The sequence below is a fragment of the Candidatus Pelagibacter ubique HTCC8051 genome (genome assembly GCF_000472605.1).
Lineage (GTDB): Bacteria > Pseudomonadota > Alphaproteobacteria > Pelagibacterales > Pelagibacteraceae > Pelagibacter > Pelagibacter communis_B.
Genome location: NZ_KI421440.1, coordinates 403,700 through 460,632, shown reverse-complemented (window position 1 = coordinate 460,632; position 56,933 = coordinate 403,700). Strand labels below are relative to the sequence as shown.

Below are 56,933 nucleotides of genomic sequence, written 5' to 3'. Positions count from 1 at the left end.
TTCAGGAGATACAAATGACGTATTTAAAGTTGGAGAAGATGTATTTTTAAATATTGATGAAAAAGATATTAAAATTTTAAATTAGTAAACTGACCACCTCTTTCATCGTAAGGGTCGTATTTCAAGCCTCTTAAGAATTTTTTAATATCATTCACAAGTAAATCTGGCTTTTCCAATGCAGCAAAGTGGCCTCCTGCTGGCATTTCAGTCCATTGTTTAATGTTAAAAATTTTCTCAACGTATGATCTAGGTGGCCACTCAGACATTTCAGCAGGAAATATTGCTGCTGCAGTAGGAATCTTTATTTTTTTGAAATTACTTGGAAATAATCTTCCCCCTTCTTCTCTTCTTCCATAATAAATCCAAGTAGCTGTATTGAAAGTTTTAGTTAAAACATAAACCGTAATATTTGCTAGCAATTTATCTTTTGAATAAACACTCTCTATATTTTTATCTTTTAAATCAGACCAACCATGCATTTTTTCTAATATCCAAGCAGCAATACCAACAGGACTATCCATCATTCCATAACTTAATGTCTGAGGCTTAGTTGCTTGCTGCGTTCTATATCCATCTTGCATAATTTGATCTTTATCAAATCTTTCTTGCCATTTTTTTTCTTCATCAGATTGAGGTCCATCTGGATGGCGCATTGTAAGACAATTTATATGGATTGCTTTACAAAATTTGGAATGATCATAACCAAGCCAATTTGCAATTGTTGCTCCCCAATCTCCACCTTGGGTAATATAATTTTTATATTCAAGATTTTCTGTCATGAGTTTGTTAAAAATTTCAGCCATCTTTCTTGGACCAATAGGTTTTAATGGCTTACTAGAAAAGCCAAAACCAGGTAGTGAAGGAACTATTACATCAATAGAGTCCTTTTTATCCCCTCCAAATTTTTCAGGATGTGCAAGTTTTTCTATAATTTCTAAAAATTCAACAACAGATCCTGGCCATCCATGCAGAAGTAACAATGGAACAGAATTTGGATTACTTCCTTTTTCTTTAATAAAATGAATTTCATGCCCATCTACATTAGTAGTAAAGTTTGAAAATTTATTAAGTTCTAACTGATGTTTGTTCCAATCAAAATCTTTAATCCAATAATCACACAATTCTTTTAAATAATTTTTATTAGTTCCATGATCCCAATTTTCTAAATCAACCATAGAGTCCCAAGGATAATCTTTTACTTTTTGATAAACCAAAGATATTTCTTTTTCAGTAAAATTAACGTTGAATTCTTTAATCATTTAATAAAATCTAGTATCTAAAAAAATAAAAACTACTATATACATTTTTAAATTTAATTATAATCATTGTTTATGCTTTCAAATAAAGAAATTATCTGTCCTAATAATCTGCTTGATGAAGCTCATAAGAAAAAAGGTGTAAAAGTTGCAGTTGTAAATGCTGGTAAACCATTGCCCATGCTTTCAGTTCAAGATGCGGTAAATGAAAATTTAATAGAACCTATTTTTATTGGAGATAAAAAAGAAATTCTAAAATGTGCTGAAGATTTGAAATGGGATATTTCTCAGTATGAAATTATTGATGAACCAGTAGAAAATAATACTGCAAAAATTGCTGCAAAACTTGCTAGCAAAGATAAAGTAAAGATAATTGTTAAAGGTCATATTCATACCGATGTACTAATGAAAGAAGTTTTAAAGCGTGAGTATAATTTATTAGGCAAAACTCGATTAAGCCATATTTGGCATATGACAGTAGAAAAGGATGATAAGCCATTAATCATTACTGACGGAGCTTTAAATGTTTTACCTAATGTAAAAACAAAAATGCATATTCTTAAAAATGTAATTAATTTTTCTAATAGAATAGGAATAACTAGACCAAAAATTGCTGTTTTATCAGCTACAGAGGAAGTTTTAGATAGTGTTCCTAGTTCTTTAGATGCAGCAGAAATAACAAAAATAGCAAAAGAAGAAAACTTAGAAGCTGATGTATTTGGCCCACTTGCTTTTGATAATAGTATTTCAAAAAAATCAGCAGCAATAAAAGGAATTAAAAATATAGTGGCTGGTGAAGCTGATGTATTATTGGTTCCAAGTGTTGAGACTGGAAATGGTCTAGTTAAAATGATGATTTATTTTATGGGAGCATGTGCGGCAGGAGTTGTGGTTGGTGGAAAAGTTCCAGTTGTAATCACAAGTAGATCCGATGAAGCTCAGGCAAGACTAGCATCTATTGCTGCTGCTGTAGTTGCCCTAGATTAATTCAAGGTATTAAAATGAGACCATTTGATTATATAAGTCTATATTTCCTAGTTATTATCTTGTGTGTTGTTAGTGTTAATATTGGTTATAGATTTTATTTTTAAATCATTGAATTAAAACATTTTATACTTTATTAAGAACCTCTTAAAATAAAGGAATTAAACAATGGCTATACAATATTTAAAAAAATCACCAAAAACTTCTTCAACAGATGATACAAAAACAAGAGAAATAGTTGAAAATATTTTAAAAGATATTGAGCAATCTAAAGAAGAAGGTTGTAAAGAATATTCTAAAAAATTAGATAAGTATGAAGGTGATGTAGTCGTTTCAAAAGAAAAAATTGAAGAAATTAAAAAGAGTTTAGATCAAAAAACAAAAGATGATATTCAATTTTCTCATGAAAGAGTTAGAAAATTTGCTGAAGCACAATTAAAGAATTATGGTCAGGATTTTGAAGTTGAATTATCTGATGGGTTGTTTGCAGGACAAAAACTAATTCCTGTTAATACAGCAGGTTGTTATGTGCCAGCTGGTAGATATGCTCATATAGCTTCAGCTGTAATGAGTGTAACAACTGCAAAAGTTGCAGGTGTAAAAAATATTATTGTAGCAAGTTCACCAAAACCAGGTGTAGGTGTTCATCCATCAATTGTTTATACAGCGGACCTTTGTGGTGCAGATTCAATTTTAAACTTAGGTGGTGTTCAAGGTATAGCTGCAATGACTAATGGCTTATTTGGTAATGCTCCAGCTGATATATTGGTTGGTCCAGGTAACCAGTTTGTTGCAGAAGCAAAAAGAATGTTATTTGGAAAAGTTGGTATTGATTTATTTGCAGGTCCAACTGAAATAGCTGTAATTGCTGATGACAAAGCTGATGAAGAATTGGTAGCAGTTGACTTGGTTGGTCAAGCTGAACATGGGTATAACTCTCCTGCTTGGTTATACACAACAAGTAAAAGAATTGCTGATTATGTAATAAAAAGAGTTCCAGAATTAATTGCTGAACTTCCAGACTTACCAAGGGAAAATGCAGGAGCTGCATGGAGAGATTATGGAGAGGTAATTCTTTGCGATACAGATGAAGAAATGGCAACAATTAGCGATGAATATGCTCCCGAACACTTAGAACTACAAACACAAAATTTAGAGTGGTTTCATAAAAGATTAAAAAATTATGGATCACTATTCATTGGAGAAGAAACAACTGTTGCCTATGGCGATAAATGTTCTGGTACAAATCATATTTTACCTACAAAAGGTGCTGGAAGATATACCGGTGGTTTGTTTGTTGGAAAATTTATCAAAACTTTAAGTTTTCAAAGAATGTCTAAAGAGGCAACTAAAACTGTTGGAGCTGCTTGTGCAAGAATTTCAAGATACGAAGGAATGGAAGCTCACGCAAGGACTGGTGATGTAAGATTAAGAAAATATGGTTTTTCTAACTAAGATTTAACTCTATTTCCATTTTCATCAAATACAAAAATATCTTTTGAATTAAAGCCAATACTATTTTCAATAGTGTGATGGCTTGGAATTTTTGCACTGATTTCGTATTGATCCATTTTGATATAGGCTATTTTTTCATTACCTAAATTTTCAATTAAATCTACTTTTGGATTAAACTTGTATTCACTATTTTCTGAAACACTCAAATGTTCAGGTCTTAAACCTAAATAATAGTCTTTTTTAGAAAAATTTATTCCGTCAATTTTAATTGAATTTCCTAAAAATTTAATTTCGTTATTTGAAATAATATTATCACTTGTAATTTTTAAAATATTCATTTTTGGAGTTCCAATAAATTGGGCAACAAAAATATTTGAAGGATTGCTATATATTTCATCTGGTGTTCCAACTTGTTCAATATTTCCATGATTTAAAATAACTATCCGGTCAGCTAAAGTCATAGCTTCAACTTGATCGTGTGTTACATAAATCATATTTGTTTTTATTTGATTGTGAAGTTTTGAAATCTCAACCCTCATTTCAGCTCTTAACGCAGCATCAAGATTTGATAATGGTTCGTCAAATAAGAAAATTTTTGGATTTCTTGTAATAGCTCTTCCAATAGCAACTCTTTGTCTTTGACCTCCAGAAAGCTGTTTAGGTTTTCTTTCTAATAATTCTTCAATTTTTAAAATTTTTGCAGCCTGCATAACTTTTTGTTCAATTTCTTCTTTAGATCTTTTTTCAATTTTTAGACCAAATGACATGTTTTCATAAACATTCATATGTGGGTACAATGCATAAGATTGAAAAACCATTGCAGTTTCTCTTTTTGACGGATGTAGCTCATTAACTAATTGATCATTAATAAATATTTCACCCTCATCAATTTGTTCCAATCCTGCAATCATTCTTAATAAAGTAGATTTTCCACAACCTGAAGGTCCAACTAAAACTAAAAATTCATCTTCTTTACCCTTAAGATTAAAATTATTTATAATCTTATTATTTCCAAATGATTTATGAATGTTAGTAAATTTTATATTAGACATTATGATTTTTTAATTAGTTGAAAAATATCAACACCAATTTGGTTTAAAATATGGGCTATGTCAATTGGAACCCAGTTCTCTCTAATTTTTCCTTCATCATGATGATAAAAATCCATTACTCTCATTGTAACATTTTTATTGTTTGGAGGATATCCTAACCAATCATTTGAACCATAAGTTGCTTGAATACTGTGCCATCCTGCAGTTAGAGAAAATTTTCCATCTCCCAATTCAGAATAATGACCCAGTTTCCAGTAATTTCTTTCTTTAAAAGTTTTTCTAAAAGGAAGTTGATGATTATCCACAAAACCCTCTAAAGATCTTGCGGTCCCTATTCCACTTGGTCCATACCAAATCATTTTATCATGCCAAAACTCAGCTTGTGGATGATCAATAAGTTTTAATTTTAAATCTTCATCTGAATTTGTATCTAGTTCAGGTTTAATATTTAGGCTTCTTTGCATGATCAAAGCTTGTTCTAAATTTAATTTTGAAATGTTGATATCTTTTTCAAAGAAATTTACACCATCAGTATTAATTGGGTTTAGCCAATTACCTTCAGCACCTCTTGATTTATGAATAGGAAAAACTCCTGTTTGAAATATTAAATCGATAACATCTATTAAGATATGGCTTTCAACTATTTTGTCATTTTTGAGCTCATGTATTTCACAACATCTTAAATTAACCATTTTGTTATTAGGTCTAATACCAAGCCAATCTTTTTTAAAAACTCCAGAAAGTGTAGAGATTGAAGCAACTTGTATTTTATCTCTAAAAGTTCCACCAATTATTAGTTGTGTTCTTCTTTCTAAATCAGGGAAAGACTCAAATAATGGTAACCAGTAATCATCTTTAAATTTATCAAGACCACTAAACTCATTAACAGGGTGAAAACAATTAACCTTAATATCTTTAGCAAAATATTTGTTTAAATTATCATCTAGCTTAGATTTTCCAGAATGAACTATATCTGTTAAATAATTTTTTACTTTTTGCTTGTTTTCATAATTTTCTTTAGGGGTAATAATAATATTTTCGACGTCTTCTTGCCCTTTAAGTCCTGTGTCAAAATTTTCAATTTTCATATATAAAACAATTATATTTAATAAAAACACAATAAATATTATGACTGAAAGAATTGCAAGATTTAATGAACTGACACCTAGTACCTTGCCTTTTGTAGAGGGAAGAATTGAAGGTCACAAAGAAAGAAAAAATTATTCAATCGTAGGGCCAGGTGTCGCAGAAGATAGTCAACAATCAGTTAAGATTTCTGAACCTCATGGTTATAACCTTGGTGCTGTTAGTGCCAATCCAAAAAATGGTTCTGGATTACACAGTCATACAACTGCTGAAGTTTTTTTAATTTATTCTGGTAAATGGAGATTTTATTGGGGTGCAGATGGTAGAAATGAAATAATTTTAAGTAAAGGTGATATTATTTCTATGCCAACAAATATGTTTAGAGGTTTCGAAAATGCTGGTGATGAAGAAGGTTTAATTTTTGTTGTGTTGGGTAATGATGATCCAGGAATAATAACATGGGTTCCAAATGTTTTGATTAAAGCAAAAGAAACTGGTCTAGCTTTATTGGATGATAATTCATTAATTGATCTAAAAGAAAGTAAAATACCTTCTAATAGTAAACTATTAGAGCCTATCACAAATGAAATGCTGCAAAAGTTTGATAATTACCCAATAAATGAAATTGAAAAGTTTATTTGTAGATTTAAAAATCAAACTAATCACGAGATTGATTTACATAATGGAATTAAATTAATTCAGGTTATTGGAAGTGATTTTTCCACCAATAAATATGATCATTTAATTAATCATAATACTGGTTTTAATTTAAGTATTTTAAAAGCTAAAAAAGGTCTAATTGAAGATTTAATCTTTGATAAACCAACCATTTTATTTTCACAAAAAGGAACTTGGAAAGTTAAAATTGAAAAAGATGAATTTAATATTAATTCAAAAGATACATTTTCCCTTCCGTTAAATACTAAGGTTAGTATTTCTATTGATAATAATGAAGAATGTTTTTTAAATTGTGTTAGTAAAGCTTAATGAAGGGCTTTGATAAAAAATACAGAGATTTTCCAGACTATATTTTAAAAATTACTAAACAGATATGGGAAGGAAAAGATGTAGATTCAATTGCTGATTTTTATACTGATGACATTCCAGTTAGGTCTCCTTTTGGAATTACCTATGGCAACAAACCAGTTATAGAGGCAACTTATAATACATTAAAAGAGTTTCCAAATAGACAATTGTTAGGAGAAGATGTTATTTGGAACGGTAATGATGATAAAGGCTATCATTCTTCACATAGAATTTTAAGCAAAGGAACACATTTAGGAGATGGATTTTATGGCAAACCCACTGGTAAAGATATTTATTATAGAGTAATAGCAGATTGTGCTTGTAAAGATAATCAAGTCTATGACGAATGGATTGTAAGAGATCAAGGAGCAATGGTAAGACAAATTGGTTATACTCCAAAAGAATTTGCTCAAATAATGATTGATAAAGAAGGCGGATTAGAAAAAGCTAAAAAATTATTTGATAAAGATGATATAAAAACATCAGATTACCAACCTGAGAAAATAAAAAAAAACTCTGTGGGTGAAAAGTATTCAATAATATTAAGTAAAGTTTTTGAAAAAGGATATGATTTTAAAGATTATAATAGAGCTTCCAGTATTTACTGGCCAGGAAATAAATTAGGTCATGGGAGAGAGGATATTTCTAAATTTTGGAACTCTTTAAAAAATATTTTTACTGATGTTAAATTCACCATTGAACATGTTGGATATTTAGATGAACCTAACAAAAACCCTAGAGCATCTATTAGATGGTTTCTAGATGGTATTCATTCCAAAGATAGTGAAGACTATGGTAAAAAAACAAACACTAAATTATTTATTATGGGAATAAATCATGTGGAGTTAAATCAAGATGGAGTAATAAGAGAATGGGTTTTGTTTGATGAAGTTGCGATCTGGAAACAAATTCTAATGAATAATAATTAAATGACTAGAATTAAAACAACACATGTTGGAAGCTTACCAAGATCAGACGAACTTTCTGATCTTCTTTTTAAAAAAGATAAAAAAGAGAAAATAGATTTAGATAATTTTGATGCAGTAGTTAAAAAAGATGTAAAAAAAATTGTAAAAAAACAAATTGATTTAGGTGTTGATTTTATAAGTGATGGAGAAATGTCTAAGATTAGTTATGCAACTTATGTTAAAGATAGAATAGATGGCTTTTCAGGTGAAAGTGAAAGAAAAGCTCCAAGAGATCTTGATGATTTTCCAACATTTAAAGAACGAATTGCAAGAACAGGTGGAACACCAACTTATACAAGACCTTGCTGTACTCATGAGCTAAAAATTAAAGACACTTTATCTTTAACTAAAGATATCAATAATTTTAAAGATGCTCTCAAAGAGAATAATCACAATCAAGCATTTATGAATGCAGCTTCTCCTGGGGTAATTTCTGCTTTCTTACCAAATAAATTTTATAAAAATGATGATGAATATTTAGATTCTTTATCAAAGCTTATGAAACAGGAGTATGAGGAAATTGTTTCTAATGAGATACATTTACAGCTAGATTGTCCTGATCTTGCTTTAGCTAGACACATGACATTTAAAGATTTATCAGAAGATGAATTTTTAAAAAGAGCAGAAAAGCAAATTGAATTTCTTAATCTGTCTTTAGAAAATATTCCACAATCTAAGATTAGAATGCATATTTGTTGGGGTAATTATGAAGGACCTCATTCACATGATATTTCTTTAGATAAAATTTTACCTTTAATTTTAAAAGCAAATGTTGGGACGTATCTACTTGAGTCATCAAACCCAAGACATTCTCATGAATGGCAAGCATTTGAGGGCATTAAATTACCTCAAGATAAGATTATAGCTCCGGGTGTGATCGACTCTACTACTAATTTTATAGAACACCCAGAGGTTGTAAAAAATAGACTTATTCAGTTCTCAAAAGTAATTAACAAAGATCAATTAATGGCTGGAACAGATTGTGGATTTAGTACTTTCGCTGGATTTGGAAATGTTGACGAAAACATAGTTTATAAAAAATTAGAGTCCCTTGTAATTGGTACAGAGTTAGCATCAAAAACTATTTAATTTTTTTCTTTAAAATTATTTAAAAAAACGACAAAATGTCCTTATAAATACTTTTAAGTATTTGATAGAGTTTAGTCTCTTAATTTAAAGAAAGGTAATAACTATGAAAAAAATATTAATCGCATTATCATTTTTAGTATTTGGTACTTATGCTAATGCAGACTGTAATATTAAATCTGGATCAATCAATATTTTAGCTAATGATTTTCCAGCACTAAGAACTCTTGTTGATACTGCTAAAGAATGTAAAGGAAGTGCAGACTTTAAAGTAACACATTCAGCAGAGCATAATAAAATTGCTGTGCCGGCATTAACTGCTAACCCTTCAGAATTTTCTGTTAGAGTAGCAGCAAACAGTTCAATTGTTCCATTAATGAATAGTGATTTGATTAGACCTATGAATGATCTAGTTAAAAAATATGGAAAAGGCATTCAAGACTCTCAGTTAATTACTATTGATGGAAAAGTTATGGCTGTAGCATTTATGGCTAATACTCAACATTTATATGTAAGAACAGATGTTTTAAAAGCTAATGGTATTGCAATACCTAAAACTTATGAAGAAGTTGTTGCAGCATCTGAAAAAATAAGAGCAGCAGGAAAAATGAAATATCCTTACGCTGCAGCTTATAAAGCTGGCTGGAACTTAGCTGAAGAGTTTGTAAACATGTACATTGGTCATGGTGGTGAATTTTTTGAAGCTGGGTCAGCAAAACCAAGTATTAATAATGCTAAAGGTGTAGCAACTCTTAATATGTTAAAAAAATTAGCTGATTTAAGTAATCCTGATTATTTAACACATGATAGTGAAGCAATTAAAGTGGAATGGGAAGCTGGAAATGTTGCCATTATGACTTTATGGGCTTCAAGATCTGGAACTCTTTTAGATGATGAAGGTGATGCTAAAATTACTGCAGCTACTAAACTAGTTGCACCAGCAACTGTTGGTGGTGGAAACATTCCTGCTGCAACACTTTGGTGGGATGGATTTACACTTGCTAAAAATAGACCAGATGCAGATGCAGAAGCTTCTTTTAGAGCAATGGCTCATGCCGCTTCTTCAAAAGAAATGGTAGCAAAAGCTTCAGACCAAGCGGTTTGGTTAGTTGAAGGATTTGTTCCAGGACCAAAATCTGTTGGTGTAATTGAAGCAGTTAAAATGGGTGCAAAACCTTATCCAATGTTACCTCAAATGGGACTAATGCACGGTGCCTTGGGTAATGAAATTGTTGAATTTTTGCAAGGAAATGAGACAGCTGAACAAGCATTAAAAGATGTTGAGGCTGCTTATAATACTAAAGCAAAAGAACAAGGTTTCCTATAATATCTAAGAATCTTTAAGTGGGGATTTATTCCCCACTTAACTAAAATTCATGCCTAATAAAAGTTTTTTTTGGTTTTTTTTACCAACTGGTTTAGCAATGATTTTATTCATTGGCTTACCTATTATATCAACAGGTGTTCAGTCTTTTTATGCTCAACACGATCAGATTTTAAAAGAAGTTAAAAAATGTGATCCATTTGGCTGCAAGGTTTCAGTACAAATTGATCAAGAAGCATCTTCAAAAATTAGGGAAGAAAAGCCACTCGGAAAATTTAATGGTTTTGGAACTTATGTAGACAGAAATCATTTAGCAACTGACCAATTATCTAATTTTTGGAATGAGAGCAATTCAACTGGAGAGTTTTTAACTAAAGTAGGCAATCTACCTTTTTATAAAGCATTAATTTTTACTTTTACTTATTGTATTATAGTTACACCATGTGTTTTATTATTAGGGTTTGTTATAGCCCTTAGTCTAAATTCAATTTCTAGAAAAATAAGAGGTGCATTAATCTTTGGTACAATTTTACCAATGATCGTAACTCCATTAGTGGGTTCTTTAGTTTTATTTTGGATGGTAGATGCAGAAGGAATTATTGGAGCGAATTTACAAATATTGATGAATGATCCTTATCTATCAGTTAAATCTTCTAAAACACTGACTTGGATCACAATTATTATTTATGGTATTTGGCATCACTCCCCTTTTGCTTTTGTGGTATTCTATGCAGCTTTACAAACAGTTCCTCAGGAACCGTTAGAAGCTTCTATTATTGATGGTGCTTCAAGATTTCAGAGAGTTAAGCATATTGTTTTACCTCATATTTATCCTGTCGTAACATTTGTAGCTTTAATTTCTTTAATGGATAACTTTAGAGTATTTGAACCTATTATTGGTTTTAGCGCACAGGGTAGTGCTCAATCATTATCTTGGTTGATATATGATAATTTAGTTAATGAAGAGGTTATTTTATTTGGCTCAGCAGCTGCAACTTCAATAATGACAATAATTGGAATAGCAATAATACTAACGCCAGTTTTAATAAGAACTTGGAGAGAATTTAGAACAAATAGATAATAATGGATTACGGATTAGATAAAAAATCAAATAGTTTAAAAACCTTCAATACTATGTTTATAGTTATTTGGTTATTGCTAGCATGTTTTCCATTTATTTGGACTTTCTGGGGTTCTTTTAAAGTAAGAGCAGACTTTTTTTCAAGAGCTGATTGGTGGTATGCAATAACAGCTTTCAACACATTATTGGAAACTGGTAAAAGTTTTACAACTGAAGCTTATAGTGGTGCATGGTTTGAAGGTGAATTTTGGAAAGCATCAAGAAACACGATAATAGTAACTGTAAGTGTAGTGTCTGTTTCTTTGTTTCTTGGAACCTTAGGAGCTTACGCTTTATCAAGATCTACAAAAAATTATGCATTTTGGATTTTAATTATTGCATTAGTATTTAGAGCTATGCCTCATATAACCTTAGTTTCTGGATACTTATTTCCTTTTTTTCAATTACAAATTTGGGGAATTCTACCTACAACAATTGTAGTGTTAATAGCGATTAATCAACCATTTACACTTTGGCTACTTTATTCTTTTTTTAAAACTGTTCCAAAAGAACTTGACGAAAGTGCACTAATAGATGGATGTACATACTTTCAAACATTCAGACATATAATTATGCCTGTGATGTGGCCAGGTGTTATTACAGCTGGTTTATTTAGTTTAATGCTTGCATACAACGATTTTACTGTAACAGCGTTATTGCTTAATCAAGAAAATCATACAATGGTTCCTAAAATTCAGAGTTATCTTGGAACCAATCAACACGAAGGTAATTTGATGTGGGCAGTTTCTGCAGTAGTTTCTGCTACAGCACCTTTATTCTTATTAGTAATGTTTTTTCAAAAACAAGTGATAAGTGGTTTGACTGCTGGAGCTGTGAAAGGTTGATAAAGTATAAAGCGGTAATATTTGGATCTATTGGAACAATAGTAGAAACATCAAATATTCAAAGAAAATCATTTAATAAGGCTTTTAAAGAATTCGGATTAGATTGGTACTGGAGTACATCGGAATATAAAAAATTATTGGAAAAGTCAGGTGGTGAAAATAGATTATCTAAATATGCAAATAAAAAAAGTGTCAAGATTAATACCAAAAAACTAAGAGACTTAAAAACTAAGATTTTTAATGATTACTTAAAAAAAAATAAAATAAAACCTAGGGCTGGAGTTTCAAATATTATAAATTTTTGTAAAAAAAATAATATCAAATTAGGTTTTGCAACATCTACTACGGTAAATAATATAAATTCAATTTTTTTTACTTTGAAAAATACTATTGATAAAAAAGATTTTAATTTTATTGGTAACGATAAACTTGTATTAAGAAAAAAACCTTATCCCGATATATATAAGATTGCTCTTAAAAAGCTAAATATAAGATCTACAGAATGCTTAGCAATAGAAGATACAGAGGAAAGCATGAAATCAGCTTTGAAAGCAAAAATTAGATGTGTTGCATTTCCTGGTAAATTACACGAACATCAAAAATTTAAAGGCGCATATAAGATAATTAAAAAGCTTAATAAAAAAAAGATTTTTACTGATTTATAAATTTTTCAACTAAAATATTAAATTCATTTGGCTTTTCTAGATGAACATTGTGACTACAATTTTCAAAAATTTCTAACCTACTATTCTTAATATTCTTATTAAGTGTATCAACTTGGTCAAAATTATATGAAGTATCTTTGTCGCCCCAAACTATTAATGTTTCATTTTTAATATTTTGCAGATTGTGTATTCCCGACCAATTCTTCATAGCTATTAAAGCATTATCTGCTGTTTCTAGAGAAACATTTTCAACAGCATTTTTGCATAAATAGTAGTTTTTATCTTCATCGCCTTTTACGAACCATTTTTTTGGAACTCTTGAAAATGAAATATCAATTCCATCATTTTTCAATTTTTTTCTTGTTTCATCAATAGTTTCAAATCTTCCTGGTATTTCACCTATTGATCCTGTTGCAAAACAAATTAGTTTATTAACTCTATCCCCTATAATTTTGGTCATTTCTTGAACTATCATCCCACCCATTGAGTGACCTAATAAATTAAATTTCTGTATTTTTTTTTCTTCAAGAATATCAATAACAAATTGAGCCATTTTATTGATTGAATCTAAAGATTGGGCACTACTACTTTCTCCAAAACCAGGTAATGCCGGTGATATAACTCTGCAAGATTTTGAAAAATAATCTCTTTGATTGCACCACATTTCTGATGATCCAAGGTAACCATGTACCAAAACTAATGGAAAACCACTACCAACGTCATCAATATAAATTTTTTTCATAATAAAATAATGTAATATAGTATGAACTCAAACAATTCAAATAAAGGAGTTATTATGGCTACTTATGAATGTCCAAAATGTGAAATGTCAGTTAATGCTACTTGTGGAAAGTGTAACGAACCATTGGTAAATGATATGCTTAAATTAGATGATGGCAATGAAGTGCAAATATCAAAATGTCCCAACGATCATGGAAAAATTAAGTCTCCATTATGTTGTGGTCAAGATATGAGTTGTACAGTTTAATTTAAAAAAATTTAATAATTTCTATAAGAACATATAGAGCAATAATGCTCATAAATGTTATTATAAATAAGTTAATTCTTTTCCAAATCAAATCGCTCTGTAGATATTTTGATAATAGTTTTGATAGATACCCAATTACAAAAAAGAATAATAAAGAAGATATAGAGGCTCCAATACCAAAGTAATATTTATCAATTACCATAAAGTTTTTAGAAAAGTTTCCTAAGAAGAAAACTGTATCTGAATAAACATGAGGATTAAGATAAGTAAAAGCAATAGTTTTTGTTATTATGGATGTTACTGAGATATCCTCAATATCTTCATTAAAACTTATTTTTTTATTTTGAATAGATATCTTTCCATAAATAAAGTGAATTAAAAATAAAAATAAAAGAATATTTAAAATTAGTTCTATTGTTGTGTTAAAAAAATTACCAAAATACTGAAAAAGAAAAATTCCTAGAAAAATTAATATAAAATCCGATATTGAACAAATTAAACAAACTATAAAAACATATTGTTTTTTTAAACCCTGCTCTATTACAAATATGTTTTGAGCCCCAATAGCTAAAATAAGACTTAAACCAGTAAAGAAACCTAATAACAGAAATTCCATTAGGGTTTATTAAACTCTTTTCTTACCTTGAACAACTCTATCTAAAATTAATGCTACAAATAATATCGCAACACCTGCAAGAATACCTTGACCAACATTAGCATATTGTAAAGCTTCTAATACATCTTGTCCTAAACCTTTTGCACCAATTAGTGATGCAACTACAACCATTGCTAAACTTAACATTACAGTTTGGTTTACACCTGCTAAAATTGATGGAGTAGCTAAAGGTAAATCTACCTTTCTTAGCAAATACCATTTAGTTGCACCGTAAGCTATTGCAGCTTCCCTGATTGTCTCTGGAACTCCTCTTAATCCAAGTACTGTTAATCTAACAACAGGAGTTCCACCAAATATCATTGTAATTATAACTGCTGCAACCTTCCCTGTTCCAAAGAATGCAATTACAGGTATCATAAATACAAACGCTGGCATTGTTTGCATAAAATCCATTATTGGTCTTATCATTGAATAAAATCTTTGTCGTCTGGCGCAGAAAATCCCAAGTGGTATTCCAATTGCGATACTTAAAATTGCTGCAGTTCCAAGTAAAGCTAGTGTTGTCATTGCTTTAACCCAAAAACCTAAAAAGCCCATGTAACATAAAAAACCAGCTGAATAGATTGCAGCTCTAGGGCCGGCAGATAGCCCTGTTAAAGTCACTATTGCAGTTATGATTACTATCCAAGGTGTTTTAACAAATAATAATTCTAAAAAATCTAAAACAGATCTAATACCAATTGTAATTGCCGTAAATAATGCATCTCCTTTTAATACTGCATAATTAAAAATTTTTTCTACCCAGGCAATAGAAGTTAACCTGATATCTGGATGAGTTGGAAATTCATCCATAATTACAATTAAACCTGGAAAACTGTAGTGCACTACTGAAAAGAACATAATTACAGAAGCAAAAACTGTACTTAAAATAAAGTTTTTAGTTTCCATACCAGGGCTTATTGATTTGTCAGATAACCATTCAGAATATCTTTTTTCTAATTTGGAGTTTGCAAGAACACCTTGGACAATCTTAATTGAAATTAAAAGTGCTATTCCAAAAATTGTTATCCAGATGGCTGATGCTTCAATTCTACTAACTTCATCAATATAACCTTGCATAGCGTCTTCTAGTGATTTGATATTTCTTTTATAGACGTCAACTTTGTCAGGATTATTTGTAATAGCTGCTTCTAATTGCTTATTTCTAAACGCAATTGTTGATTGAACCTGTTCAATTTTTTGAATAGCATCTTTTGTAATATTCCCAAATAAACCTCTTATTATTTGAACAACAGAAAAAGTTTCAATAATTAGAAAAGTTAAAGCCCAATTCCAAATGTTTCTCATTCCAAACCAAATTGGTCCAAGAATTGCTGCATATAGATTAAATGAAAAAGAAAAAGTAGGTTTACTACCTATTTGTTGGAATTTCTCAATATAATATTCTGGATTTGTTTTGACAAAATCAGTTATTAACTGAGATCTTGAAGGGTTGTTAAGTTCTTTACTCACTATCTTCTCCTTCAATCACTGCTTTTAAAAGATCTGACTGCGATATAACACCAACAATTTTATTTTGATTATTATTTACAATTATTGGCTTATCTCTAGATGCTGATGTTTCGATAAGTTTACTCAACAAATCACTCTCATTAACAATTTCTAAATCATTAGTAATTTTTCCATTTTTATTTTCAAAATTTTCAACAGTTTGCATTATTGATTTAGCCTGAACAACTTTTAGTCTAGAAATACCTTTGACAAAATCAGCAACATAGTCATCTGCTGGACTTACTACGATTTCTTCTGGAGTTCCAATTTGAATTACTTTCCCATCTCTCATAATAGCAATTCGATGACCTACTCTTACAGCTTCATCTAAATCATGAGTAATAAAAACAGTTGTTTTTTTCATTTGTTTTGAAAGTTTGATAAACTCAGATTGAAGTTGTCTTCTTATTAAAGGATCTAATGCACTAAAAGGTTCATCCATTAATAAAAAATCTGGATCAGCAGCTAAGGCTCTTGCAAGCCCTACTCTTTGTTGCATACCACCTGATAATTCATGTGCAAATTTATTCCCCCAACCTTGTAATTCAACAATTTCTAAAATTTTATTTGCTGCATCCAATCTATCATTTTTACTTACCCCTCTAATTTCTAGTGGCATCGCTATATTATCTACAACAGATCTATGAGGCATTAGTGCAAAGTTTTGGAATACCATGCCAATTTTTTTATTTCTTAATTCTTGTAAATTATCTCTATCAAGCATCATTACATCCTGACCGTTGATTAAAATCTTGCCAGATGTTGGTTCTAGAAGTCTATTAATATGCCTAACTAATGTTGATTTTCCACTACCTGAAAGGCCCATTACACAAAATATTTCACCTTGCTTAACATCAAAAGAAACATCAGATACACCTATAACTGAGTTGTATTTCTCCAAAGCTTCATTTTTAGAAATTTTTTTATTTTGGATAGCATCCAGTGCTTCGTTCGAAGTGTTACCAAACACTTTCCAAACATTTTCAATTTTAATTGCTGATCCAGAAGAATCCATTTAACTCTCTTTTATTTAGGAGAATATACCCGGCAATATAAAATTGCCGAGTATAAATAATTTATTTTATTAAGATTAAAGACCTAACCAACCATCAACTGTTGATTTGTTAGCTTTCATCCAAGCTCTTGCTACGTCAGCTGGTTGTTTTTTCTCAACTGAAATTGCATAAGCCATAGCCGATACATCGTCTGCTGTTAATTGAAAGTTCTTAAAAAACTCAACAATAGCTGGAGATTTACTTTCTAAAGAAGTACCCCAACCAATTTGAATCTGTTTAAGCGCATCTTTCGAAGCAACATAAGATTTTTTGTACCAGTCAGCATCTTGTTTTGGTTGTACCATTTTGTATTTAGCTGGATCAAATTTTGGCTCTTCCAACATAACTACATCAGCCATTCCCCAAATTGCATGTGGCTTGTAACAATAAAATGCATAACCTTCGCCTTTTTTAATAGAGTCAAGCACTCTTGCATTTTTAACAGCTTCTGCTGCTCTGATTGGCTCAATTCCTGCATCATATAAACCATAATCTCTTAGTTTAACTTGATTAACATTAGCTGACGCCCAACCATCTGCTCCAATCCAAAATTCACCTTTACCATTGCCATCACTATCCATAGCTTTAACAACTTCAGGTCTTCCTAAATCTTCAATTGCAGTAATATTAAATTTTTTCGCAAATTGTTGAGAAACACAATAACCTTGGTTTCCTTCATATGGTTTGCTACTTAATTTTAAAGTTCCTTTTGGAACCAAATCATTTGTGTAAGCTTGTTGGTTTGGTAACCAGATGTCAGGGTGAACTTCAATCTCACCTTTACTTCTGTCGATCGCACCATAAATAGCAGTGTTGTTTCCTGGAACAAGTTCTGCTTCTCCACCCATTTTATCTATAACAACTGCAGCTAATAAGTTTGCAATAGCTGTTGCACCTGTCCAACCTGGATCTCCAATTTTTACCTTCTCAGCAAATGTCGAAAAAGTAGCAAAAAGTGAAATTAATCCAGCTACAAGTGTAGTTTTAATTATTCTCATTATCTCTCTCCTATTAATTTAAAAAATTTAGTCTAACGCGAATGAACAAAGTGAGTCAAAGGAAATAAAGTTATAAAATGTATATATAACTGTATCTTTTTAAATTGTTAAAAATTTCTAAAATTTTAACTTATAAATCAGAAGTATACTCACCACGCGCTGGGTAGTTTTTTGTAATTGAAAATTCAACACCTTTTAAGAGTTCTGCAAAAGAAGGTCTTGCAAATGGCATGGTTTGGGTTGCACCATAATACAACGTTTTATCAGGTTTGATTAAAAATATTCCTGGTTCTGAAAATTTTGCAGGCTCTTCAATACCGATAGATGTTTTGCCGATCCCTTCCGATATATATAGTCCCCATCTTTTAGCATCTGCTAAGTTTAGATCATAACCAAATTTTAAGTCAGGAAAGGCAACTTTAGCCTCAAACTCTCCAGCTCTTTCTTTAGTATCCGATGAAACAACAACAATTTCTACACCTTTTTCTTGATATTCTTTTTGTAATCTTCCTAATTCTTTAATTTGTAATAAGCATAAAGGACAATGTAAACCTCTATAAAAAACTATTAAGTTAAAGCTTTTTGGATTTTCTTTATCTAGATCAAATTCACTATTGTTTGTTAGAGGAAATTTTAGATCAGGAACTTTTGTTCTAGGTATTAGCATTTGTTGAGTTTCTATATGAGTAAATATAAATAGCAACTTTATTTATAACTAATCCAAAAGAACTAAACCTTTTTCACAAAAGAAATAATAGCACCCATAGTCGTCAAAAATCCAGCTAACGGCAAGATTGCAACTGCGTATTTCTTTGGCATATAATTCTCTTTGAACTCAATACCTTGAAAGCTAATTTCAAAATACCACATTTCCCAATACTTTCCACGCATACCCTCTACAAGTTCAACTCCATAAATCATCAAGACTATACCAATTACCATAATCATAATTTTCCAGAACTGCCGTATATAGAGTGACAGTTTATTTGGCAATTTTTCATAAATTAAATTTAAAGCTATGTGTTCATTATCTCTAGCTGTCAGTGAAAGTGCTATAAACATCAACCAAATATTACTTAACACTGTTAATAGATCGCCCCAAACAGGCGGATTATTAAAAACATATCGCATGACAACGTTATAAAGAGTGAAACCAACCATCGAAGCCAAAAATAGTGAACACATGGCTTCTAACATACGATGGATAAAACGGTCAAAGTTGTTAAAAAATTTTAGCATTTCTAATTACTCAATAGGTTTGGAAGAAACATGGTTAACTCTGGAATAACGAGAATAAAAAATAAAAGTAAAAATAGCCCAATTAAATAAGGAATTAATGCAATAGCAACTTTTTCTAAACGCACTTGTGCTATTGTTGCGGCAGTAAAATAAGCAACACCAACAGGTGGTGTTACTGATCCTATTAAGAAGCCAACTATTACAACAATAGCTGCTTGAACCTCAGGAAAGCCAGCTTGTGCCATAACATTAACTAATACTGGACCAACTATAATAATGTTTACCGCTGAGTCCATTACAGTTCCAAGAAGAAAAATAAATAGAATAACTGCTAAAATAAAAATGATAGGGGATTCTGTAAGACTTAAAAGCCATTGTTCGAGATCACCGATCGCACCTAGAGAGGTAAGTAACCAGCTAAAAGGTCCTGAAGCAGCTATGATAATAAAAACCATTGCTGAATTACGGAATGCTCGACGAAAAGCACCAGTGCAATCTTTCCATTTAATAGTTCGATAAACGAATACACCTGTAAATAATGCAACCATTGCTGTGATAGCGCCTGCCTCAACAACTGATGCAACCCCTCCCATGACTGAGCCCACTAAAACTAAAGGTATCAAAAGGGCGAATGAGGATCGGTATAATTCTTTACCAGCTCGACGTATTGAAAATGGTTGATCACTTCGCTCGAAGTTATATTTAATCGCAAAGTAATGATTGATTATCATGATCACAATACCTATCAACACACCTGGAATAATCCCGGCCGCAAATAATGCTGCAATCGAAATCTCAGTCGAGTTAGCAAGTACAATCATCATGATACTAGGAGGAATTATCCCTCCTATGGTAGAACTTACGCCTGTAACCGCAGCTGAAAACGCTGCAGGATAGCCAGCTTTTTTCATAGCTGGTAATACTAATGCTCCAACTGTAGCTGTATCTGCTACCACAGAACCATTCATTCCCGCAAAAAACATACTTACAAGAACATTAACTTGGGCCAACCCTCCTCGAATACGTCCAATTAATGCTCTGCTCAAAGCTACTAACCGGTCAGTAATCGTAGCACTTGTCATTAACTCACCTGTCAACATAAAGAATGCAATTGCAGTTAATGGGACCGAGTCAATAGCATTAAACATTTGACTTGGGATCAAAACAAGCGGTACAGCATCAGTAAATAGAATATAAACAAATGGTATTAATATTAATATAAAACCAATGGGAGCACCCAATAAGATTAAAAGAAGGAGTACTACGAGTAGAATGATACTTTCCATAATTGCTTATTTGTTATGATTTATTTTAGGTAAAGATCATCTAGTTCTAAAAACTGAACTAAATGATCTCTACATATTTTTTCGTTGAACGATTTAAAGAGCCCCAGCTTTCTCTAGCTGAGCTACAAATCCATCCATTCCTTGTTCTAGTAGCACTCTTTTGGCTATCTCTGGTTCAAAAGTACCTTTGGCATCTAACCAAGCACCAATTGCACCCTCTCTCCACTTAGACATTTCCGCTTCAGATGGTACATACCACTCTTTTGCAGATGCTTTAATTGCATCTTCACCATTCTTAATCCAAGCGTTGTCTAACTGGTTCACTTTTTCTCCATAAGCATCAGCTGCCTCGTGTAACCATTTCTTCTCTTGCGAAGACAATGCATTATACTGTTTAGCATCCATTGCTAGAATATTTCCAGACCACATACCACCAATTTCAGTGAAGTATTTTGCAACTTCGTGAAGTTTTGCTACGTGCTGCCATGGGCTAGCAACATACTGTCCTTCAACTACACCTGACTGTAAGCCTGAGTATAACTGACTCCAGTCATAAGGTGTTGGAGTTGCACCCCAATTTTTAACTAGCATGAACTCAACTGGACTCTTTGTAGTACGCCATTTTAGTCCCTTCATATCTCCTGGAACATGAATTGGTTTAGTTGCGTTCCCAAGTTGTCTAAATCCACCACTTGAATATACAGAAAGGCAAATATGACCAGCATTTTCAAGAGCCAGTTTACACTGTCTTTCAGCTAACCACTCGTCTGATATTCTTTTTGCATCTTCTAATGATTTGAAAATGAAAGGTAAATCAAAAATTGCTAACTCTGATCCAAAATTACCATAGTTTGCTGTAGAGCTAGTCCATAGAGCTATAAGCCCTTGGTTAGCTTGTTCACCACATTTCTGTTCAGCGCATAAGCTTTTTTGATAATGTGGTTCGACTTTCATCTTACCACCAGAGGCTTTTGCCAAGGCTGGTATTAATGCTTGATCTATGGCATCTCCAATCGGCATACCTAATCTACCAGTAGTACCAAGCTTAAGAGTTACCTCTGCATACGCCGCTTGGGTAAAGAAAGCAATTGCAACTACTTTGAGTAGTGTCTTGCAAATTGTTTTAATGTTTATTATTTTCATTATATCTCCTATTAATTTGAAAAATTAAGTCTAACTTAGATCTTTAAAGCGAGTCAAAGGAAATAAAGTTATAAAAGATATATATAACTATGATTTTTAACTCAATGGTTGCAGTAATTATTGATGACTAATCCAGATTGTCTTTGTTTGAAGAAAAGAATTAAGAGCTTCAGTACCTTGATCTCTACTAAGTGATCCTGATTGTTTGTATCCACCAAATGGAGTTTTAATATCTCCTTCAGAAAAAGTATTAACTGACACCGTTCCACAAGGGAGACTTTTAGCTAAATGAAATGCTCGATTTATATCCTGAGTAAATACACTAGCATGTAATCCATATTTAGAGTTACTAGCAACTTTTAAAGCTTCTTCATCATTTTTAACTGTCAAAACACCTAATACTGGTCCAAAAATTTCTTCTTGAGCTATAGTCATATTTTCTTTTAATCCATCAAACAAAGTTGGTTTTGCATAAAAACCTTTTTGTTTATTGTTTGAAACTCCACCTGATAAAAGTTTTGCCCCTTCATCTATTCCTTTTTGAATATATCCATCAACAGTTTGTAAATGTCCTTTTGATATCATAGATCCCATATTTGATTTTAAATCCAATGGATCTCCTACTTTTAATTTTTTTACTTTTTTAATTATTTTGTCTAAAAATTCATCTTTAACTTTTTTATGAACTATCTGTCTCATATTTGCAGAGCAGTTTTGTCCTCCGTTCCAAAAAGCTGAATTGATTGCATTATCAATTAAATCATCATTAATTTTTGCATCCTCTAAAACTATAAATGGACTTTTACCACCCATCTCAAGTGCTACAGGTTTTAAATTACTTTCACTAGAATACTTTAAAAAATAACCACCCACTTCAGTTGAGCCTGTAAATGAAACTGCATCTACATCTTTATGTCTTCCTAATGCTTCACCTACATCACCATAACCTGGAAGTACATTTAAAACTCCATCTGGAATCCCTGCTTCTTGAGCAAACTTTGCAACTCTTATAGCTGTAAGGGGTGTGTCTTCAGCGGGTTTTATAATTACTGAACAACCTGCTGCAAGAGCTGGTGCCATTTTCCAAACGGCCATCATTAAAGGAAAATTCCAAGGAACAATCCCTGCCACAACACCGATTGGTTCTTTAACAATCAAACTTGTAATGGACGGTTCTGTTGGACCAACTTTGCCAAATACTTTATCAATTAATTCTCCATACCATTGAAAATGCATTGGAGCGTCATTGGCTACTTCATTGATACAATCAGCAACTAACTTTCCTGTATCAACACATTCTAAAACTGAATTTTCATTTCCATGTTTTCTAAGTATTTCAGCAAATTTTAACAAAACTTCTTTTCTATGTTCTGGTGAACTTCTAGACCAAACTCCACTATTAAAAGCTTTTCTTGAAACTTTAACTGCTAAATCAACATCTTTATGATTGCATTTTGCAACTGTACAAAGTTTTTGTCCTGTTGCTGGATTTATTGTCTCGAATTTTTTACCATCAATAGCATTTACATATTTTCCATTGATAAAAGCTCGTCCTTCAAATTTTAATTTTTTTGCAATTGATTGATAGTTAATGGCCATAAAAGTTTACACTATTATCTAAAAGATAAATTAGCAAGTTGAAATTTAAAAATTTAATAATTGATCCAAGCTTTTATTTTTCTTTAAAGCTTTTAGAAAGTTTGCCAAAACCTTAAGCTCTTTAATTGCAAAAGGTTTCATTAGTTCCTCTATTTTTTCTGTAGGAGTAAGACCTCGATTTGTTGAGTAACTAATCAATCTTTTTTTTTTTAATAATTCTATTTTTCTTCTTACTGTTTCTTTTGGCAAACTAACTATATTTGACACAGCAAAAATAGTTAGTTTTTTTGAATTTAAATGTTTATCATTATTGCTAGACCTAGTTTGCTCCCAAATAAAGTCCCAGTTACTTCCTTCTTTAGTTTTAGTTCTTAAATAATGACTTCCTATGCATGAAATTATCATAAATGAGTCAAAATCTACACCAATCATAGATTTTGAGTCTTTATATTGCTCTAAACGAAAATTTATTAGATGGTATAAAATTTCACCATATTTATCTAAATTTTTTTTCAATTAATAAAAATTCTAATCTGGATTAGCAGTTAAAGTTTTGATCTCTAAAACATTTTCATTAGGGTCTTTAACAAAAAAAGTTTCTTGCTCATATTTTGTACCTTTAAACCTTAAATAAGGTTCGTCGTAATATTTGGTACCATTGTCTTTTAATCTTTGTTTAAGAGTATCAAAATCTTTTCTTGATAAATGAACACCAAAATGTGGAACAGAAACATTGCCCATATCAACATCATGTCTCTCATTATCTAGTTTATGCTCACTTGCATGAAGAGTTAATTCATTTCCCCAAAAATCAACATCTGCCCACTCTTGAGCAGAGTTGTCTAATCTACAACCTAATGTTTCGCTATAAAATTTCTTTGCCGTTTCTAAATCCCCACATGGAACTGCTAAATGAAAACAATTAGTATTTTTATACATAACTTAAGCCCTTTAAATTTTGATTTAATACACTATATAAAAGCTAATTTAATAATCAATAAGTCAAATTTTACAAACTAAAGATGAGTGTTTTTTTACAATCTATAATTGATCGAGATCCTGCTGCTAAATCTAAACTAAGTTTAATCTTAACTTATCCCGGTGTAAAAGCAGTTTTTTTTCATAGAATTGCAAATTTTTTCAGTGTTGCAAAATTTGATTTATTAGCTCGTATAATTTCACAATTTTCAAGATTTCTAACTGGTATTGAAATTCATCCAGGGGCAAAAATTGGAAAAAATTTATTCATAGATCACGGAATGGGTGTTGTAATTGGAGAAACATCTGACATTGGAGATAATGTTACTATTTATCATATGGCAACATTAGGTGGAATAGCACCAAGTATAAATTCAAATGACCAACGAAATATAAAAAGACATCCAACAATTGATGATGAAGTTGTAATTGGATCTGGTGCACAAGTATTAGGACCTGTTACTGTTGGAAGATGTGCAAAGATTGGGGCTAACGCAGTAATCACTAAAGATGTACCAGAAAAAGCAGTAATGGTTGGAATACCTGCAAAAAATGTAGGTTTAGCAGATAGTGAATTCAAAGCATATGGTATTACACCAGACAGTGATACAAAATCAGATTAATGAGCAACATTCAAAATGATTTTATTTCAGGGATTGGTAACACTCCTTTAATAAAATTAAGAGCTGCATCAGAAATTACCGGATGTAATATTTATGGTAAGGCTGAATTTTTAAATCCTGGTGGATCTGTTAAAGATAGAGCTGCATTAGCATTAATAAAAGATGCTCAAGAAAAAAAATTAATTTCAAAAGGTGGGACTGTTGTCGAAGGCACAGCTGGTAATACTGGAATTGGATTGGGACTTTTGGGAAATTCTTTAGGATATAAAACAATTATCGTAATGAATGATAATCAAACTCAAGAGAAAAAAGATTTACTTAGAAACTTAGGAGCCGAATTAAGATTGGTTACACCTAAACCTTATAAGGATGAAAATAACTTCGTAAAAATTGCAGCAAGATTAGCCGATGAATTAAGACCCTCAAATAATAACGGAGTTATCTGGGCTAATCAATTTGATAATACTGCAAACGCCAAAGGTCATTATGAAGGAACTGGACAAGAAATTTGGAAACAAACAGATGGTAAAGTGGATGGTTTTGTTTGTTCATCTGGAACTGGTGGTACAATTTCAGGAGTAAGTAATGCCCTTAAAGAAAAGAATAAAGATATCAAAATCTATCTATCAGATCCAAAAGGATCTGCTCTTTATAACTATATAAAGAATGGTGAATTAAAATCTGATGGTGGATCAATTACAGAAGGAATTGGATCAAGTAGAGTAACTAAAAACTTTAAAGATGCTAAAATTGATGATGCGTATTCAATTGATGATCATGAAGCATTGCCTATTCTTTACGATTTAATTCAAAATGAAGGATTAAGTCTTGGTACTAGCTGTGGAATTAATATTGCAGGTGCAATAAGACTTGGTAAAGAATTGGGTCCTGGAAAAACGATTGTTACCATTCTTTGTGATAGAAGTGATAAATATTCTACAAAAATGTTTAATAAGAAATTTCTTGAAGAAAAAGGCTTGCCCTTCCCTAATTGGCTTTAAATATAGATTTTATCAGATAATCCAAAAATAAGAACTGCACTTAAAATTGTGAAAACTAATGGTGCGATGATAGCTTCATTAGAATCGTTTTTAACACCTGTTTTATCAATCTTAAGCGAATAAGTATTCACAAGTAATACACAAATATTTTGAACAAAAATTAGATTAAAGAATGCCCAAGTTCCTTCAACACCATTAGGTCTTACAAACATAATATAAAGAGCCATTAAAAATGATCCAAAAAATATTGCTCCAGCCATTCTCATGATGGTTGCTGCAGTCTCATCAATTTCAAATTTTGCTCTAAAATTTTGGTTTCCAATTATCATTTGATAAGCGTAAACACCAAAACCAATAAAGTGGATTAAGAAAACAATTAAATAAAAAATTCCATTAAATTTATCGATCATATTAAAATACTATAAAAAAAATTATGGTTTGTAAAATTTTAAACTCTTTTCTAGAGTGAGTTGAAAATAAAAATTTAAAGCGTCATTTAATCATATATTGAAAAATTCTAATTAGAGTAAGTTTTTATGATAATTAAATCATTACAATAAGTATGATTAAAATACATATCTAAAATGTAATTTTAACACTGCTTTATCTGACTGTTGATGGGTTAACGTTTAAAAACAAAAACTTAAAGGAGATAGATAATGCAAGCAATTTATACAAGAACAATGAGAGTGAAGGATGATGGTTTGGGTAAGGCAATGGAGATTTGCCAAGGTTTAGCAAAAGTAAGAAAAAAATATTATCCCAAACACCAGATTTATTTTTCTTTTCAAATTGGTGGTGATCCTAGAACAGTTAGAGAAACAGTAATTGGTACCATGTTTGAAGATGATAATTTTGAGGCAGATCAAAAAATGTCTGCAGATAAAAAATACCAAAACCTTCAAAAACAATTAAAGAAAGTTACTGTTGAAGGAACTATTAAAGACGAAATTAGATATATTTTTTCAGAGTAAACTTAGAAAAGGAGATAAAAAATGAATGCAAAAGATACAGTAAGTAAAGGTTACGATTGTTTTAGTAAAGGAGACATGGAAACATTTTTTAATGAAGTTATTCATGATGATTGTGTGTGGACTCATCCTGGTGTACCTGGCAAACATCCATTATCAGGAGTGCATAATGGCAAACAAGCTATGATGGAAGGGTTTTCAAAAATTCCAACAATGTGGGAAAACTTTCAAGTAACACCTATTGATATGATTAGTGAAGGTAACAAAGTATTTGTAAGATGTAGTGGAAAAGCAACAGGTATGGATACAATTTTTGGACATTATTTTGAGGTCACAGATGATGGCAAGATATCTGCTATGACAACTTACGATGATACTTTAACTGCTTTCAACTCAATGAAAAAATAAACAAAAAGGAAATAACACATGAAAAACTACATAGTAACACACACTTTTAAATCAAAAGAAGCGAAAGCTAAAATGATGGAAGTTACTGGTTCAATGTCAATGGAAGATATGACTAAAGCAATGACTAGTGAAAATGCAAAGTGTCAAATGAGCTGGAACACACCAGGTGATAACTTAACAATGTTTTGTTGGTGGAAAGGTAATGATCCAGATGCAATTAATAAACAATTAGAGTCTATGAATGATTTCTATGAACCTCATAAATTTGTTGAGTGTACAGATGATATTATAGATTTTAACGCTAAATAAAGAATAAAGGAGTTAGAAAATGATAGTAAAAATAGAAGGACCAATTGAAACTTTTGCTAAATGGAAAGCAATGGTTCACAACAATTCAGAAAAAATCAAAAAATATGGAATGACATTTCTTTATGCCGGATCTGAAAAAGGCAATGAAACTAAAATCACTGCAATAATTAGATTTGATACCATGGAAGGTCTTGAAGGTTTTAAGGCTGATGATGAGCTTCATAAAGAAAGAGCTGCAGCCGGGGTAGATTTAGCTAATTCGGTTACAACTCCGATGGGAGATGATCTTCTAGAACAATACAAAGGATAACAAATATGTCAATATTAGCAAAGTATAATGCTGCCATGGAAGCAAAAGATGAGTCTGCAATGAATGAAATTTTACATGATGATTATAAGTTTACCATGCATGCATCAGGTAATGTTTTAGGAAAAGCAGATGTAATCAAGTGGGCAATGAGTGGTGACATTAAAAGAGATAAAATAAGAGTGATTTTTGAAAATGATGAAATTGGTGTTGAGCATGCATTTGTATCATTTAATGATGGAAATACAGAAGCGGTAATGGCTGTATTTAAATATCAAGATGGAAAAATGATCTCTCTTGAAACGGGTGCAACTAAGATACCTAAATAATTATATATATTTAGCGAGATTTCATTTAATGTTATCAAATGAGTCTCGCTACTTCTTACGCTTTCCTTATCCTAGCCGTTATCTTAGGAGTAACTTCAAATAGTTTTGCAAAAAGTGCTGAGGGTTTTACCCTTCTCTTTCCAAGTATAATTACAGGTATTACGATAGTTATGTGCATGTATGCACTTTCAATGGTAATGAAAAATATTCCAATGGGTATAACTTATGCTTCTTTTGCAGGACTTACAATTATTGCAACTGTAGTTGTTGGTATAATTAGATTTAATCAGGTTCCAAATCTATATTCGATAATAGGATTAGCTCTAATTATTGCTGGAGTTTTAATGGTCAACTTGTTAGGTAATAATTAATAATGATTTCAAAAAAATACGCACAGCCTTTGTTTATGATATTAATGTCTTTTGGTATGAGTGTTATTATGAGTGGAGTTGTAACTGGAGTTAACACTGGAATAGCAGATGGGTTTTATGGAAGATGGTTTTATTCATGGTTGTTTGCATTTCCAGTTGCATTAATTGCAGCTTTTACTTTGGCACCTCTTATGAGACCCTTAGTTAACAAAATCGCATCAAAAGATTAATTATGAAACCATTTGTAGGATATATCATTTTAACAATAGGTATTTTTACAGGCATAGCTGCTAATAGTTTTGCTAAAATTTCTGATGGTTTTACAAAGTTAACCCCAACTATATTGTGTCTAATCTTGATGTGTATAACTATGTTTTCACTATCAAAAGCAATGTCTGTAATACCAGTGGGTTTTGCTTACTCTACTTATAGTGGTCTTACTGTTACAGGTGTTTTAGTATTTGCAATGATAAAATATAATCAAATACCAAATTTATATGCAATGATTGGTATAACTTTAATTGTTATTGGCGTTGTAATGGTTAATTACTTAGGAAAACTAAATTAATTTATTGTAGAATTTTCAGGCACACAGATTTCAGATCTTGTCAAAAACCTTCTCCCAGTTCCGTTATCTAAAGAAAACATTCCACCCATACCCTTAATACAATCAATTATTAAATCTGTATTTTTCCAAGCATCGTGTTGAGTTTTACTAATATAAAAAGGTAAACCTCCAATTTTACCCACTAGAATATCTTGGTCTCCAACTAAATATTCTTTAGCTGGATAACACATTGGCGCACTACCATCGCAACATCCACCTGATTGGTGGAATAATAAATCTTCTCCATGAGTTTTTTTCAAATCTTCAATTAGCTCGAGTGCAGTAGGTGTAGCTGAAACTTTCATATTTAATATGGCCCGTAAATTTGTACGGGCCACTTTAATTTATCTGTTAAAAGAAACCTAGTTTATTTTCTGCATAAGACACATGTAGATTTTTATTTTGTCTATAGTGATTAAGCATCATTTTATGAGTTTCTCTTCCAACACCTGATTGTTTGTAACCTCCAAATGGAGAGTGAGCAGGATAAGCGTGATAACAATTCGTCCACACAATACCTGCTTGAATACCTCGTCCCATTCTATATGCGATATTACCATTTCTAGTCCACACACCGGCACCAAGTCCATAAAGCGTATCATTAGCAATTTCTAATGCGTGCGCTTCATCTTTAAACTTAGTAACAGAAACTACAGGACCAAAAATTTCTTCCTGGAAGATTCTCATACTATTGTCACCTTCAAAAATAGTTGGTTGAATATAATTTCCATTTTCCAATCCACTATTTAATTTAGCAACATCTCCACCGCATAGAACTTTGGCACCTTCTTTCTTACCTAAATCGAGATAAGATTTGATTTTTTCCATTTGTTCTACTGATGCTTGAGCACCAATCATAGTTTCCATTTTTAAGGGGTTGTCTTGAACTACAGCTTTTGTTCTAGCAATTACTTTTTCCATGAATTTATCATAAATAGACTCTTGGACTAAAGCTCTACTTGGACAAGTACATACTTCTCCTTGGTTCAAGTTAAACATTACAAATCCTTCAACACACTTATCTAAAAAGGCATCATCTTTATCCATGATGTCTTCAAAGAAAACGTTTGGAGATTTTCCACCTAATTCCAAAGTAATAGGAATTAAGTTCTGTGCAGCATACTGCATAATCAAACGTCCAGTAGTTGTTTCTCCTGTAAATGCAATTTTAGCTATTCTGTCAGATGAAGCTAATGGTTTACCTGCTTCAAGACCAAATCCACTAACAATATTTACTACTCCTGGGGGTAGCAAATCACCAATCAATTCCATCATAAGCATGATAGAAGCTGGTGTTTGTTCTGCTGGTTTTAAAACAGAGCAATTTCCTGCAGCTAAAGCTGGAGCTAATTTCCATGTAGCCATCAATAATGGAAAATTCCATGGAACTATCTGTCCGACAACACCTAAAGGTTCAGGTATATTATAAGAATATTGAGAGTTACTAATTTCAGCAACAGATCCTTCCTCTGCTCTAATAACACCTGCAAAATATCTCCAATGATCGATAACTAACGGTAAATCAGCTGCCATACATTCTCTTATTGGCTTACCGTTATCCAAACATTCTGCTGTTGCTAATAGATCTAGATTTTTTTCTAAAACATCAGCAATTTTATTCATTATATTTGATCTTGTAGTAATATCTGTTTTACCCCATTCTTTAAATGCCTCATGAGCAGCATCTAAAGCTGCATCTACATCTTTGGCATCTGATCTAGCCATTTGACATATAACTTCATTGTTAATCGGACTTACGTTATCAAAATATTTTCCTGATTTAGGCTCAACAAACTTACCTCCAATATAATTTCCATACTTTGCTTTGAATGGAAACGGTACCTTAAGATGCGATGTATCTAAAGATGCAGACACACTACCTTTTATAGTTTCTGTACTCATTTTTATGACCTTTCCGTTTTTATTATTTTTAAGCTTATTATTATTTCTAGAAATTTTAGAACGCTTCTTAGTCGCAGATAATTTATTAACAACTTTTTTTTTAGTTTTAGATTTTTTTCTAGATACTTTGACTAATTTAGTTTTTTTTTTCTTAGTCTTTTTTTTTGCTACTTTTTTTCGTTTAATAGCCATTAATTAATTTAACTACTAATAAAAGTAAGTGTCTATTTTATTTAATTTTATTTACAATTTTTGATTGAATTTAATACTGTATAATGTGTCATATTTTTGATACCTACTATTAGCAGATTAAACTAATTAAAATATATTTGGTATTTTATGAATATTATCTTTGTCTAAACTTATTTCAAACTCATCAACAACACTAGATAAATCTAATGAAGAGTATAAATGAGGAAACATATTACCATCAGAAGCTTGTTCCCAAATTAAATGGTCTAATTTTAATGTTTCAACTTTAAGTAAAACTAAGTTTTTTTTTTTGGAATAATGCTTTTTAAGAGTTCCTTTCACTTGATCTTCTCCTGAAAAATGAATGAAACCATCTTCTATATCTTTTGAAGATCCAGAATAACTCCCTTTAACTTTTGCTTTTTGCCACTCATCAATATCTATGATTTTAAAAATATATTTTAAATTCACAATTACCAGGATGAATTAGGACTTTTTAAAAAAGCAAGTTCTTCTTCAGTAGATTCTCTTTCAAGTATTTTATTTCTATGGGGATATCTATGAAATAATCGAATTGCTTTTGTGTGGTCTTGCCAAAATTTTTTAATTTGAACATATCCCTCATGTTCTCTTAAATACTTATTTAGCAAATAATAAGCCATGTCATGATCAGTTATTTCTTCACTATGAATAAGAGGTAAAATCATGAAAAATCTCTGGCTCTCATTCATAGACTCTAAGTAGCCTGCATACACTGCATCATTAACAATTAATCTTGTTTTATGATCTTGCGCAAAAGCTTTTTTATCATCCCTAAACATATTTCTTGAAAATTGATCAAAAAGAATCACTAACGCAAGCGCACTCATAGGTTTATCTTGCCAATCATCATACTCATTTTGGCTTGCTAGCTCATAATCATTTAAAAATTTATCTCTTATAGTTTTGTCAAACACTTTATCTTTCTTAAATCTCTTTTCAGATGGAGTTTCTTTAAACCAAAAATCTAAAATTTGTTGAGCTTTTTCAGGAATCATTTTGAAACAGGTTTCAATAATTTTAAAAATTTTTCATGAATAGTTTTATTAGAAGATACTAGAATATTTCCAGCATTAACTGCATCTTTGTTATCCCAGGTAGAAAGATATCCACCCGCAGCTTTAACAATCGGAATTATTGGATGAATATCCCAAATTTTATTAGAGCATTGAATTACAATATCAACTCTACCTTCTGCTAAGTGTGAGTAACTTAAAGCATCACTACAAGGGAATTGCATTAATTTTAATATTTGTGGAATTTTTTTTTGTTTATCTAATGAAAGCCACCCATGAAATGCTGCTGACACTTTTACATCTTTAAATTTAACTTTTTTGTTAACAGATATTTTTTTTCTTTTTCCATTATCAACTACATATGCAACTTTATCAGAATGGTTTATGTAATATTTTTTAAGTACTGGAAAATTAGCCAAACCCAAAACAGGATTTCCTTTATAATTTAATGAAATCAGATTACTCCAAGTTGGGTTACCAATAACAAACGATCTAGTACCATCTATCGGGTCAATCACCCAGGTGAAATCACTTTTAGACTTTTTGTGACCAAACTCTTCACCAATTACTTGATGATTGGGAAATTCTTTTTTGATTTTAGATCTTATAAATTTCTCAAACGCTTTGTCAGAAGTTGTTACTGGGTCATATCCTTTGCCTTTAAGTTTATTAGATACTTTAAAAGTTCTATTCAATTTAGAATAATAAAAACTAGTTAGGTCTTTTGCTAGTTTGTTTAAAAAATTAGCATAAATTGAGTAGTTTTTTGAATTAAATTTATCCACAACAATTTCATACTATTTTATTTATGTTGAATAAAGTTAAAATTTAAATAATTCTTGATTTTAATTATGAAAATTGAACTCAATGAAAATAAAGTTTATTTCAACAGTGGTTCAAGCAAAAAAGAAATACATCCATTTTGGCTAAGAGAAAGAGTTGATGGTGAAGAATTTTTAGACAAAGGTACTCAACAACGACTATTTGATCCAACAACCTTGAGTAATGAAATATCAATTAATACCGCTATTATTAATGAAAAATTTCTTGAAATAGACTTTAATGATGGTGTTAAATCTAAATTAGATATTGATAAACTTGCCTTAGAATTTTCTAATGAGGATACTGTTATAAAATCTATTCCTAAAATTAAATGGAATTCAACATTAGAAAATATAAAAAATTTTAAATATCAAGATGATTTTTTTGATAGCAAAGAAATGTATGATTTGCTTGTTTCTTTTTACAAATATGGGTTTGTAATCATTAAAAATATTCCAACAGACAACAACTTTATTGTAAAATTTGCAAATTCAATTGGAAGTGTCAGAAGAACAAATTTTGGGGAATTTTTTGATGTTAAATCTAAACCAGATCCAAATGATTTAGCATACACATCTTTAGGGCTTTCACCTCATACTGATAATCCTTACCGTAATCCTGTTCCATGTATTCAATTACTTCATTGTATTGAAAGTGAAGTAACAGGCGGACTGTCTACATTAGTAGATGGTTTTACTGTGACAGAGGATTTAAAAAAAGAAAATCTAGAATTTTATAAAATTTTATCAGAAGTAAAAGTTAGATTTAAATTCATTGATAAGGATGTGGTTTTAGAAGATTGGTCAGAATTGATTAAACTTGATGACGATAAAACTTTTAAACAAGTTAGATTTAGTCCAAGATTAGATTATGTGCCAATGTTAGATAAAGAAAAATTAGATCTATATTATAAAGCTCGTAAAAAATTATCTGAAATGTACAACTCTGCTAAATATAGAATAGAATTTAAACTTTCTCCAAAAGATTTAATAATGATGGATAATTATAGATTACTTCATGGTAGAACTTCATATGAAGTGAAAGAGGGAAATAGATTTTTACAAGGTTGCTATATTGATTATGATAGTACCGAAGGTAAACTAAGACACTTAAAAAGAAAATTCAATTTATGAATAACGTTGGTTTTATTGGTGTAGGCTACATGGGTTATGGTATAGCTAAAAATATTTTGGAAAAAGGTAATAACCTGTTTGTAATCGCTAATAAAAATAGAAAACCAATAGAAAAAATTGTAAGTAAAGGTGCAACAGAAGTTAAAACTTTAGAAGAATTTAAAGAAAAACAAGTAAATGTTTTAATTAAATGTGTAACTAATACCCCTATTGCAAAAGAAATTGCTCTTAAACTATCTAAAATTTTAGATAAAAATACTTTAATAATTGATATCACAACCCACAATAAAACAGGATCAATTGAAACTGAAAAAATTTATCAGTCTAACAATATTAATTATATTGAGTGCCCGGTAATGGGAGGCCCAGTTCAAGCAGAAGAAGGAGTATTAGGTGGTATTGTAGGAGCAGATGACAATAACTTTAAATTAGCAGAACCAATATTAAAACTTTTTTGTAAAAATTATTTTCATTTTGGTCCTGTTGGAATGGGTGCAAAATCAAAACTTTTAAACAATTTTTTAACACTTGGTAATGCTGCTTTAATAAATCATATGGCAAAAGCAGCCAAAAAATTTGATCTCGATTTACAAAAATTATTTGATGTTGCAAAACTTGGTTCTGGAAATTCGGCTGCACTTATTAGAGTATTTGATGCTTTGCTTGCGGGAGACTTTAAGGGATTTAAATTTACAGCAACTAATTCTGTTAAAGACTTAACCTATATTCAAGATCTACTAAAAGATTTTCCAGAAGCTGAAAAAGTTGCTGAAGACAATAAAAATTATTTTCAAAAAGCTGTAGATGATGGCTATGGTGAAAATTTTATTAGTGAGTTAATTGATAAAAAATAATTTTAAAGAATTAGTTAAATTATTGAGAAACTACTTAGATTAATTAATACTCCACTTTAAACATTGCTTCGTTTCTTCTATTCATTGGCAATGTAAAGGGGCTATCATAAGTTGCTCTTATTGGGGGGCTTATAATTTTAATATTGTTGGTTTTTAACTCTTTTAAAAGAATGTCTTTATGTTTAATAAAATTTTTATCACTTGCTCTTCCAGAATATCTGGTAACAGCGTAATAACCTCCTTCAATATTTACAATTCTTACATTTTTCCTTGTCGGTTTGGGGGCATTTTTTAGATTAAATTTTGAAGGAAGATAGAATTGCATACTCATATTTCCATTCTTTTCAAATTGAGTAACAGGGGTAGTCATATTAATCTTCTCATTATCCTCATTTCTTCCAGATATATAATTAAACAGTTTTCTAAAATTATTCTCAGAACCAGAGTCTATAGTTTCAACAGCTAAACGATCAGAATATTTTCTTATTTCAAAAATTTCATTATTTTGAACAACTGTATAATTAGGTTCATCGTAAGCCATTGATAAAGAATAAGGCAAAAGGACTAAAGAAAGAAATAAAAGAATAATAAATTTTGAAAATTTCATAGATTTAAATAACCTTGTATTCAAAATTTTGTGTGTTTTCATTAATTTGTACTAATTTAGCACCATTTCTTTTGTGAAAGGTAGTTGCCATCTCAGTTAATGGTGAAAGTGTAACTAATCTATTTAAATGATTTGATTTTTTAATTTTTTTGAACACTTCTTTAACTATTAATTTACCCCCACCTTTTTTCTTTGACCAAACAGTATAAGCTATTGCTATTTGACCACCACTTTGATCTCGCATCGCACTTTGTAAAAAAGCATCTGTGCTCAATTTTTCTAATTCATCAACACTCTTAGGAATTTGATTTGTGTAAGCAAAACACATAACTGCATAAATTTCACCTTTGTATTCAACACCATATATTTTACGGCCGTACCCTGTTCTAAACTTATTATCTAACTCAGGTCTAACCGGATCCTCTTTAATATTACATTCTTTAAGCTCAACAAGTTTAGCTCCTTTTACCCAGTTAAAAAAACTATCAATATTTTTACCCAAGATTTGTTTATTTTTTCTGATACGTGCTTTAATTCTTGGTTTAAATTTTTTATTTAAAATTCTAATCATATAGATAATAAATATTACTTATTAGGTACATTTCTTAAATTTAAGAAATTGTCACACATATTTAATAAGATAGTCATAAAGTAATTTAGAGCTTGAAAATAAAATGAGTATATAAATTATATTATAAAATAATTTTTCATCTATTATTTTAAGAATTCTATATCCAATATATATTCCAATAATTGCAAGAGGCACAAGTATCATTGATTGTTTAAAGGTTTGAAAATTCATCATTGATAAATGAATATAGAATGGAAGTTTAATTAAATTAACAAAAGTAAAAAAGATAACTCTTGTTCCAACATAAATTTCTTTTTTTAATCTTAATGGTAATAAATAAATACTTGTTGGAGTACCTCCTGCGTGGACACAAAAACTTGTAAACCCGGCAATCGTTGAACATATTCCACCTTTAAAAAAATTCTTTTTAGATTTTTCTTCTTTATTTTTTTTGAATAAAAAATAATGAACTGTAAAAATAAATCCCATTACACCAACAATAAATTTTAGTATATCTTCTGAAAAATATGAAAATGTTAATGACCCTATTAAAATTCCTAATCCAGCAAACGGAATTATTAATTTAAGAATACTTAAATCAAATTCTTTTCTAAATCTATATACCGCAACCATGTCCGAAAATATTAGAATTGGTAAGATAATTGCTAATGCTTGACTTAATGGCATTACTAAAGTCATTAATGGAACTGAAATTAATGATATAGACCCACCTAACCCAGACTTAGCAATGCCATATAGTACAATTGCTGGAACAACCGTGAAAAAAAATAATAAATTTATTTCCATTTATTTAATGAATTTAATAATTTTGAACCTAAAGGACTAATAGGTTCTTGTAGTATTATCTCTTTACCCGTTTTTTCTCTTACAAGTCTAAGTAATTTTTTTGCCAAGCCTTGTTTTCTGAAAATAGGATTAACAAATATGTATTCTACCTCACCTTTGACATTAAAACGTACAAATCCAAGTGTTGTATTTTCATTTTTGTAAGTAAAAACATCATCAGATTCAATAAGCTCATAATTAGAAATATCGATATTGGTCATGTTTATTAATAATTAAGCAGTAAAAGAATAACACTAATGGCAATTATAATCGAACTTACAACTATGTAATTCAATTCAATATTAAATCTTTTATAAACGTATTTAGTAATTTTTTCCCAAAATAGAACAATTAAAAGAATAATTATAGCTGGTAATATATATTTGATCATTATTTAAGAATTATTGTCACTAACATAAACAGAAACTCCTCTAGAGTTTAAATCTACATCAAATTTTTTATGTAATGGTGGAAATGCTCTTTGAGAACAATCCAATCGATCACAAGTTCTACATGAAACGCCAATAGGAATTTCTGTTGATTTATCGTTAATATTTATATTTTCAGTGTATACAAAATCCTTTGCATATTTAGCTTCACAACCAAGACCTATTGATAATATACTTTTTGCTTGCCCAAATCTTCCAATCCCCTTTTCAACAGTTCTTGCTATACAAACATATTTTTCACCATTAGTCATTTTACTTACGGCAGCTTGAATAACTCCTGGTCTTGTTAATGCAGAATAAACATTCCATCTTGGGCATGCTCCACCATATCTAGGTATATCTATTCCTGATAAAGAAAATCTTTTTGATATATTTCCAGCCATATCTACTCTTAAAAAATGAAATGGAATTCCTGGTAGTTTTGGATCTTGTAAACATGTTACTCTGTGTGTAACTTGTTCAAATGAAGTAGCAAAAGTATTTTGTAATAACTCCAAATCATATTTGAGTTTTTTACACTCTGTATGAAATAATTTATAAGGCATTAATATTGCTGCACCACAATAATTTAACAAAGCTACTTTTGTTAATTTTTTAGACTCTTCTGATGGAAAGCTAAAAGTTAATAAGTATTTATCAATTTCTTTACTAGCACCTTCTTGAGCAATTTGTGCTGCTGCATGTAATTTTTTTGTCTCTAATGAGCTATAATCACTTAACAAGAGTTCTTTTTTATTTTTATTATAAATTTTTGAAAAAGGTTTATTTTCATCTGGTATCACATCTATAACGTTAATTGAATATTCAGACTTTAAGTATTCACACAAAGCAATATATCTTGTTCGATTATTTTTTTGAATTTTTTCAAAAACTTTATTTGCAAACTCTTCCAGCTTAGGAAAATAATTTCTATTTTGTTGAAGAAAATCTGAAATAACTTCACCTGGGAATGAATTTTTTCTATTATCAACTATCTTTCCAGATATTTTTTCAATCTTATCAATTAGTTCGTGATCTTTCTTTTTTAATATGTCCCCTAATCTTACAATTGCTTTACCAATTTTAGGATTGGTGCTAACTAAATCTTTAACTTCAGGTCCTAAAATATCTAAGTCCTCAAATAAATTATCATCTAAAATTTCAGAAATTGTATTTTGTAAGTTTAGATCTGTTTTTGATGTTAGATCAGAAAGTTCAATATTTAGCTTTTCACAGACGCTAAGTAACAAATCGCCATCTATTTTTCTTTTTCCACTTTCAATTAAATTTAAATAACTTGGAGATATACTTAAATCTTCCGCTAATTTGTTTGCCTGGAGACCTAATTGTCTTCTAAAAGCTTTGATTTTTGGCCCTATTTTTAAATCTATTTGACTCATATTTACTATTTGTAAATTTTGTAAATTTATTTTTACAATTTTTTTCTTTGATTTACAAGCATTTTTACGAATTTTATAGAAATTGTAAATCTTGTAAATTATAAGATATATATGAACAAAAAATTAAATAATAACGAAAATGAAACTCAAATCATAAAAAAAGAGGATTTTGATCGACATAACAGTAGAGGTATCTACATGAGAGATGATCATTGTGATTGGGGTTCTAGTGGAATGAATGACCTTATTAAGTCTCTAGACGATAATAACTAATCCTTTCTAACTAATTCAATTTCTTAAAACTACTAACATCATAGGACTACTAACAATGAGTGCAGAGAATATCTCATACGATCTAAAAAGATTTGCTGGAATTAAACGTGATTATACGGATGAAGAAGTTGAGAGATTAAGAGGTTCAATCAAAATTGAGTATTCTATGTGTAAAAACCAATCACAAAAACTTTGGAAATTATTAAATACAGAGGCATATGTAAATACACTTGGGTCACTATCAGGAAACCAAGCTGTTCAACATGCTAAAGCAGGATTAAAAGCAATTTATCTTAGTGGATGGCAAGTAGCCGCTGATGCAAACACTGCAGGAGAAATGTATCCTGATCAATCTTTGTACCCTTATGATAGTGCTCCAAAATTAGTCGAAACTATGAATAATTCTTTAATAAGAGCTGATCAAATTCAACATATGGAATTACAAGATGGTGATATGAAGAGAGAGGACTCTGTTGATTATATGTTGCCAATTATAGCTGATGGTGAAGCAGGATTTGGGGGACCACTAAATGTTTTTGAATTAACTAAAAAATTTATAAGAGCTGGAGCAGCAGGTGTTCACTTTGAGGATCAGTTGGCTAGTGAAAAAAAATGTGGTCATATGGGAGGTAAAGTTTTAGTCCCAACTGGAACAATGGTTAAAAATTTGAAATCAGCAAGACTAGCTGCTGATATTGCTGAAGTTCCATTAATTATTTTGGCAAGAACAGATGCTAATGCTGCAAAATTGATTACAAACGATTTTGACGAAAATGATAAACCATTTTTAACAGGTGAAAGATCTCCAGAAGGTTTCTTTTATGTAAAAGATGGAATTGAACAAGCTATTTCAAGAGGACTTGCTTATGCACCTTATGCTGATTTAATTTGGTGTGAAACAGCGACACCAAATCTTGCTGAAGCTAAAAAATTTGCAGATGCAATTCATGAAAAATTTCCTGGAAAGTTATTAGCATACAATTGTTCACCTTCGTTTAATTGGAAAAAACATTTAAGTGATGATGAGATAGCCTCATTCCAACAAGAAATTGCTAAGATGGGTTATAAATTTCAATTTATTACATTAGCTGGATTTCATACTCAAAACATAGCTATATTTGAGCTAGCAGAAAAATACAAAGCAGAAGGTATGGCTGCTTATTCTAGAATACAACAACAAGAGTTTTCTAGAGAAAAAGATGGATACACAAGTGTTAAACATCAAAGAGAAGTTGGTACTTCATATTTTGATGCAGTTTCTAATACTATTAGCAGTGGTAAAAGTTCTACAACTGCAATGGCAGGTTCGACTGAATCTGAACAATTTTAAACAAAAATAGATTCCCTCCAATTTTTTTAATAGCTCCTTAATGGGGCTATTTTTTATTTGAAAATAATGAAATGGACTGTTAGTAGACAAAAATGACTAATAAAAACTTTGGTTTTGGGACGCAAATTAGAAAATCACCTTACTTTGACTCTACGGTTAAATGGGGAGCCACAGGTTTTTCAGTTTATAATCATATGTATATTCCAAGAGATTTTGGGAACCCTGAACAGAATTTTTGGAACTTAATAGAAAAAGCTATTCTTTGTGATGTGGCTGTTGAAAGACAAGTTGAGATCACTGGTCCTGATGCATACAAGTTTATACAATTATTAACGCCTCGAGATTTATCAAAACTTGCTGTTGGTCAATGTAAGTATGTCTTAATTACAAATAATGAAGGTGGTATTTTAAATGATCCAGTTCTATTAAGATTAGCTGAAAATAATTTTTGGTTATCTCTAGCTGATAGTGATGTATTGTTATGGGCACAAGGTGTAGCTGTTAACTCAGGCTTAGATGTACAAATTAGAGAACCAGATGTTTCCCCATTACAGTTACAAGGACCAACATCAGGAGAAATAATGATTAAACTTTTTGGAGAAGATATAAAAGAATTAAAATATTACTGGCTAAGAGAATACAATTTAGATGGTATTCCTTTAGTTGTTTCAAGAACTGGTTGGTCAAGTGAGCTTGGTTATGAAATATATTTAAGAGACGGATCTAAGGGAAATGAATTATATGAAAAAATAATGTTAGCTGGAAAAGATCATGGTTTACAGCCAGGTCATACTTCATCAATTAGAAGGATTGAAGGTGGTATGCTCTCTTATCATGCTGATGCAGATATCAATACCAATCCATTTGAAATAGGATTAGATCGTCTAGTTAGTTTAGATAATGATATAAACTTTATCGGCAAAGAAGCTTTAAAAAAAATTAAACAAAATGGAGTAGCAAGAAAACAGGTGGGTATTGAAATCGATTGTGAACCTTTAAAAGAACCAAATACTACCTTCTGGAAACTTTCAAAAGATAATATGGAAATTGGTAAAATTACATCTGCAGTTTATTCACCAAGACTAAAAAAAAATATAGCTCTAGCTATGGTCTCAGTTGAGCAATCTGAATTAGGAAACAAATTTAAAGTTACTACAAATAAAGGTACATTTGTCTGTACTGTTGTTGAAAAACCTTTTTACGATCCTAAAAAAAAAATAGCTAATAGTTAAGATTTAATATTATAGCCTTTTTTAAGAATAAACGAAACAGCAGTTATACAAATAATCAAAAATACAATCATTGAACTGATACTTTTCCAAATATTAAAATCAGCTACACCGTAAAAAGAAAATCTTAAACTATCAATTAAATAAACTACTGGATTAAAATATGATATTGTCTGCCAAAAAGGTGGTAGCATATCAAGAGAATATAAACTTCCACCTAAAAAAACCATCGGTGTGATTACCAATGATGGGATGATAGACATTTGTTCAAAGTTTTTACTAACAACGCCAATTAAAAATCCAAATAAAGCAAAAGTAAATGAGACTAAAACTAACAGAAATATCATTAACATTGGATATTTGACAGTCACATCAGCAAAAAATGTTGCTGTAATAAAAATTACCGTACCAACCATTAATGTTTTGGTAGCTCCTGCTCCAACAAAAGCGAGGACTGTTTCAAGTGTTGAAATAGGTGCTGCTAAAATTTCGTTAATTGTTCCATTAAATTTTGGAAAAAATATTCCAAATGAAGTATTACTTATTGATTGAGTTAATAGAGTTAACATTAATAAACCTGGAACAATAAACGATCCGTAACTAACACCATCAATTTTTTCAATATACCCTCCAATAACTGAACCAAAAACCACAAAATATAATGATGTAGATATGACTGGTGATAGAATAGACTGACCAATTGTTCTTATAAACCTGTTCATCTCATGAACATAAATAGCTTTGAAACCGTAATAGTTAAATTTCATTATTTTCCTTTACCAAATTAACAAATATTTTTTCCAGGGTACTTTGTTCTGTTTTTAAATCTTTTAATTTTAATCCAGTATCTTTCAAATCTTGCAATAAATCAGTAATACCAGTTTTTTTAGCTTGTACATTATAAGTGTAAATTAAAGATATGTTCTCTTTACCCATTTCAAGATTGTATTTGAGTAAATTTACAGGAATTTTGGTAATTTTTTCTTGTAACTCTACAGTCAACTTTTTATGGCCCATTTTCTTAATTAGTTCTTTTTTATCTTCAACAATAATAATTTCACCTTGATTTATAACAGCCACACGGTCAGCAATAGCTTCGGCTTCTTCAATATAATGTGTTGTTAAAATAATTGTAACTCCAGTTTTTCTAAGATCATCAACAACCATCCACATATCTCTTCTAAGTTCTACATCTACTCCAGCTGTTGGTTCGTCAAGAAATAGTATCTTAGGCTCGTGAGATAAAGCTTTAGCAATTAAAACTCTTCTCTTCATCCCACCAGATAGTTGTCTAAGTCTTTGATCTTTTTTATCCCACAAACTTAAATCTTTTAAAATTTTTTCAATATGTTCTGGTTTAGGTGCTTTACCATATAACCCTCTTGAGTAAGACACGGTGTCAAAGACAGTTTCGAAGGACTCTAAATTTAACTCCTGAGGAACAAGTCCTATTATTGATCTTGTCTCTCTATAATCTTTTATAATATCAAAATTACCTATTGTGACACTACCCGAAGAAGGCTTAACAGTTCCACAAATAATACTGATTAAACTTGTTTTACCAGCACCATTAGGTCCAAGCATTGCAAGAATTTCACCTTGTTTTACTTTAATACTAACATTGTTAAGTGCCTTGAAGCCATTATCATAAACTTTTGATAGATTATTTATAGATATTTGGTTGTCAGACATTCAGATTTGTAAGTTATATAGAGGTTATTTTCTGAATTTCAATAACTTAAAGGTAACAGTGATAAGAGACCATTAAAAATGGTCTCTTAATTTGATTTTTTTAATTAATTTCTTTTTAACTTAAGAATTATCGCTGGAAGAAAAGTTGCTACGATAAAAGATAAAAATAATAATGATTGTAAAATAAATGGAGAAAATAAATCTTTAGGCATCAATATTCCAACAAGTAAACTTTTAGAAAAATCAGGAAATGGAAATAATAAAAAACCACCAATTAAACCAATTACTATTGAAAAATAAGCTGTTCTTTCATTTACACCTTTGTTATAAAAACTATAGAAAACTGTGTAGACAAATGCACAACAAAACAAATCTGCTAACAAGAATAAATATAAAATATCAAAACCTTTTGAAGCAATAAAAAATGATACTAAAGACATTATAATAATGAAATATTTAGATAACTTTAAATAATCAGTCTTCTTATTTAGATTAAATGTTGCTTTACCATCAACCACAAAAAGACTTGAGATCGCATTAACTAAAGTATCTACTGTTGAAATTGTTAATGCTAATCCAAGTGTAATTATTAGTAATGATAAGGATTGTGTTTGTTCTTTCAGTAATAATGTAAAAAATCCTAAATCAGGTCTTTGACTTGGATCTATAGAAAAAGATAACATTCCAGTAAATCCCATGAAAAAAACTATTGGTATAATTATAAAAAAAGAAATTAATAAACTTTGTTTAAGAGTCTGATAGTTTTTTGCAGCATAAACCCTTTGCCAATTTCCTTGATGAAATAAGTTAGTCGCAGCTACAGCAATAAAAAAAGTTAAACCAGATGTATAACTTGGTACGTAAGAGCCACTTAACAATTGTGGATTTTTTTGGTTAATAAATTCAAATGAAAAATTATCTCCTGCGTGGGATAAAATATAAGAGATTGAAATTAATAAAAGTATACCAATCACAATCATTTGAATATTGTCAGTAAAAATTGATGCGCGCAATCCACCATACAATGTGTATGTTAATGTGGCTAAAAGTACTATTAAAGCTGTGATCCAAAGCTCAGTTCCTGATATATAATTTATTAATATAGCTACGGCTGTAACTTCTGCACACAAGAATATAAACATATAAAAAATAGTCATTAACAAGATTAATTTGAATAAGCTTTTTCCAAATTTCTTTCTCATAAATTCTATGAGTGATGAGCCTTTTGGAAATTCAGTTCTAATTTTTTTTCCCAGATAGATTAAAAAAATCATTGGAAAAGCTGTACCAAGTGCATATCCAATCACAGCTCCTATTCCACCCCAGGTAGATGCCGCTGCAGGACCAAATAAAATCCAAGCTCCTAATGCTGAGGCAACTAAACTTGTTGTTAGAGAAAACAAACCTATGTTTCTACTTGCTGTAAGGTAATTATTAATACCTTTAAATTTTCTAGAATGATAAAGACCTAATACTGTAAATATTAAGCTTATAACTATAACTAACGATAACGATGTTGATTGACTTATTAAGTATGTTTTATCCATTATTCTCCCTTTCTGAATTACCGGACAGGTTCTTAGGGTTTAATCTCAGTCTGTTAAGACACCCCTTTAATAATTTGATATTATATTCTTTTTTAGACTAAATGATAGTTCTTTAGAGTAGATGTTTCTCTATTAAGTAATAAAGAGTAAAAATTATTAGAGACAAACAAATAATAAGAAAAACTCTCTCCTGATTACTCATTATTGTTGGCTTTTATGATTCATTATCTCAATCATACATTGGGTTGCATATTCTCGCCATTCTGATGAGTTTTTTGTTTTAAGATTGTTTAAATGATCTCGATTGCTTTTAATATCATCTAGATGCTTAAGTTTATCTGCGCCATTTAGATTTGCTTCCATACTTGATAAATTTGTCTCCATTGCTTTTATCCACTCATTTCCAAGCTCAACACATTTTTTATCATTTTTTTCATCACATATTTGTTTAAAAAAATTAAATATTACATCATCTGTTTTGATAGCAGTATTCATGATTACTTGTTACATGTACCTATCGATCCTGGGCCACAAGTTTCACCATTTGCCCATGTTGCACCAATCAAATTAGCGCCATCAAAATTAGCATTGGTAATATTAGATGAAGTGAAATTTGCTTCCATTAGATTTGCATTTTGAAAATTTGCCTCAATTAAAGTTGCTCCCATAAAATCAACCCTTGTAAGATTAGAACCTGAGAAATTTGTTTTTTCAAAATTTGCCCCAATAGAAATTGTTTCATATAAATTTGCCCTAACAAAAGTAGACTCTGGAAAAGTTCCAAATGATAAGTTTGAATTCATCATTATACTTTTATCAAAATTTACTTGTATAAAACTTGCGAATGAAAGATTTGAATTTGGCAAGTAGCTACCTTGCAAATCTTGTGCATCTGAAAATCTACAATTTGAGTAATCAACTCCATCTGTTAGAGGGTCATCACATGCGGCATTACTATTAGTGAAAAAAAATAAACTTACAATTATAAAAAGAATTATTTTCATACCTTATGTTAACAAATAAAAATTAATTAGACAAACTTTCTAAAATCAATTTTTTTAGGCCAAATTATGAATTTGCTCTTCAGCAGCTTTAATTGATTTTTCATAGTCTAGTGCCATTTGATCAGCACAAATTACATCAACTTTATCTATACCAAAAAAATTTAATATATATTTTAACCATGGAGTTAAAAAATCTTCTTTTGAGTTTAATTTTGTACCCCCAGAAGTAATAACTAAATAAGCACGTTTGTTCTTTAATAAACCTTCTCTTCTTCCATCAGGTTTAAATCTAAAAGTCTCACCAACTCTAGCAGCTAAATCAGACCATGCTTTAAGTGTTGCTGGAGGACCATAATTATAAATTGGGGCTGAAATTATAATAACATCACTATCTTTTAATTCTTTAACGAGTTTATCTGAAAGATTAAACATTTTTTTATGTTCTTCAGTTTGATCTTTTTCATCAATTTTCATTCCTGACTCTGTCAAGCCACTCACAAAAAGCATTTCATCATCTAAATCTCTGTAGATAACCTCGTCACCAGGTTTTTTAATTTTATCCAACACTTTTTTGGCTAATGCTCTTGAAGTAGAGCCTTTTTTTCTTGCGCTTGAGTCTATTTGACAGATTTTCATTAACTACTTTTAACCGAAATTTTGCAAAAATGGAAAAATTTTAATTATGTAAAAACCAATTGCCTGTAATTGGTTAGTCAAAATCAATATACCAGTTATTAAAAGAATGACCCCACCTATTTTAGATATAATATTTATATTTTTCTTGAAATTCTTTGAAAATAATAAAAATCTCTGAATTAGATATCCTGAAAGAATAAAAGGTATTGCTAAGCCTAAAGAGTAAAAACTCAATAACAATATTGCTCGAGATAATGTTTCTTCAATAGATGCTAGTGCTAAAATTGATCCTAAAATTGGTCCAATACAAGGTGTCCATCCAAATCCAAATGCTAGACCTATTACGTAGGGAAATAAAATATTTTTCGATTTTTGAGCCTCAAATCTTTTTTCAAAATTAAAATAACTAATATTAATTAAACCAACTAACTGTAATGAAAAAATTATTATCACTATACCTGCAATTATTCTTAAAATTTCAGAATTCTGTAAAAGTGTTTGACCCAAGAAAGATGCTGAAGCTCCTAAAATAATAAATACCGTAGAAAATCCAGTACAAAATAAAATTAATGGTAAAAATTTTATTTGTTTAGAATCTAAAAGTTCTTGAAGTGATTGACCTGAAATAAATGAAACATAACCTGGTATTAATGGTAAAACACATGGTGATAAAAAACTTATAAGTCCTGCACCAAAAGCAATTAAAAATTCAATCATTTAACCAGTATTTTTCATAGCAGCAGAAATACCTGCAATTGATGTCATCAATGAGTCATTTAAATATTTTTTATCTTTAATCGATTTGCTTTTTTTCAGCTTACTAATAACAATTGGTTGGATAATATTTAAAACTTCAGAATAAATGTTTCTCACAATTACTGATGTTCTAAATTGTTTTCTTTGTTTAATGATTTCTTTTGGAGTAATTTTTTTATTAAGTTTTTTTATAACATCAAATTGAAATCTTAGTTTTTTACCCACTCTCTTTAATTCATCATCAGCTAAATATTCTTCATAAATTTTAGAAATATCTGGATCTGCTTTAGAAATTACCATATCCAACATATCAAGCATTGAATTAAAGAAAGGCCAATTTTTTTCCATATCATACAAAGTATTTCTAAATTTTTTAATATTAGAGTATCTTAGGGCTTCAGCAATTCCTAGCCAAGCAGGTAACATAAGTCTAATTTGTGTCCAAGCAAAAACCCATGGTATAGCTCTTAAACTTTTAATAGTGTCGACATTTTTTCTTTTGGATGGTCTTGATCCTATAGATAATTTTCCAAGTGCTCTATGAGGGGTAACTGTTTTAAAATATTTTATAAATTCAGTGCTTTGATTGATATTCTTTCTGTAGGAGCTTTTTGATATATCTGACATTTTTTCTATTAAAGATCTCCAGTTATTTTTTGGCTTAGGTGGTGGATTGAGGGTTGCTTCAGCTACAGCACCTATATAGCTACATAAATTATATTTGGCTAACGGTTCATAACCATATTTTTGCTGAATGACTTCACCTTGATCAGTAATTCTTATTTTGCCATTAACAGAATTTGGTGGTTGAGACCTTAAAGTTGCTTGTATAGGTCCTCCTCCTCTACCAGCCGAGCCTCCTCTTCCATGAAAAAAAGTCACATCAATCTTATATTGTTTAGCTAAATTCACTATTTCTTCTTGTGCCTTATATTGATGCCAACTAGCACAAATTTTTCCAGCATCTTTACTAGAGTCTGAATACCCAATCATAACCTCTTGTTTGTATTTAATTAATTTTCTGTACCAACTTTGTGAAAATAAATTTTTCATTATTGATTTAGCGTTTATAAGATCATCTAAAGTTTCGAAAAGCGGAACAACTCTTAATTTATCTTTAATTTTTGCCTCTTTTTGCAAAAATGAAATAGATAAAATATCAGAAGCTGAAGTTGTCATGGATATTACATATGCCCCTAAACATTCTGATGGTTCTTGAGATAATATTTTAAAAGTTGACCAAACCTCTTTATTTTCTTTATTTCGAAATTTAAATTTATTAATCATATTTTTCTTTGATTTTATTGATGATTTTAAAAAATCTATTTTTTCCTCTTCATTAAATCTTAAATAATTTTTTTTAAATTTTTTATTTACCAGTTCAGTAATTAGCTGAGCATGTCTAGAGGACTCTTGTCTGATATCTAATCTAGCCAAATTAATTCCAAAACATTTTGCTCTTCTCATTAGGTCAAGTAGCTCACCACTTGCTAAATTTTCATTTTGACTCTGTTCTAAAGACTCTCTTACTACTCTTAAAGGTTTAAGTATTTCTTCTCTTGAAGCAAGTAACTTTTTTTTATCCAATGGTTTATTTTTAATTAAATGTTGTTCTATAGATTTATGGGTTAATCTCATTTTATCTCTCAATGGTCTCAAAAAAACTCTATATGGTTCATGGGTTTGACCCACTTTTCTCAAAATTTTTTTTGAACATTTTTCCATTGAATAAGATCTTATTATCTTAGTAAGATTTTTTTCATAAAGTTTTGCAGCTTCCCATCTTGATAATAAAATTACTCGCTTGGTAACCTCTGCTGTTACATTTGGATTTCCGTCTCTATCTCCACCCATCCATGATCCAAACTCTATTGGATTAAAATTTTTTGGTAATCCTTTATTTATATTTTGAACAAATATTGAATTTAATCTTCTATATACTTTTGGAATAGTTTCCCATAAGCTATCTTCTATTATTGCCAAACCCCATCTTGCTTCATCGAAGGGTGAAGGTTTTGATCTCTTCAAATCATCTGTATTCCAAATAATTGTAAGCTCATCATATAACTTTTTATCTATTATCTTTAATTTTGAAGGATATTTTTTTAGCAAATCTCTTTCTTCGAGTAACTCAGTAATTTTATGGTATTTTTGAATTAGAGTTCTTCTTTTTACTTCTGTTGGATGGGCAGTTAAAACAATTCCTATATTAAGATTTTTTGCAAGATTATAGACTCTATTTTCAGATATTTTTTTATCATTAAAAAGATCTTCAAATATTTCCTCGATAAAAATATTTTTATTATGAATTTTCTTTTTACTATTTTCATACTCATCTAATTTTCTAGATGCATCTATAGACTCAGCTAAATTTATAAAATTCATAAAATGCGAAAATGCTCTTGTTAACTTAAAAGTATAATTTGGATTAAGTCTACTTATGGTTCTTATTATTTTGCCATAAGAGTGATTGCTATAATTTAGTTTATTTACTTTTGAAAGTTTTCTTACTTTTTCAACTAAATTGTAAAATTTTTCGCCTTCTTGTTCTTTTATTACTTTTCCGAGAATATTTCCTAAATATCTAACATCCTCTCTTAAGAGTTTTGTAGGTATCCTCTCATAATAAAGATCTCTTTTTTGCATATTTTAAATTAAATTTTTTTTGCAACATTCCATTTATATTAGATTTTACACTAAATAAGGAGCCAGAGAATTTAAATTTTTGTAAATCAGCTTTATTCATACCTTTTGTGGCAGATGTAATAAAAACTTCCTTATTATTTTTTCCTCCAAATGCACAATTTGTTATATTTTTTGCAGGAAGATCTATTTTATGAATTAATTTAGCTTTTTTATTAAATACCGAAACACAAGCTCCATGAAAGTGTGCCACCCAAAGATTTTTATTTTTATCTAAAGTCATACCATCAGGTGATCCATCTTTTGGTAAAAATTTCTTAAATATTTTTTTACTAACAATTTTATTCATTTTATTAATCTTTATTTTATAAATAGATTTTTTAGGACTATCAGTATGATAGAAATTATATTCATCTAAAAATGCTGGTCCATTTGTAATTCTATAATTTTTATCAACTTTAATTAAATTTAAATCTTTATCTAATTTATAGAGAGAACCTTTTTCAATTTTTCTCTCTAAATTATCCATAGTACCAAACCACAAATTTCCTTTTGGATCAGTTTTACCATCATTAATTCTGTTTAATTTAATATCTTGTTCAATTAAGATACTTTTAATAATTTTTTTTGTTTTGATATTTTGAATTCTTAACTCTCCTTGAAGACCTAAGATAAAAATATTATTTTTGATATGAGCTAAAAAACCAATTTCTTTATTTACTTTATATTTCTTCTTTTTATTATTTTTTATATTCAAAGAAAAGAAGCATTTTTTTTTAATATCTACAAAATAAATTGAGTTATGCTCCTTAACCCAAAGAGTTCCCTCTCCAAGTATACATTTTAATTTCCAAAGTACTTTTGGTTCAGTTGTTTTAATCTTATTCATTGACTTCAAATTCCTTAATAAAATCTAAGTTTGGAGTAATTCCTATTCCAGGATTATCTGATACTGAAGCAAAACCGTTATTTTGCTTAACTTGATCTAGAATTGAAAAATTTTCTTTTGGAAGATCAGTAATAAAAATATTTTTTTCTGTCGTATCAAACTCAAGCATTGATTTTGAGGGAAATAAACCACCTGGCATATCAGGTTGAGCTGTTAACAAATGGAGGTTAGTTGCAATACTTACGGCGGATCCCCATACATGGTTAATGACTGGAATAAAATTAGCCTGTGCTAATGCTGATACTTTTAAATACTCGGTAATTCCACCTAATCCACAAACTTCTGGTTGAGCTATATCGATACATTTATTTTTAATTAACTCATTCCATCCGTATTTTGTAAACTCTGCTTCCCCTCCTGCAATATTCGTATTAATTTTTTGTTTTAATTCTCTATAGCTATCATAATCTTCAGGTGCAACAGGTTCCTCAAACCAAAAAATATCTAATTCATCTAAACCTCTCCCAACATATAACGCATCATTTAAATTATATGCATGATTTGCATCAACCATTAATCTAAAGTCATTTCCAACGGCCTCTCTTACTGCTCTTACAAGCTTTAAATCTTCTACTGGACCTAGTCCAACCTTCATTTTCATTGCTTTAAAATTTTTAGATTTAATTTGTTTTGCTTCTTTCTGAAATAAATCAATTAACTCTGAGGTGGTTTTTTTTTGTAACATCATTCCATATCCATAAACTGGAATTTGATCATTACATTTTCCACCTACTAACTGGTAAAGAGGTGAGTTAGTTTTTTTTCCTAAAATATCCCATAATGCAATATCAACTCCTGATAATGCTTGGATTGGCATTCCCTTTTGCCCACTATCTCTTAAAATGTTATACACTTTTTGCCAGATATACTCTTTATTTAATGGATCTTCGCCAATGACTAAAGGCTGGATAACTTTTTCAACTATAAACTTATTAGCTAAAGCAATGTTACCAGGCCCAAAACATTCGCCCCACCCTATAATTCCTTCATCAGTTTGAACCTCTACGAGATGAGCAGTCCTAAATTTATAATATTGTTGTGAATACCCTAACTCTTTATCTAACTCATATCTAAGTACATGACTTTTAATAGAAGTTATTTTCACAATTTATTATAAAGCAACTACTTTCGAGTTTTGCTCACCTAAGTTTTCTATTGATAATTTCATCGTATCACCAGCTTTTAAAAATTGCTGGGGTTTCATTCCCATACCAACTCCTGGAGGTGTTCCAGTAGTTATAATATCTCCTGGTTGTAACGACATGAATTTACTCACATAAGATACAATTACATCTACATTAAAAATCATTGTACTTGTGTTTCCTGTCTGCATTCTATTGCCATTTACATCTAAATTCATTTTTAAATTATTGATATCAGCAACTTCATCTTTAGTGACCAAGTATGGTCCTATTGGTCCATAAGTATCATGTGATTTTCCTTTAACCCATTGACCCATTTTTTCAATTTGCCATTCTCTTTCACTAACATCATTTACTAAACAATATCCTAAAATATGATCTTGCGATTGATTTTCTGAGATATGTTTTGCTTCTTTACCAATTACAATTCCAAGCTCAACTTCCCAGTCTAATTTTTTTGATCCTGATACAATTTCAACATCATCATTAGGGCCAGCAATACAACTAGTAGCTTTCATGAACATTATAGGTTCTGAAGGCACTTCTGCACCAGTTTCAGCAGCATGATCAGAATAATTTAGACCAATTGCTACAAATTTACCTGGTTTTGTTACACATGAACCTATTCGATCACTAGAAGATAATTCTGGTAGTGAAGATAAATCCACATTTTGTAATTTTGATATAGACTCAAAATTAATATGATCAGGGTTTAAATCATCAATATGAGAGCTAATGTCTCTTATCTTGCCTTCTTTATCTAATGCCGCTGGCTTTTCTCTTCCTTTTTGTCCTACTCTTAATAATTTCATATATCTCCTTTTTGTATTAATTAAATTGTCATTCCACCATCAACTGAAAAAGTATTTCCAGTCGTAAATGTAGATTCATCTCCAGCTAAGTAAATTGCCATAGCTGCTATTTCTTCTGCGGTACCTAATCTACCCATAGGTTGTCTTGCTATAAAATCTTTTTTAGCCTGAACTGGATCAGGGCTTTGATTTACTCTATCTTGCCAAGATGGTGAGAAAACTGTTCCTGGTGCAATTGAATTGCATCTTATATTTTGTTTTACAAAATCTGAAGCAATTGATTTTGTTAGACCAATAATAGCTGCTTTCGAAGCTCCATAAACAAATCTATTAGGTAAACCTTTTAAACTTGAAGCTATTGAAGAAATATTAATTATACTTCCGCCATTTTGTTTAACCATTAGGGGTAAAATTGCTTTGCACATGAAATACATAGATTTAATATTTACATCAAATGAAAAATCCCAATCTTTTTCCTCACAATCAAGGATGGTTCCATGATGAACAAAACCTACTGCATTGAATAATACATCAACTTTATCTAGAGTTTTAACAAATTCTAAAATTGCATTATTATCTGTTGAGTCTAATGTTTTAACTTCAATATTAGGATACTCTTTATTTAAATCAGCTAAAGTTTTATCATTTAAATCTGTTGCGGTAACACTTGCACCTTCATTATGAAATGCAATTGCAGTTGCTTTTCCAATTCCTTGACCTGCTGCTGTTACTACAATTTTTTTACCTTCTAATCTTCCACTCATTTCTTATTTATCCTTTCGATTTCTTTATAAAGAGAACTATGATCTGTTTCTCCATGTCCATTTTCAACAAGTGATTTATACATTTCTTTAACTAAATTTGAAATAGGTAAATGAGTATTAAAACTATTTGCGCACTCTAAAATATTGTTCATATCTTTTAAATGAACAGAAGTTCTACCTTTTGGAGTAAAATCTTTGTTTATCATTCTTTTTCCATGAGTTTGTAAGATTTTACTATCAGCCCATCCGCCAGATAAAGCTTTAATCATTTTATTAGGACTTGCTCCTGCTTTTTCGCAAAGTGTTATAGCTTCTGCTACTGCTCCGATAGTTAAACCAACTATAATTTGATTTGCTAATTTAGAGACTTGTCCGCTTCCTACAGGTCCAACTAAAGTTGGATTACCCATAGTTTTTAAAACATCTACAATTTCATCAAAAACATTTTGTTCACCTCCAACCATTATTGCTAACGAAGCCTCCTCTGCGCCAATAGTGCCGCCTGAGACCGGTGCATCTAAATAATTAATATTTTTAGAATTTAAATTTTTCCCTTGCTTAGTTGCTGTCGTCGGTTTAACTGAACTCATATCAATAACTGTTGCGCCTGATTTTAAATTTTCTAAAAAATAAGGACTATTCATTACATCATTAATTGCTGTATCATCAGTAAGCATAGTGATTACAACATCGTTGTCTTTAACTACATCATCAATTGAAGTTGAGATTTCTGCACCATGCTCTTTTAACGCTTCAGCTTTTTTTTGAGATCTATTAAATGCTTTTAAATTATATCCAGCTTTTAATATGTTTTTTGCCATTGGTAGGCCCATCAGGCCTATGCCAATAAATCCAATTTTTTTACTCATTTATTTTTTAGGAACAAATTCGTGGAAGTTTTGTGTCATTAATTCTGGAAAAAACATAACACATGCTAATACAATTAACTGAATTACTATAAATGGAGCAAATCCTCTAAAAATGTCTGTTAACGATATATGAGGAGGAGCAACTGACTTTAAGTAAAAGGCGGCGGGACCAAATGGTGGGCTTAAAAATGAAACTTGCATATTTACACAAAATAAAATTCCAAACCAAATTGGATCAAAACCAAGAGCTAATACAATTGGTAAAAATACTGGCATTGCCAACAATACTATTCCAACCCAATCCATAAATGCTCCCATCACTAAGAACATTAATTGCATCATAAAAATTAAATACATTGGTTTCAAATCATAAGCTAATATCGTCTCAGCAACATATTTTGGACCACCTGCAAGTGAATAAGCGCCAGCTAAAACTGTTGCGCCAAAAGTAATTGTTAAAATAGTACCTGATGCTTTAAATGTTCTTGTTAATGCATCTTTAAATAAAAAAAATGTTAGCTCTTTTCTTGCAAAAATTATAATTAATGTAGCTACAACACCCATGCCAGCAGCTTCTGTAATACCTGTTATTCCTGAATAAATTGAACCTAAAACAATTATTACTATACCAATTGGAGGTAAAAGACCTGGTAGGTAAGAAATTTTTTCTTTTAGAGTTAATGGCGGTTCATCACTTAATGGGGCGAGGTGTGGTTGCAATCTTGTACGAATAAGAATGTAAGTAATAATTAAAGCTGAAATCATTAAACCAGGAACAATTGCTTCTTGAAATAACATTGTAATTGAAGTTTCAGTTGTTAGTCCATAAATAATCAAAACGATAGATGGAGGTATCATTGTACCCAAAGAACCAGATGCACAAATAATTCCAATGGACATGTCCTGATCATATTTAAGTCTCAACATCTGAGGTAGTGCAATTAATCCCAACAAAACTATTTCTCCTCCAATGATTCCACTCATTGCAGCCATAATTGTTGCCATGATTGCAGTGACAACTCCTACTCCACCTCTAGTTTTTCTTAACCATGCATTTAAAGCATCATATAAATCTCTAGCTATATTAGAGCGTTCAAGTAAGGAGGCCATAAATATAAATAATGGGACTGATAAAAAAGAATAAGTAACTACAAGAGAATAATATCTTGAAAGTAAAATACCCAATGCATGTTCACCAATATTTAAAAAAACAAGAACTGCTCCCATAAAACCTGAAGCAAAACCCATTGGAACACCTATAGATATAAGAGCTAATAATCCAACTATTAGTATTATCGAGAGTGTTCCTATTTCAAATTCCATTTATTTTAAGTCTTTAGATGGGTCGTATTGTTTTTCTTTTGGATTTCTCCAATCAATGATCAGGTTATTTACGGATTGAACTGCAATAAGAAATACACATATAAGTGTAAGTGGTTTCATAGTAGCTGGAATTGGTGGATCCCAATAAGTTGCAAACCTTTCCCAATTTATGAATGATCTGTAAGCATCTTCCATCCCACCATAAATTACAGCTGCTGCAAACGTAACAATTATAATAGTGCTAATTAAATCAAAAATTCTTTGCGTTGGTCTACTCACATAATCATATAATATTACAATTCTGATATGACTTCTTAATCTTGTTGCATATATTCCACCTACTAAATAACAAATTCCAGCCAACCATAGACTTAATTCATTCACCCACATTGTTGGTTTTTCCATGATATATCTCATAAAAATTTCATACATCATTACAAGTACTATTATGGGGATTAAATATTTAATTGTGTGGCTTAAAAAAAGAGAAACTCTATCAATCCAATTTATTGGAAAATCATCTTTACTTGCAACTTTTTCATTTTGTTCTTGCAGTTGTTTATCAAGCATAGTCTAAAAAATGGTTTAAGAAAGAAGGGCCTTTTCAGGCCCTTCAAGATTTTATTTTGTGCTTATATTATAGGATACCGTTAGCTTTCATGTAAGCTGTGTGTATATCTATAAGTGCAGCAGCTTCAGGAGATTTCTTTTTCCATTCCTGCCAAGCATTAAGTGCAGCATTTCTGAACTTAAGTCTATCTTCTCTAGACCAGTCATGAAGAGTAACACCATCAGCAAGTAGGGCTTTAACTGCTTCTGCATTTTTTCTTTCAACTAAACTAGTGATTGTTCTACCGCAGATCTCAATTGCAGCTAACATTGCTCCTCTTTCATGAGGTTTTAGCTTT

At 30.4% G+C, this 56,933-nt stretch carries 68 protein-coding genes and 1 riboswitch (2 of these 69 running past the window's edge); of the genes, 26 read left to right on the top strand and 42 right to left on the bottom strand.

Annotated features, from left to right (window positions below):
• Positions 1-85: the end of an ABC transporter ATP-binding protein gene (locus F754_RS0102445; protein ID WP_023648332.1), read on the top strand. The gene continues 968 nt to the left of window position 1, outside the view; the window shows 85 of its 1,053 coding nt (coding positions 969-1,053); its start codon lies beyond the left edge, outside the window; its stop codon occupies positions 83-85.
• Here the strand turns inward: F754_RS0102445 and F754_RS07565 are convergent.
• Positions 69-1,259, bottom strand: a complete 1,191-nt coding sequence (locus F754_RS07565) for an epoxide hydrolase (protein WP_023648331.1) — start codon at positions 1,257-1,259, stop codon at positions 69-71. The genes F754_RS0102445 and F754_RS07565 overlap by 17 nt on opposite strands.
• A 72-nt stretch (positions 1,260-1,331) precedes the next feature.
• On the opposite strand from F754_RS07565, the gene F754_RS0102435 reads away from it, so the two are divergent.
• Both F754_RS0102435 and hisD read left to right on the top strand, forming a co-directional pair.
• The gene (locus tag F754_RS0102435; RefSeq protein ID WP_023648330.1) at positions 1,332-2,243 is read left to right on the top strand and encodes a bifunctional enoyl-CoA hydratase/phosphate acetyltransferase; all 912 of its coding nucleotides are present in this window, start codon (positions 1,332-1,334) and stop codon (positions 2,241-2,243) included.
• A 165-nt stretch (positions 2,244-2,408) separates the two neighbouring features.
• Positions 2,409-3,695, top strand: a complete 1,287-nt coding sequence (gene hisD / locus F754_RS0102430) for a histidinol dehydrogenase (RefSeq protein WP_023648329.1) — start codon at positions 2,409-2,411, stop codon at positions 3,693-3,695.
• On the opposite strand, the gene ugpC is transcribed toward hisD, so the two are convergent.
• Positions 3,692-4,747 carry a sn-glycerol-3-phosphate ABC transporter ATP-binding protein UgpC gene (gene ugpC, locus F754_RS0102425; protein WP_023648328.1) on the bottom strand — a complete coding sequence of 352 codons (1,056 nt, stop codon included), beginning with the start codon at positions 4,745-4,747 and terminating at the stop codon, positions 3,692-3,694. The genes hisD and ugpC overlap by 4 nt on opposite strands.
• Positions 4,747-5,835 (bottom strand): ester cyclase, encoded by a 1,089-nt coding sequence (locus F754_RS0102420; protein ID WP_023648327.1) that lies wholly within the window; start codon positions 5,833-5,835, stop codon positions 4,747-4,749. Before F754_RS0102420 ends, ugpC begins: the two co-directional genes overlap by 1 nt.
• Before the next feature lie 40 nt (positions 5,836-5,875).
• On the opposite strand from F754_RS0102420, the gene F754_RS07560 reads away from it, so the two are divergent.
• From F754_RS07560 to F754_RS0102380, 7 genes are all read left to right on the top strand, one after another.
• Entirely contained in the window at positions 5,876-6,820 is a 945-nt protein-coding gene (locus F754_RS07560; RefSeq protein ID WP_051332833.1) for a cupin domain-containing protein, read from the top strand.
• Complete coding sequence (locus F754_RS07745; protein ID WP_023648325.1) at positions 6,820-7,788, top strand: ester cyclase; 969 nt, start codon at positions 6,820-6,822, stop codon at positions 7,786-7,788. The genes F754_RS07560 and F754_RS07745 overlap by 1 nt, the downstream gene beginning before the upstream one ends.
• Positions 7,789-8,916 (top strand): cobalamin-independent methionine synthase II family protein, encoded by a 1,128-nt coding sequence (locus F754_RS07740; protein ID WP_023648324.1) that lies wholly within the window; start codon positions 7,789-7,791, stop codon positions 8,914-8,916.
• A 103-nt stretch (positions 8,917-9,019) separates the two neighbouring features.
• On the top strand, positions 9,020-10,240 hold the full coding sequence (locus tag F754_RS0102395) for an extracellular solute-binding protein (protein WP_082254664.1): 1,221 nt from the start codon (positions 9,020-9,022) through the stop codon (positions 10,238-10,240).
• A gap of 49 nt (positions 10,241-10,289) precedes the next feature.
• Entirely contained in the window at positions 10,290-11,318 is a 1,029-nt protein-coding gene (locus F754_RS0102390) for a sugar ABC transporter permease (protein WP_023648322.1), read from the top strand.
• Positions 11,319-11,320: 2 nt separating this feature from the next.
• Positions 11,321-12,202, top strand: a complete 882-nt coding sequence (locus F754_RS0102385; RefSeq protein WP_023648321.1) for a carbohydrate ABC transporter permease — start codon at positions 11,321-11,323, stop codon at positions 12,200-12,202.
• Complete coding sequence (locus F754_RS0102380; protein ID WP_023648320.1) at positions 12,199-12,867, top strand: HAD-IA family hydrolase; 669 nt, start codon at positions 12,199-12,201, stop codon at positions 12,865-12,867. Before F754_RS0102385 ends, F754_RS0102380 begins: the two co-directional genes overlap by 4 nt.
• Here the strand turns inward: F754_RS0102380 and F754_RS0102375 are convergent.
• Positions 12,854-13,609 (bottom strand): alpha/beta hydrolase, encoded by a 756-nt coding sequence (locus F754_RS0102375; protein ID WP_023648319.1) that lies wholly within the window; start codon positions 13,607-13,609, stop codon positions 12,854-12,856. The two genes, F754_RS0102380 and F754_RS0102375, sit on opposite strands and share 14 nt — an antisense overlap.
• A gap of 54 nt (positions 13,610-13,663) precedes the next feature.
• On the opposite strand from F754_RS0102375, the gene F754_RS0102370 reads away from it, so the two are divergent.
• Entirely contained in the window at positions 13,664-13,855 is a 192-nt protein-coding gene (locus F754_RS0102370; RefSeq protein ID WP_023648318.1) for a hypothetical protein, read from the top strand.
• Between the two features lies 1 nt (position 13,856).
• Here F754_RS0102370 and F754_RS0102365 read toward each other — a convergent pair whose 3' ends face one another.
• The 11 genes from F754_RS0102365 to F754_RS0102315 all read right to left on the bottom strand — a co-directional run bounded on the left by F754_RS0102365 (position 13,857) and on the right by F754_RS0102315 (position 24,281).
• Positions 13,857-14,471, bottom strand: coding sequence for a LysE family transporter (locus tag F754_RS0102365; protein ID WP_023648317.1), 615 nt, complete (start codon positions 14,469-14,471; stop codon positions 13,857-13,859).
• A 9-nt stretch (positions 14,472-14,480) separates the two neighbouring features.
• Positions 14,481-15,983, bottom strand: coding sequence for an ABC transporter permease subunit (locus F754_RS0102360; protein ID WP_023648316.1), 1,503 nt, complete (start codon positions 15,981-15,983; stop codon positions 14,481-14,483).
• Complete coding sequence (locus F754_RS0102355) at positions 15,976-17,037, bottom strand: glycine betaine/L-proline ABC transporter ATP-binding protein (RefSeq protein WP_023648315.1); 1,062 nt, start codon at positions 17,035-17,037, stop codon at positions 15,976-15,978. The genes F754_RS0102360 and F754_RS0102355 overlap by 8 nt, the downstream gene beginning before the upstream one ends.
• Positions 17,038-17,112: 75 nt before the next feature.
• A complete protein-coding gene (locus F754_RS0102350; RefSeq protein ID WP_023648314.1) occupies positions 17,113-18,075 on the bottom strand; it encodes a glycine/betaine ABC transporter substrate-binding protein in 963 nt (320 codons plus the stop codon).
• 130 nt (positions 18,076-18,205) lie between these two features.
• Positions 18,206-18,742: an AhpC/TSA family protein gene (locus F754_RS0102345; protein WP_023648313.1), complete on the bottom strand. Its 537-nt coding sequence runs from the start codon at positions 18,740-18,742 to the stop codon at positions 18,206-18,208.
• Between the two features lie 62 nt (positions 18,743-18,804).
• Entirely contained in the window at positions 18,805-19,314 is a 510-nt protein-coding gene (locus F754_RS0102340; protein WP_023648312.1) for a TRAP transporter small permease subunit, read from the bottom strand.
• A 2-nt stretch (positions 19,315-19,316) separates the two neighbouring features.
• The gene (locus tag F754_RS0102335) at positions 19,317-20,600 is read right to left on the bottom strand and encodes a TRAP transporter large permease (RefSeq protein ID WP_023648311.1); all 1,284 of its coding nucleotides are present in this window, start codon (positions 20,598-20,600) and stop codon (positions 19,317-19,319) included.
• A 93-nt stretch (positions 20,601-20,693) separates the two neighbouring features.
• Positions 20,694-21,734: a TRAP transporter substrate-binding protein gene (locus tag F754_RS0102330; RefSeq protein WP_023648310.1), complete on the bottom strand. Its 1,041-nt coding sequence runs from the start codon at positions 21,732-21,734 to the stop codon at positions 20,694-20,696.
• Positions 21,735-21,860: 126 nt separating this feature from the next.
• Positions 21,861-23,342 carry an aldehyde dehydrogenase gene (locus tag F754_RS0102325; RefSeq protein WP_023648309.1) on the bottom strand — a complete coding sequence of 494 codons (1,482 nt, stop codon included), beginning with the start codon at positions 23,340-23,342 and terminating at the stop codon, positions 21,861-21,863.
• A 45-nt stretch (positions 23,343-23,387) separates the two neighbouring features.
• On the bottom strand, positions 23,388-23,858 hold the full coding sequence (locus F754_RS0102320; RefSeq protein WP_023648308.1) for a hypothetical protein: 471 nt from the start codon (positions 23,856-23,858) through the stop codon (positions 23,388-23,390).
• A 12-nt stretch (positions 23,859-23,870) separates the two neighbouring features.
• Positions 23,871-24,281 (bottom strand): VOC family protein, encoded by a 411-nt coding sequence (locus F754_RS0102315; protein WP_023648307.1) that lies wholly within the window; start codon positions 24,279-24,281, stop codon positions 23,871-23,873.
• Between the two features lie 83 nt (positions 24,282-24,364).
• Here F754_RS0102315 and F754_RS0102310 point away from each other — a divergent pair, with 83 nt between their 5' ends.
• Positions 24,365-24,943 carry a serine acetyltransferase gene (locus F754_RS0102310; protein WP_023648306.1) on the top strand — a complete coding sequence of 193 codons (579 nt, stop codon included), beginning with the start codon at positions 24,365-24,367 and terminating at the stop codon, positions 24,941-24,943.
• Positions 24,943-25,944 carry a cysteine synthase A gene (locus F754_RS0102305; RefSeq protein ID WP_023648305.1) on the top strand — a complete coding sequence of 334 codons (1,002 nt, stop codon included), beginning with the start codon at positions 24,943-24,945 and terminating at the stop codon, positions 25,942-25,944. The genes F754_RS0102310 and F754_RS0102305 overlap by 1 nt, the downstream gene beginning before the upstream one ends.
• Here F754_RS0102305 and F754_RS0102300 read toward each other — a convergent pair.
• On the bottom strand, positions 25,941-26,354 hold the full coding sequence (locus F754_RS0102300; RefSeq protein WP_023648304.1) for a hypothetical protein: 414 nt from the start codon (positions 26,352-26,354) through the stop codon (positions 25,941-25,943). The two genes, F754_RS0102305 and F754_RS0102300, sit on opposite strands and share 4 nt — an antisense overlap.
• A gap of 249 nt (positions 26,355-26,603) precedes the next feature.
• On the opposite strand from F754_RS0102300, the gene F754_RS0102295 reads away from it, so the two are divergent.
• From F754_RS0102295 to F754_RS0102260, 8 genes are read left to right on the top strand one after another with little or no spacing between them, the layout of a single operon-like run.
• Positions 26,604-26,918 (top strand): hypothetical protein, encoded by a 315-nt coding sequence (locus F754_RS0102295; protein ID WP_023648303.1) that lies wholly within the window; start codon positions 26,604-26,606, stop codon positions 26,916-26,918.
• Between the two features lie 21 nt (positions 26,919-26,939).
• Entirely contained in the window at positions 26,940-27,323 is a 384-nt protein-coding gene (locus tag F754_RS07555) for a nuclear transport factor 2 family protein (RefSeq protein WP_023648302.1), read from the top strand.
• 18 nt (positions 27,324-27,341) lie between these two features.
• Positions 27,342-27,632: a hypothetical protein gene (locus F754_RS0102285; protein ID WP_023648301.1), complete on the top strand. Its 291-nt coding sequence runs from the start codon at positions 27,342-27,344 to the stop codon at positions 27,630-27,632.
• 19 nt (positions 27,633-27,651) lie between these two features.
• A complete protein-coding gene (locus F754_RS0102280; protein ID WP_023648300.1) occupies positions 27,652-27,942 on the top strand; it encodes a hypothetical protein in 291 nt (96 codons plus the stop codon).
• 5 nt (positions 27,943-27,947) lie between these two features.
• Positions 27,948-28,268 (top strand): nuclear transport factor 2 family protein, encoded by a 321-nt coding sequence (locus tag F754_RS0102275; protein WP_023648299.1) that lies wholly within the window; start codon positions 27,948-27,950, stop codon positions 28,266-28,268.
• 38 nt (positions 28,269-28,306) lie between these two features.
• Positions 28,307-28,639 carry a multidrug transporter gene (locus F754_RS0102270; protein ID WP_023648298.1) on the top strand — a complete coding sequence of 111 codons (333 nt, stop codon included), beginning with the start codon at positions 28,307-28,309 and terminating at the stop codon, positions 28,637-28,639.
• Positions 28,640-28,641: 2 nt separating this feature from the next.
• The gene (locus F754_RS0102265; RefSeq protein WP_023648297.1) at positions 28,642-28,869 is read left to right on the top strand and encodes a DUF2798 domain-containing protein; all 228 of its coding nucleotides are present in this window, start codon (positions 28,642-28,644) and stop codon (positions 28,867-28,869) included.
• A gap of 2 nt (positions 28,870-28,871) precedes the next feature.
• Entirely contained in the window at positions 28,872-29,207 is a 336-nt protein-coding gene (locus F754_RS0102260; RefSeq protein ID WP_023648296.1) for a multidrug transporter, read from the top strand.
• On the opposite strand, the gene F754_RS0102255 is transcribed toward F754_RS0102260, so the two are convergent.
• The 5 genes from F754_RS0102255 to F754_RS0102235 form a co-directional block, all read right to left on the bottom strand.
• A complete protein-coding gene (locus F754_RS0102255; RefSeq protein WP_023648295.1) occupies positions 29,204-29,551 on the bottom strand; it encodes a DUF779 domain-containing protein in 348 nt (115 codons plus the stop codon). The two genes, F754_RS0102260 and F754_RS0102255, sit on opposite strands and share 4 nt — an antisense overlap.
• A 46-nt stretch (positions 29,552-29,597) precedes the next feature.
• Entirely contained in the window at positions 29,598-31,121 is a 1,524-nt protein-coding gene (locus F754_RS0102250) for an aldehyde dehydrogenase (RefSeq protein ID WP_027303433.1), read from the bottom strand.
• A 345-nt stretch (positions 31,122-31,466) separates the two neighbouring features.
• Entirely contained in the window at positions 31,467-31,811 is a 345-nt protein-coding gene (locus F754_RS0102245) for a DUF952 domain-containing protein (protein ID WP_023648293.1), read from the bottom strand.
• A 2-nt stretch (positions 31,812-31,813) separates the two neighbouring features.
• The gene (locus F754_RS0102240; protein ID WP_023648292.1) at positions 31,814-32,377 is read right to left on the bottom strand and encodes a DUF924 domain-containing protein; all 564 of its coding nucleotides are present in this window, start codon (positions 32,375-32,377) and stop codon (positions 31,814-31,816) included.
• Positions 32,374-33,180 (bottom strand): inositol monophosphatase, encoded by an 807-nt coding sequence (locus tag F754_RS0102235; RefSeq protein ID WP_023648291.1) that lies wholly within the window; start codon positions 33,178-33,180, stop codon positions 32,374-32,376. The genes F754_RS0102240 and F754_RS0102235 overlap by 4 nt, the downstream gene beginning before the upstream one ends.
• A gap of 66 nt (positions 33,181-33,246) precedes the next feature.
• On the opposite strand from F754_RS0102235, the gene F754_RS0102230 reads away from it, so the two are divergent.
• Together F754_RS0102230 and F754_RS0102225 are read left to right on the top strand one after the other, a co-directional pair.
• The gene (locus F754_RS0102230; protein ID WP_023648290.1) at positions 33,247-34,350 is read left to right on the top strand and encodes a TauD/TfdA family dioxygenase; all 1,104 of its coding nucleotides are present in this window, start codon (positions 33,247-33,249) and stop codon (positions 34,348-34,350) included.
• A complete protein-coding gene (locus F754_RS0102225; protein ID WP_023648289.1) occupies positions 34,347-35,204 on the top strand; it encodes an NAD(P)-dependent oxidoreductase in 858 nt (285 codons plus the stop codon). The genes F754_RS0102230 and F754_RS0102225 overlap by 4 nt, the downstream gene beginning before the upstream one ends.
• A gap of 43 nt (positions 35,205-35,247) precedes the next feature.
• On the opposite strand, the gene F754_RS0102220 is transcribed toward F754_RS0102225, so the two are convergent.
• From F754_RS0102220 to F754_RS0102200, 5 genes are all read right to left on the bottom strand, one after another.
• Positions 35,248-35,811 carry a heme-binding protein gene (locus F754_RS0102220; protein ID WP_027303432.1) on the bottom strand — a complete coding sequence of 188 codons (564 nt, stop codon included), beginning with the start codon at positions 35,809-35,811 and terminating at the stop codon, positions 35,248-35,250.
• Positions 35,812-35,815: 4 nt separating this feature from the next.
• Positions 35,816-36,382 (bottom strand): hypothetical protein, encoded by a 567-nt coding sequence (locus F754_RS0102215; RefSeq protein WP_023648287.1) that lies wholly within the window; start codon positions 36,380-36,382, stop codon positions 35,816-35,818.
• A 51-nt stretch (positions 36,383-36,433) separates the two neighbouring features.
• Entirely contained in the window at positions 36,434-37,189 is a 756-nt protein-coding gene (locus tag F754_RS0102210; protein ID WP_023648286.1) for a sulfite exporter TauE/SafE family protein, read from the bottom strand.
• Positions 37,180-37,449 (bottom strand): GNAT family N-acetyltransferase, encoded by a 270-nt coding sequence (locus F754_RS0102205; RefSeq protein ID WP_023648285.1) that lies wholly within the window; start codon positions 37,447-37,449, stop codon positions 37,180-37,182. The genes F754_RS0102210 and F754_RS0102205 overlap by 10 nt, the downstream gene beginning before the upstream one ends.
• A gap of 173 nt (positions 37,450-37,622) precedes the next feature.
• On the bottom strand, positions 37,623-39,056 hold the full coding sequence (locus F754_RS0102200; protein WP_023648284.1) for a helix-turn-helix transcriptional regulator: 1,434 nt from the start codon (positions 39,054-39,056) through the stop codon (positions 37,623-37,625).
• Between the two features lie 111 nt (positions 39,057-39,167).
• Here F754_RS0102200 and F754_RS07770 point away from each other — a divergent pair, with 111 nt between their 5' ends.
• The 3 genes from F754_RS07770 (at position 39,168) to F754_RS0102185 (ending at position 41,891) form a co-directional block, all read left to right on the top strand.
• The gene (locus F754_RS07770; protein ID WP_023648283.1) at positions 39,168-39,329 is read left to right on the top strand and encodes a hypothetical protein; all 162 of its coding nucleotides are present in this window, start codon (positions 39,168-39,170) and stop codon (positions 39,327-39,329) included.
• Between the two features lie 55 nt (positions 39,330-39,384).
• Positions 39,385-40,659 (top strand): isocitrate lyase, encoded by a 1,275-nt coding sequence (aceA, locus tag F754_RS0102190; RefSeq protein ID WP_023648282.1) that lies wholly within the window; start codon positions 39,385-39,387, stop codon positions 40,657-40,659.
• Between the two features lie 92 nt (positions 40,660-40,751).
• Positions 40,752-41,891, top strand: a complete 1,140-nt coding sequence (locus F754_RS0102185) for a glycine cleavage system protein T (RefSeq protein ID WP_023648281.1) — start codon at positions 40,752-40,754, stop codon at positions 41,889-41,891.
• Here the strand turns inward: F754_RS0102185 and F754_RS0102180 are convergent.
• From F754_RS0102180 to dctP, 16 genes are all read right to left on the bottom strand, one after another.
• The gene (locus F754_RS0102180; RefSeq protein ID WP_023648280.1) at positions 41,888-42,655 is read right to left on the bottom strand and encodes an ABC transporter permease; all 768 of its coding nucleotides are present in this window, start codon (positions 42,653-42,655) and stop codon (positions 41,888-41,890) included. The genes F754_RS0102185 and F754_RS0102180 overlap by 4 nt on opposite strands.
• A complete protein-coding gene (locus F754_RS0102175) occupies positions 42,645-43,580 on the bottom strand; it encodes an ABC transporter ATP-binding protein (protein ID WP_023648279.1) in 936 nt (311 codons plus the stop codon). The genes F754_RS0102180 and F754_RS0102175 overlap by 11 nt, the downstream gene beginning before the upstream one ends.
• 104 nt (positions 43,581-43,684) lie before the next feature.
• Positions 43,685-45,127, bottom strand: coding sequence for a sodium:solute transporter family protein (locus F754_RS0102170; protein ID WP_023648278.1), 1,443 nt, complete (start codon positions 45,125-45,127; stop codon positions 43,685-43,687).
• A riboswitch (TPP riboswitch) is annotated at positions 45,114-45,203 on the bottom strand. It overlaps the preceding gene by 14 nt.
• Before the next feature lie 125 nt (positions 45,204-45,328).
• The gene (locus tag F754_RS0102165; protein ID WP_023648277.1) at positions 45,329-45,622 is read right to left on the bottom strand and encodes a hypothetical protein; all 294 of its coding nucleotides are present in this window, start codon (positions 45,620-45,622) and stop codon (positions 45,329-45,331) included.
• Positions 45,623-45,624: 2 nt separating this feature from the next.
• On the bottom strand, positions 45,625-46,131 hold the full coding sequence (locus F754_RS0102160) for a pentapeptide repeat-containing protein (protein ID WP_027303431.1): 507 nt from the start codon (positions 46,129-46,131) through the stop codon (positions 45,625-45,627).
• Between the two features lie 54 nt (positions 46,132-46,185).
• Positions 46,186-46,767 (bottom strand): NAD(P)H-dependent oxidoreductase, encoded by a 582-nt coding sequence (locus tag F754_RS0102155; RefSeq protein ID WP_023648276.1) that lies wholly within the window; start codon positions 46,765-46,767, stop codon positions 46,186-46,188.
• A 9-nt stretch (positions 46,768-46,776) separates the two neighbouring features.
• Entirely contained in the window at positions 46,777-47,484 is a 708-nt protein-coding gene (locus F754_RS0102150) for a sulfite exporter TauE/SafE family protein (protein WP_023648275.1), read from the bottom strand.
• Positions 47,485-50,169, bottom strand: a complete 2,685-nt coding sequence (gene ppc / locus F754_RS0102145) for a phosphoenolpyruvate carboxylase (RefSeq protein WP_023648274.1) — start codon at positions 50,167-50,169, stop codon at positions 47,485-47,487.
• Positions 50,144-51,055: an SMP-30/gluconolactonase/LRE family protein gene (locus F754_RS0102140; RefSeq protein WP_027303430.1), complete on the bottom strand. Its 912-nt coding sequence runs from the start codon at positions 51,053-51,055 to the stop codon at positions 50,144-50,146. Before F754_RS0102140 ends, ppc begins: the two co-directional genes overlap by 26 nt.
• The gene (locus F754_RS0102135) at positions 51,048-52,220 is read right to left on the bottom strand and encodes a mandelate racemase/muconate lactonizing enzyme family protein (RefSeq protein WP_023648272.1); all 1,173 of its coding nucleotides are present in this window, start codon (positions 52,218-52,220) and stop codon (positions 51,048-51,050) included. Before F754_RS0102135 ends, F754_RS0102140 begins: the two co-directional genes overlap by 8 nt.
• A gap of 6 nt (positions 52,221-52,226) precedes the next feature.
• Positions 52,227-53,069, bottom strand: a complete 843-nt coding sequence (locus tag F754_RS0102130; RefSeq protein ID WP_023648271.1) for a fumarylacetoacetate hydrolase family protein — start codon at positions 53,067-53,069, stop codon at positions 52,227-52,229.
• A gap of 20 nt (positions 53,070-53,089) precedes the next feature.
• Positions 53,090-53,833, bottom strand: a complete 744-nt coding sequence (locus F754_RS0102125; protein WP_023648270.1) for an SDR family oxidoreductase — start codon at positions 53,831-53,833, stop codon at positions 53,090-53,092.
• Positions 53,830-54,702, bottom strand: coding sequence for an NAD(P)-dependent oxidoreductase (locus F754_RS0102120; protein WP_023648269.1), 873 nt, complete (start codon positions 54,700-54,702; stop codon positions 53,830-53,832). The genes F754_RS0102125 and F754_RS0102120 overlap by 4 nt, the downstream gene beginning before the upstream one ends.
• On the bottom strand, positions 54,703-56,025 hold the full coding sequence (locus F754_RS07550) for a TRAP transporter large permease subunit (protein WP_051332832.1): 1,323 nt from the start codon (positions 56,023-56,025) through the stop codon (positions 54,703-54,705).
• Positions 56,026-56,595, bottom strand: coding sequence for a TRAP transporter small permease (locus F754_RS07545; RefSeq protein ID WP_051332831.1), 570 nt, complete (start codon positions 56,593-56,595; stop codon positions 56,026-56,028).
• A gap of 67 nt (positions 56,596-56,662) precedes the next feature.
• Positions 56,663-56,933, bottom strand: the 3' end of a protein-coding gene (dctP, locus tag F754_RS0102105; protein ID WP_023648268.1) for a TRAP transporter substrate-binding protein DctP. Its footprint extends 746 nt past the window's final position; only the last 271 of its 1,017 coding nucleotides appear in the window; its start codon lies off the right edge, out of view — the gene reads right to left on this strand; the stop codon is at positions 56,663-56,665.

Bases quoted from the DNA above. Each gene is read 5' to 3' on its own strand.
- F754_RS07565 (WP_023648331.1), bottom strand. From the start codon at position 1,259: ATGATTAAAGAATTCAACGTTAATTTTACTGAAAAAGAAATATCTTTG.
- F754_RS0102435 (WP_023648330.1), top strand. From the start codon at position 1,332: ATGCTTTCAAATAAAGAAATTATCTGTCCTAATAATCTGCTTGATGAA.
- hisD (WP_023648329.1), top strand. From the start codon at position 2,409: ATGGCTATACAATATTTAAAAAAATCACCAAAAACTTCTTCAACAGAT.
- ugpC (WP_023648328.1), bottom strand. From the start codon at position 4,747: ATGTCTAATATAAAATTTACTAACATTCATAAATCATTTGGAAATAAT.
- F754_RS0102420 (WP_023648327.1), bottom strand. From the start codon at position 5,835: ATGAAAATTGAAAATTTTGACACAGGACTTAAAGGGCAAGAAGACGTC.
- F754_RS07560 (WP_051332833.1), top strand. From the start codon at position 5,876: ATGACTGAAAGAATTGCAAGATTTAATGAACTGACACCTAGTACCTTG.
- F754_RS07745 (WP_023648325.1), top strand. From the start codon at position 6,820: ATGAAGGGCTTTGATAAAAAATACAGAGATTTTCCAGACTATATTTTA.
- F754_RS07740 (WP_023648324.1), top strand. From the start codon at position 7,789: ATGACTAGAATTAAAACAACACATGTTGGAAGCTTACCAAGATCAGAC.
- F754_RS0102395 (WP_082254664.1), top strand. From the start codon at position 9,020: ATGAAAAAAATATTAATCGCATTATCATTTTTAGTATTTGGTACTTAT.
- F754_RS0102390 (WP_023648322.1), top strand. From the start codon at position 10,290: ATGCCTAATAAAAGTTTTTTTTGGTTTTTTTTACCAACTGGTTTAGCA.
- F754_RS0102385 (WP_023648321.1), top strand. From the start codon at position 11,321: ATGGATTACGGATTAGATAAAAAATCAAATAGTTTAAAAACCTTCAAT.
- F754_RS0102375 (WP_023648319.1), bottom strand. From the start codon at position 13,609: ATGAAAAAAATTTATATTGATGACGTTGGTAGTGGTTTTCCATTAGTT.
- F754_RS0102370 (WP_023648318.1), top strand. From the start codon at position 13,664: ATGGCTACTTATGAATGTCCAAAATGTGAAATGTCAGTTAATGCTACT.
- F754_RS0102365 (WP_023648317.1), bottom strand. From the start codon at position 14,471: ATGGAATTTCTGTTATTAGGTTTCTTTACTGGTTTAAGTCTTATTTTA.
- F754_RS0102355 (WP_023648315.1), bottom strand. From the start codon at position 17,037: ATGGATTCTTCTGGATCAGCAATTAAAATTGAAAATGTTTGGAAAGTG.
- F754_RS0102350 (WP_023648314.1), bottom strand. From the start codon at position 18,075: ATGAGAATAATTAAAACTACACTTGTAGCTGGATTAATTTCACTTTTT.
- F754_RS0102345 (WP_023648313.1), bottom strand. From the start codon at position 18,742: ATGCTAATACCTAGAACAAAAGTTCCTGATCTAAAATTTCCTCTAACA.
- F754_RS0102340 (WP_023648312.1), bottom strand. From the start codon at position 19,314: ATGCTAAAATTTTTTAACAACTTTGACCGTTTTATCCATCGTATGTTA.
- F754_RS0102335 (WP_023648311.1), bottom strand. From the start codon at position 20,600: ATGGAAAGTATCATTCTACTCGTAGTACTCCTTCTTTTAATCTTATTG.
- F754_RS0102325 (WP_023648309.1), bottom strand. From the start codon at position 23,342: ATGGCCATTAACTATCAATCAATTGCAAAAAAATTAAAATTTGAAGGA.
- F754_RS0102315 (WP_023648307.1), bottom strand. From the start codon at position 24,281: ATGTATAAAAATACTAATTGTTTTCATTTAGCAGTTCCATGTGGGGAT.
- F754_RS0102310 (WP_023648306.1), top strand. From the start codon at position 24,365: ATGAGTGTTTTTTTACAATCTATAATTGATCGAGATCCTGCTGCTAAA.
- F754_RS0102305 (WP_023648305.1), top strand. From the start codon at position 24,943: ATGAGCAACATTCAAAATGATTTTATTTCAGGGATTGGTAACACTCCT.
- F754_RS0102300 (WP_023648304.1), bottom strand. From the start codon at position 26,354: ATGATCGATAAATTTAATGGAATTTTTTATTTAATTGTTTTCTTAATC.
- F754_RS0102295 (WP_023648303.1), top strand. From the start codon at position 26,604: ATGCAAGCAATTTATACAAGAACAATGAGAGTGAAGGATGATGGTTTG.
- F754_RS07555 (WP_023648302.1), top strand. From the start codon at position 26,940: ATGAATGCAAAAGATACAGTAAGTAAAGGTTACGATTGTTTTAGTAAA.
- F754_RS0102285 (WP_023648301.1), top strand. From the start codon at position 27,342: ATGAAAAACTACATAGTAACACACACTTTTAAATCAAAAGAAGCGAAA.
- F754_RS0102280 (WP_023648300.1), top strand. From the start codon at position 27,652: ATGATAGTAAAAATAGAAGGACCAATTGAAACTTTTGCTAAATGGAAA.
- F754_RS0102275 (WP_023648299.1), top strand. From the start codon at position 27,948: ATGTCAATATTAGCAAAGTATAATGCTGCCATGGAAGCAAAAGATGAG.
- F754_RS0102270 (WP_023648298.1), top strand. From the start codon at position 28,307: ATGAGTCTCGCTACTTCTTACGCTTTCCTTATCCTAGCCGTTATCTTA.
- F754_RS0102265 (WP_023648297.1), top strand. From the start codon at position 28,642: ATGATTTCAAAAAAATACGCACAGCCTTTGTTTATGATATTAATGTCT.
- F754_RS0102260 (WP_023648296.1), top strand. From the start codon at position 28,872: ATGAAACCATTTGTAGGATATATCATTTTAACAATAGGTATTTTTACA.
- F754_RS0102255 (WP_023648295.1), bottom strand. From the start codon at position 29,551: ATGAAAGTTTCAGCTACACCTACTGCACTCGAGCTAATTGAAGATTTG.
- F754_RS0102240 (WP_023648292.1), bottom strand. From the start codon at position 32,377: ATGATTCCTGAAAAAGCTCAACAAATTTTAGATTTTTGGTTTAAAGAA.
- F754_RS0102230 (WP_023648290.1), top strand. From the start codon at position 33,247: ATGAAAATTGAACTCAATGAAAATAAAGTTTATTTCAACAGTGGTTCA.
- F754_RS0102225 (WP_023648289.1), top strand. From the start codon at position 34,347: ATGAATAACGTTGGTTTTATTGGTGTAGGCTACATGGGTTATGGTATA.
- F754_RS0102220 (WP_027303432.1), bottom strand. From the start codon at position 35,811: ATGAAATTTTCAAAATTTATTATTCTTTTATTTCTTTCTTTAGTCCTT.
- F754_RS0102215 (WP_023648287.1), bottom strand. From the start codon at position 36,382: ATGATTAGAATTTTAAATAAAAAATTTAAACCAAGAATTAAAGCACGT.
- F754_RS0102210 (WP_023648286.1), bottom strand. From the start codon at position 37,189: ATGGAAATAAATTTATTATTTTTTTTCACGGTTGTTCCAGCAATTGTA.
- F754_RS0102205 (WP_023648285.1), bottom strand. From the start codon at position 37,449: ATGACCAATATCGATATTTCTAATTATGAGCTTATTGAATCTGATGAT.
- F754_RS0102200 (WP_023648284.1), bottom strand. From the start codon at position 39,056: ATGAGTCAAATAGATTTAAAAATAGGGCCAAAAATCAAAGCTTTTAGA.
- F754_RS07770 (WP_023648283.1), top strand. From the start codon at position 39,168: ATGAACAAAAAATTAAATAATAACGAAAATGAAACTCAAATCATAAAA.
- aceA (WP_023648282.1), top strand. From the start codon at position 39,385: ATGAGTGCAGAGAATATCTCATACGATCTAAAAAGATTTGCTGGAATT.
- F754_RS0102185 (WP_023648281.1), top strand. From the start codon at position 40,752: ATGACTAATAAAAACTTTGGTTTTGGGACGCAAATTAGAAAATCACCT.
- F754_RS0102180 (WP_023648280.1), bottom strand. From the start codon at position 42,655: ATGAAATTTAACTATTACGGTTTCAAAGCTATTTATGTTCATGAGATG.
- F754_RS0102175 (WP_023648279.1), bottom strand. From the start codon at position 43,580: ATGTCTGACAACCAAATATCTATAAATAATCTATCAAAAGTTTATGAT.
- F754_RS0102170 (WP_023648278.1), bottom strand. From the start codon at position 45,127: ATGGATAAAACATACTTAATAAGTCAATCAACATCGTTATCGTTAGTT.
- F754_RS0102165 (WP_023648277.1), bottom strand. From the start codon at position 45,622: ATGAATACTGCTATCAAAACAGATGATGTAATATTTAATTTTTTTAAA.
- F754_RS0102160 (WP_027303431.1), bottom strand. From the start codon at position 46,131: ATGAAAATAATTCTTTTTATAATTGTAAGTTTATTTTTTTTCACTAAT.
- F754_RS0102155 (WP_023648276.1), bottom strand. From the start codon at position 46,767: ATGAAAATCTGTCAAATAGACTCAAGCGCAAGAAAAAAAGGCTCTACT.
- F754_RS0102150 (WP_023648275.1), bottom strand. From the start codon at position 47,484: ATGATTGAATTTTTAATTGCTTTTGGTGCAGGACTTATAAGTTTTTTA.
- ppc (WP_023648274.1), bottom strand. From the start codon at position 50,169: ATGCAAAAAAGAGATCTTTATTATGAGAGGATACCTACAAAACTCTTA.
- F754_RS0102140 (WP_027303430.1), bottom strand. From the start codon at position 51,055: ATGAATAAGATTAAAACAACTGAACCAAAAGTACTTTGGAAATTAAAA.
- F754_RS0102130 (WP_023648271.1), bottom strand. From the start codon at position 53,069: ATGAAATTATTAAGAGTAGGACAAAAAGGAAGAGAAAAGCCAGCGGCA.
- F754_RS0102125 (WP_023648270.1), bottom strand. From the start codon at position 53,833: ATGAGTGGAAGATTAGAAGGTAAAAAAATTGTAGTAACAGCAGCAGGT.
- F754_RS0102120 (WP_023648269.1), bottom strand. From the start codon at position 54,702: ATGAGTAAAAAAATTGGATTTATTGGCATAGGCCTGATGGGCCTACCA.
- F754_RS07550 (WP_051332832.1), bottom strand. From the start codon at position 56,025: ATGGAATTTGAAATAGGAACACTCTCGATAATACTAATAGTTGGATTA.
- F754_RS07545 (WP_051332831.1), bottom strand. From the start codon at position 56,595: ATGCTTGATAAACAACTGCAAGAACAAAATGAAAAAGTTGCAAGTAAA.